Below are 55723 nucleotides of genomic sequence, written 5' to 3'. Positions count from 1 at the left end.
TCACCGATTCGTCGTCGCAGCGCAATATCGGGGTGGCGTTTGGCCACTCACTGTTGGCCCTGTCGAACGTGGCGAAGGGCCTGGAACGGCTCGACGTCGCCGGAGCGGTGCTCGCAGCTGACCTCGACTCGAACTGGGAGGTGCTGGGCGAGGCAGTCCAAATGGTGATGCGGGCGGAGGGGCTGGCCGGTGTGCCGGGGATGGACGATCCCTATGAGCGGCTGAAGGAACTGACCCGCGGGCAACGGGTGGATGCGGCTCGGATGCGCGAGTTCGTTGCTGGCCTGGGGCTCTCCCCGGCTGCTGAGGCACGGCTGATGGCGCTCACACCGTCCACCTATACCGGAATTGCGGAGCGGCTCGTCGACCATCTTGGCTAGCGCGAACGCCACGATCGCCTCACGGACGCGGACGACGACGGCGCGAAGCTCCCGGTTGCGGGGCGTGCGTCACCCGGAATGCATGTGTGGCTGGAGGAAGTGTTGAGCGGCGTACTGGCAGGTTTCGCGATCGTCGGTGCCGTGATCATGGCCGGCTATATCGCTGCCCGCCTGCGGATCGGCGGTCCGGAGACGGTCAAGGCACTCACCCAGACGGCCTTCTTCATCACCAACCCGGCGCTTCTCTTCACCATCCTGGCTCGGGCTGACCTCACCGCCGTCGTGTCCGCGTACCTGCCGATCGCCCTGATTACCGCTGTCTTCGCCGCGCTCCTGTACGTAGTTGTCAGTCGGATCTGGTTCCGCCGTCCTGCCGCGGAGACCGTGATCGGTGCCATGGGCGGGTCGATCGTCAACGCCAACAACATTGGCATTCCCATCGCCGTCTACGCACTCGGCAACGCCACGGCGGTGGCCCCTGTCCTGCTGGTGCAGTTGCTTATCCTCACCCCGCTGTACCTGACCATCCTCGATCTCTCCTCGGGGCGGAAACCATCGGTGGCCAACATCCTCACCCAGCCGTTCCGCAACCCGATGATCATCGCATCGTTCCTCGGCCTGGCCGTGGGCTGGGCCCAGCTCGACGTACCGCAGCTGATCTGGGAACCGTTGGAACTGCTCGGTGGTGCGGCAGTACCCCTGGTGCTGCTGGCGTTTGGCATGTCGTTGCGCGGTAGCCGGCCGTTGCGGGCCAGCGAGGGCCGCACCGAGGTCATCGTGGCCACGGTGATCAAGGTTTTCATCATGCCCGCGTCGGCCTACCTGCTCAGCAAGTTCGCCTTCCGGCTGGATGACGAACTGGTGTTCGGTGCGGTAGTAATGGCGGCACTGCCGGCAGCCCAGAACGTGTTCCTGTTCGCCGGCCGCTACAACCGGGGGCTTACGGTCGCCCGGGACGTGATCCTGATTTCCTCGATGTTGTCGGTACCGGCCCTGATCGTCATCGCCTGGCTCCTCACCTAGGGGGCCGATCAGCCCAGCGCCGTGACAGTTTTTGCGCGACTGTCCCACCGCCGCATCGCCACCAGCTGCCCCTCCAACATCGTCGTGGACAGGACCGCGAGCGCGTCGGCGAGGCGCTCCGGCGGCACAGCGTTGGCGAGGGTGATGTGCGGGACCCATGCGTCCGGCAGTGTGGTGCCTGCGGGAGCATCGATCTGGCCGACGTCGTGCACGCGGCGGTGCAGCGCCAACAGGTCAGCGCCACACACCACCTGGCGGGCCAGGACGTATCCTCTCCGGCCAGCGTTGAAAAGCAGGATCCCGGAGCACCCGAAGATCAGCGGTAACCCCGACCCCTGACCCACCCGGTCATCCCGGTCGGCGGTGATGGCCGGGGCTGCCACCAGGGTGATATGCGGCCGGTTATGCGGGGAGGTGTGGGACGCCCGGCTGGGCAGGCCAGCCGCGAGAAGGGCGTCCCAGTCATGACGGACGAGCTGCTCCGAGACGTCGTCAAGGAGCAGCTCGATGCTATCCACCGGGCCTGCTCAGCGCGGGCGGCGGCGGAAGTCCCCGACGCCTTCCGAACCGTCCCCCTCGGAGCGTCCGGTCCGTGGATCAAACTGCGGCCGCTGATACGCCAGCTCGCCACCGCTTCGGCCGCCGAACGGCCGACCATGATCGGCGTACTCCTCGCGGAAGTATGCGAGGCACCAGGGCCCGAGTTGAATCCGCGCGCCGGTCCGGAGCACCGACGGCCCGGCAGGGTTGATCCCGCCGCTGACGGGTCCGTGCGGAATCAGCACGTACTCGTCGTCGTCGTTGTGGACCACCTCGGCGTGCAGTTCCTCCAGCCCGGGCAGAAGCAGGTCGACGTCGTCGGCGCTGCCGATCCTGGTGGTAGCGGGCAGGAGATTGAACTCGCGGGGCACTTGGCCGTTCCAGCTCGCGGAGTCCTGAACAAAGATCAGCCGGGCCCGCCCACTCCCGGGGGTGTGGTGGGTGGTGGTGACCTTCCGACGGATCATCCGGTTGACGGTGGGCACCAGCGGAAACGGTGTCGACGGCGGCACCAGGCCCGATGACGCCGACGACGAGGAGCTGCGGATGCTTTTCGCCAGCGGCGCGAGGGCACCGACGGATCCCAGCCGAATGTGCGGGGAGCGGGTCAGGAGCCGCTGCACCCGTGACACGTCGACCGCACCCAGGCTCACCAGGTTTCCCTTCGGACCCGTGACCGACACCGCGACACCCCTGCTAGCGAGGGACTTCGCGAGTTCCCGGACAGCTTCGAGGGTGGGCGCGGTGGTCCCACCAAACGCCTCGGGCTTGTCGAGGTAGACCTCCACCGTTGAACCGTTGGCTGTCACGGTTCCCGAGACGGTGGTTGAGTCCTGGTCAGCAGTTGTTGGATCGGTCACCGAGAACTGGAGATCAATCTCCAGCCGGATTTTCGCTCCCATGACTCAGCTGCGGTGGGTATCGGAACCCGCTGCGTCATTGTCACTGGTGGTGACCCGCAGGGTTCCGTTCAACTTCCAGGTGGCGCGGGGCGCGTCCGGACCGATGTCCCGGGGCACTTCGACGGTCATATCGATGAAGCTGTAGTTCACCGCTGCGCCCTTGCCGGTGAGGTAGCTCCACATTTCCTCGGCGAGATCCGCCCAGTCCCGGATGTTGTGGTTTCCCTGAACTTCTGGGGAGGTGTTTTCAGTCATGAGTGATTCCTTTAATGAATTCTGCACATTGACAGACGCCCTCTACCCGTCTGACGCTAACCATTCCACCTTAGTACGCAGTTGATCCGGCGACCAGCGGATCGGACTACTTTCGTGAGGTCTCATTTGCGCAAGGACTACTTCGCTGGGCCGGACGCTACTGTGCCTGTGCCTTGCGTTGCTCGCTTCTTTTCTTGAGGAAGATGGCGCCGAGGATCCACCCGCCGAGGGCGGTGACAATCCATACGATCAGGGTTCCAAGCACCCAGGCTGAGACTCCCCGAATCTGGAGGCCGCCGTCGAAGAACGAGGCAATGAACAGGGCGATCAGCGTGGTGACGAGCCCGATCCCTCCCAGGATGGGCGATGCGTATTGCCGCGCCATGTTGAACACGAATGGCCCCAGGATGCCCTGCGCGACTGCGAACACCAGGACGGCGACGATGAAGCCCGCTGGCTGCAGGATCACCCCGGGGACAAGCCAGCTGGCGATGAGCAGACCGATCGCCGCAGTCACCAGATTGATGAGGGTATGGAAGAGAAACCGGATCATGAGGACCTCACTCGCTGGGACTTGCTTGCCGCTTGATGCGCCAATCGTTCCACCTCCGTCGCGGTCAAGGCTCACCCGTAGCGGGTGGTCTCAGGCGCTTGGGCACCCAGTGACTACTCCCAGATCGGATCGTGGGTGTCGATCCGTTCGATGACGGACTGGATTGCTGCCAGCTGCTCGGAACTGCGGCCATGACCCGGTAATACTTGCGCCCACCCATCGACTGCAACATCGCCAAAATTGTGGCCGTGGCTGGGAGGAACCGCTTCGCTGACCAGCATGTCGGTCACCAGGTGCAGGAAGGTCACCCCCGGAATCCACCGCATCGAATCGCTCACGTCAACACCGCGACCTCCCGTCGCGGCAGGTCCGGCCAGCCACTCGGGCCGCTGAATCATCACCGCCGGATCAAGCCAGGTAATGGGGTCGGTGGCGTGCTGCAGGTATCCGAGCCGAGGTTGCCGCCATTCTCCACCGAGCTGCCCGAAGTCCCCCGGCTTGGACTGCCAGCGCACATCCCTGCCCTGTTGGTAGGTGGGCTGCCAGACGGGGCTGCCCGCATCGCGGTTTTCCTGCAGGGTGCGCCACGGTTGTGAGTTTGCTGGTGGGCCGGTGAACAGGGCGGCGTCGGTGCGGAAGAGCAGATCAGCCAGACCCGCGAAGCTGCCCTGCATTCCCTGCGCCCCCAGGCTGAGTCCATACACCGCGAGGCGGGGCCTGGTGTCCTCAGGGAGTCCCTCCCAGCGCTCATACACAGCGTCGAAGAGGGCACGGCTGGAATCGGCGGCCAGTTCCGGATCGAACAGGAAGGACACCCAGCTGGGTTGAAAGGAGTACTGCATCGACGCTGTTGCCGTATCACCGCCGAACAGATACTCCAGTGAGGCGATGGCCTGCGGTTCGAGCCACCCGGACCCGGTGGGCGTCGCCACCAGCAAAACCTCGCGGTCGAACCCCCCTGCACGCTCCAGTTCCTCGACAACCAGGTCGGCTCGTTCCACCACATTCGCACCCTGCGAAAGTCCAGCGTAGACGCGAACAGGCTCGACGGCGGCGGTCCCCGTCACCGCCCCGATATTCGCTGCGCTGGGTCCGCCACCGGCAAATGCACGCCCCTGGCGGCCCAAACCATCCCACTCGAGCGCCGACTGGGGCGACCCCGATCTGGTAGCCACTGTCGGCTGTCCACTACCGGCGAGGGTCTGCGCATCGCGCCCCTCGTAGATCTGGCCGACGGCGACCAGTCCTGCACCCACCAGGATAGCCACCAGGACCACCGTCACTGCGAGTCCCGCACCCCGCCCTACCCAGCGGGCGGCCCGCGGCGACGCCCCGCGACGGGCCACCACCCGTGACACCAGAGCGCGGACCCCGGAAATCCCACGGAAAATCCCGAAGCACAGGGCGCCCGTAGCCAGCATGCTCAGGAAGGCGGTCAGGTACCCGGGCCCATCAATCGGCTCCATCTCCACCAGCGCACGGACCTCGTTCTGCCATGACATCACCAGCGCCCCGTACCCGACCGCATAGGCGACCACACCGGCGCCCACCATGAGCCCCAGCCGCACCGCGGATCGCGGCGGTACGGTCGCCCTGGGCTGGCGACGGGGCGCGACGGGCCCGAATCTCCGGGCCGCAACGCGGCCCAGGCTACGGAGGGCGAACCCCAGCTGGAAGCCGACCATGAGCCACAGTCCCGCAAGGAATCCCTGGAACACGGTGGGCCGGGGCACCAGCGACGGGGTCAACGCCAGGGATGCCAGGGCCAGGGCACACAGCAGGTTGATCCAGTTGTCCCGGAGGTAGACGGCACCGCCCTGTAGAAGCCTCACGCCCCTGATTATGCCGCTAGGTGAGGGTCAGTGGGTGAAAGGTCGCGAGCCTGGCTGCTGTAACAACCGATGGGGATGCATTCCGTTGCCTCACAACCACCGCCCTGCTTCCGTCCGCAGGCGGGACTTCTTCTCGTCGTCGAACTTGTCGTAGAGGCTCACCATCATCGACGAACGGGGGTTGCGGCTGAACACTTCGCGGTGGTCGCTGACGAACTGCCAGTACAGCGCGTCCCAGCTGTCCTGCCAGGGGCCGGCCGGGAAGTTGCTCATTTTCTTCAGGTAGTTGCTGCCGCTCACGTAGGGCTTGGTGGTGATCATGCTCCCGGCCGCGTACTGGCTCATCGCATAGACGTTGGGGACCATCACCCAGTCGTAGGCGTCAATGAACATGGCCATGAACCATTCGTAGACGGCGTCAGGGTCGATCCGGAGCAGTGCCATCGCGTTGCCCAGCACCATCAACCGTTCAATGTGGTGCGCGTAGCAGGTGTCCGCGACGCGCCGGATGACGACGTCGACCGGCTCCAGCCCGGTCTCCCCGGTCCACCAGCCGTCGTCGAGGGTGCGATCGAACCCGAGAGTGTTGCTGGTGCGCATTTCTCGGCCCCGCAGCAGATAGGCGGCCCTCATGTACTCGCGCCAGCCGATGACCTGCCGGACGAACCCCTCGACGCTGGCGATCGGCGTGTCATGCCGACCAGCATGATCCAGGGCCACATCCATCACCTCCAGCGGGCTGAGCAGCCCGAGGTTCAGGCTGGAGCTCAGCGCTGAATGGAACAGGAAGGAATCGGGGGCGGAAATGGCGTCCTCGTAGGGGCCGAAGTTGGAGAACCGGTCGTTCAGGAACGCCTCGAGCGCACCAGCGGCCTGCTGGTGGGTGACCGGCCAGTTGAACTTCCCGGCAATGCCCGGATTGTCGGGGAACTCCCTGGCCACCCAGTCGATAGCGTCCCGTACCGCGTCGTCGGGGTCGAACCGGGGCAGGTCCGGCACCGTGATCCCCCGGGGGAGCTTCTTCCGGTTCTCGGTATCGAAGCTCCAGCGCCCACCGACCGGGCCGCCGTCGGGCTCAACCAGGATGCCGAGGCGGAGCCGCTGCCACTCGTAGAAGTTCTGCATCCGCCAGCCGTTGTTCCTGAAATATCCCGTGAGATCGTCCGGACTCAGGAGGAATCCCGGGCTGATCTGGATCTCCGGGGACAGTCCACGCTCGCCAAGAGTCGCGGCGAGCCGCTGGCTCAGCCAGTCGTCGACGACGTCGAAGTAGCTACACCCGGTGGCGTCGACTTCGCCGAGCAGGGTACCCAGGCGGTCCTGACTGGAAGCCTCAGCCGAGGACTCCAGGTAGTCCACGGTGTAGCCGGCGCCCCGCAGCCGCTGCGCAAAAAGGCGCATGCTGGCCCGGTGAAGCACCAGCTTCTGTTGGTGAAAGCGGTAGTGCCGGAAAAAGAGGTCGTCCTCCACCATGATGAAACGGTCCGACGTGGGCGCCTCGAGGTGCTCCTCGAAGAGCTGGTGTGGGAAGACCAATTGGACGTGCACTGCGGCTCCTTCTCCTGCACCCTTGGTGCATCTGCTCCGCTGCAATGCTTGCACACCGGCAACGCCATGCGGGCTGTTGCTAGGGTGTTGAGTATGACTCGATTCGCTGTTCATGTTGCCTGCGCTGATGCCCAGAGCATTGACACCTTCCAGCTGGACACCGGGGCAGGGGCCCTGACGTCCGGCCCGTCCCTGGCGTTGGAGTCAAAGGTTCAGTGCCTCGCGATGCACCCCGAGGGCAGCGTCCTGTATGCCGCGCTGGCCACCAGCCCACCGACGGTGCGATCCCTGACCATCGGCGGACAGGACGGCGCCCTCACCCCTGGCCCGGACGCGGACCTGCCGGCGGGCATGGCGTACCTCAGTGTCAGCCCGGCGGGCAACGCACTGCTCGGCGCCTCCTACAACGACCACCTGGTCAGTGTGATGAACCTCGACGCCGACGGCGGCATCCTTCCCGACACCACATCCACCGAGGCGCCGGGTGAACATGCCCACGCTGTTGTCATCAGCCCCGACGGCCGGTTTGCCTACGCCACCGCCCTGGGTGACGACCTGATCGTGTGGTGGACCCTGGATCCGGTTACCTCTGCACTGACCAACCGTGGCCAGATTGCCACCCCGACCGGCAGTGGACCGCGGCACCTCCGCTTCTCGCCTGCTGGGGACACCCTGTATGCGCTCCACGAGATGTCGGGGGAAATCGCAGCCTATGCCCGGGACGCCGGGAACGGGGCCCTGATCGAACAGCAGCGGATTTCCTCGGTGTCCCCCGAGCTGAACCTTGTGCCGGGTCGGGTCCGGGACGGGTCCGGGCCCGAACCCGCCGCCAACGCCATCTGGTGCGCTGAACTGCAGGTCTCGCCCGACGGTCGCTTCCTGTACAGCACCGAACGTTCCAGCAGCACGATCGCCGTCGTCGCAGTTGGTGCCGATGGGACACTGGCCCTTGTCGACACCGTTCCGACCCAGGCGCAACCCCGCGGGATGAACATCGATCCGACGGGTGGGTTCCTTCTGGCGTGCGGAGAGGCTTCGGGTGGACTGACTCTCTACGCGATCGACCCGGAGAACGGCGGGCTGCGCGAACGCGAGAGCCTGGACTGCTCGGCGGGGCCGCGGTGGATCGAGTTTTCGCCGCTGACCTAGGTTCTACCGGTCCGGAGAAGTGGCGGAGCAGCAGCCTAGTGGTGGCGCCACCACTGGTATGCGGCCCCGCCACTTTCCTGTGGCGTTCTAGCGACGATAAAGACGTACCCCTGCCAGGCCCTATTCTCCGTGGGGTGCTCCTTTCCAGTGGTAAACCGCCGCATTTTCCGCAGTCCAGCCCCGGATCAGGGTGCCAGACGTCAGGGTCGGCCGGTGAGCACTCCGGCGAGGCTGTCCAGAGCGCCGGGAACCAGCGAATAGTAGGCCCAGACGCCGCGCTTCTCCCGGGTCAGGACACCCGCGTCAACCAGGATCTTCAGGTGGTGCGAGACGGTCGATTGCCCGAGATTCAGTGGTTCGGTGATGTCGCAGACGCAGGCCTCGGAGTTCTCGCTGGAGGAGATAATCGACACCATCCGCAGCCGCTTGGGGTCAGCGATGGCCTTGAACTGTACAGCCAACGACGACGCCGTCTCCTCCGACATCGCCGGCTCGCCCGTAGGAGTGCAGCAGGCGGTCAGGGTGTCGGGGTGTCCAGTCACTGCGGTAGTCATCCATCCATTATGCACCGACATTGACATTCGTCGATGTGTTGAGAAATACTTCAGGCATCGACGACCATCGATTTATTGCTGGTCATCCCACGAAGTTCATCGGAGCCCCTTGAGTACCCAAACCCTTCCTGCTGCCGAACCGGCCGGCAGATTGTCCACACTCGATCGGCTACTCCCGGTCTGGATCATCGCCGCCATGGTGCTGGGCATCGCCCTCGGTCAGTTCGTTCCCGGCATGGCCGGTGCCCTTGATTCACTGGCCATCGGCTCGGTGTCCCTGCCCATCGCCGTCGGCCTGCTGGTGATGATGTACCCGGTACTGGCCAAAGTCCGCTACGACCAGACCGGCGCGGTGATCAAGGACCGGAAGCTCATGATCACCTCGCTGGTGATCAACTGGGTCGCCGCGCCGGCGTTCATGTTCATCCTGGCGTGGGTCTTTGTCCCTGACCTGCCCGAGTACCGCACCGGCCTGATCATCGTGGGCCTGGCCCGCTGCATCGCCATGGTGATGATCTGGAACGATCTTGCCTGCGGCGATCGTGAGGCGGCAGCGGTGCTCGTCGCCATCAACTCGGTTTTCCAGGTCTTCGCCTTCGGCGCGCTGGGCTGGTTCTACCTGCAGGGGCTCCCCAGCCTGCTGGGACTGCCAACCAGCAGTGCTGACTTCTCCTTCTGGGCCATCACCCTCAGCGTCCTCATCTTCCTGGGGATACCACTGCTGGCCGGCTTCCTGACCCGGACCATCGGCGAGCGCACCAGGGGGCGTGACTGGTACGAAGAACGGTTCCTTCCCAGGCTTGGGCCCTGGGCCCTCTACGGACTGCTTTTCACCATCGTGATCCTCTTTGCCCTCCAGGGCGATGAGATCCTCGCCCGCCCGCTCGACGTCGCCCGCATCGCCCTGCCTCTCCTGATCTACTTCCTGGTGGTCTTCGCCGCGGGCATGGTGATCGGCAAGCTGCTGAACCTCGGGTACGCCAAAACCACCACCCTGGCGTTCACGGCAGCCGGAAACAACTTCGAATTGGCCATCGCGGTCGCCATCGGCACCTACGGGGTGACGAGCGGCCAGGCGCTGGCCGGCGTCGTCGGGCCCTTGATTGAGGTTCCGGTCCTTGTTGCACTGGTCTATGTAGCCCTGTGGGCTCGGAAGCGCTTCTTCGCCACCGAACCCCTGACACCCGCAAAGGAAAGCTCACATGTCTGATTCTCTGACCAAACCCTCGGTCCTCTTTGTCTGCGTCCACAACGCTGGCCGTTCACAGATGGCCGCCGCCTTCCTGACCACCCTGTCCGAGGGACGGATCGAGGTGCGCTCCGCTGGATCACAGCCGGCCGACTCCATCAACCCGTCGGCGGTGGAGGCCATGCACGAAGTCGGCATCGACATGTCCGCCGAGATCCCCAAGGTTCTGACCGACGACGCCGTGAAGGACTCCGACGTCGTGATCACCATGGGCTGCGGCGATGAGTGCCCCTATTTTCCGGGCAAACGTTACGAGGACTGGGTGCTCGAGGACCCGGCGGGCAAGGGCGTCGACTCCGTGCGCCCGATCCGCGACACCATCAAAGGCCGTGTGGAGGCCCTGATCGCAGAGCTGCTCCCCGCATGAGCGCTCTCCCAGTCATCATCATCGGTGCGGGTCCAATCGGCCTCGCCGCCGCGGCCCACACCCTTGAGCGCGGGTTGCAGCCGCTGATCTTCGAGGCCGGCCCGACGGCGGGAGCCGCCATCAGCGACTGGGGCCATATCCGCCTGTTCTCCCCCTGGCAGTTCAACGTTGACGCCGCCGCACGCCGCCTGCTGGAGCCCACGGGCTGGACTTCACCGCGGGGCACAGCGCTCCCCTACGGCTCCGAACTGGTCGCCGACTATGTGGGGCCGCTCGCCGCCGTGCCGGCGATCGCCGAGACACTGCACCTCAACACCCGGGTCATCGCCGTGACCCGCCAGGGCATGGACAAGACCCGCACCAAGGGCCGCGACACCCAACCGTTCCTGGTCCGGGTCGAAAGCCCCCACGGCGTCGAGGACCAGCTGGCCCAGGCGGTCATCGATGCCTCCGGGACCTGGCACCAGCCAAACCCCCTCGGCCAGGGTGGACTCCCCGCCCATGGGGAAACCACTGCGCAGCAGTTCATCACCCGACCGCTGCCGGACGTGACCGGTGCGGACCGGGAGAAGTTCGAAGGCAAGCGGGTGATGGTGGTGGGCGCCGGGCACTCGGCCGCGAACACCCTGATTGCGCTGGGCCAGGTAGCCAGGGCTTCCGGCGCCACATCCATTATCTGGGCCGTCCGCGGCACCGGATCCGCGGAACGGCTCTATGGAGGCGGCGACCTCGACGGGCTGCCCGCACGGGGCCAGCTTGGCGCCCGGCTGCGCAAACTGGTCGACGACGGCGTGGTGGAACTCAGGACATCCTTCACCATTACCGGCTTCACGGCGGGCGGGGCGCTCACCGTCCACACCGCCGATGACGCCGTCGAGGTGGACGTCCTGATTCCAGCGACAGGCTTCCGCCCGGACCTGGACATCCTGCGCGAACTCCGCCTGGAACTGGACCCGGCAGTGGAAGCTCCGCGTGCGCTTGGGCCGCTCATCGACCCGGAGTTCCACAGTTGCGGCACCGTACCCGCCCACGGCGCGAAGGAACTCGCCCACCCCGACAAGGATTTCTACCTGGTCGGGATGAAGAGCTACGGCCGGGCTCCCACGTTCCTGCTCGCCACCGGCTATGAGCAGGTGCGGTCGGTGGTGGCGGCGATCGCCGGCGACACGGCCGCCGCCGACGACGTCCAGTTGGACCTCCCGGAAACGGGAGTCTGCAGCACCGATCTGGGCGGCTCCTGCGACGCTCCCGCACCGTCTACCGAAGCCGGGACCGACAGCTGCTGTGGTGCCGACCAACTGGTGACCATTGGCGTCCCGACTGGAACGCTGCACGGTCGATCAAACGACCCCGACTACTGATAGCCCGCCGCACACCACACCGACGATTCGCCCCCAAGAAGCAGCAGCTGTCCACCCGACCCAACCCGATGCCCGGCTTGATCAACGACGATCATGTGCTGCACCGGATCAGCGCCGAACTGGCAGGGAGGTTCGACGGCGTGTTCAGCCCGGAGATGGTGGACCGCTACGTTTTCGAGTCCTACACCGCTCTCGCGCGGACCGCGAAAATCAAAACCTACCTTGCGTCGATCACCAAGCATTTCGCCGAGGATCGCCTGTTCGCCCTGGCGCACGCCCAGGGCATCCGCCCCAGCGGTAAGCCTGAGGTCCTGTTTGTCTGCGTCCAGAATGCCGGACGCTCCCAGATGGCGGCGGGCCTCCTCAGGCATTACGGGGGCGACCGCATCAACGTCCGCTCCGCCGGGTCGATGCCTGGAGAGCACCTCAATGCACACGTCATTGACTCAATGAAGGAACTCGGGATTGAGCTGGGCGCGGAGTTCCCCAAACCCCTGACCGACGACGTGGTCCGCGCCGCCGACGTCGTCATCACCATGGGCTGCGGCGACACCTGCCCCATTTATCCGGGAAAGCGCTACGAGGACTGGCAGGTTGAGGACCCAGCCGACTTGGACCCTGCCGGAGTCCAACGGGTGCGGAACAACCTGGACGATCGGATCCGTCGGCTGGCGGCCGAGCTGTTGGATCAGTAGCGGGGGTCAGGCGCCGCCGCGGTCCGAAGACTGCAACAGATCCACCAGCTCGAGGAGTTGCTCCATTTCATCGGCACCCTGCTGGTTCGCGCCGCTGACGGCAAAGAAGGCAGCCTCATAGTAGAGCCCGTCGCCCATCAGCTTCACCGCGCGGGCGACCGTATGGCTACCCAGCGCCGCTTCGAGGGCCGCCAGCCAGAGGGCCTGGATCTGGGCGAAGTTCTGCTGTGCCTTGGGATGGCCCTGCTGCGCCAGCCGGGCCATCGCCACCAGCGCCCGGTCCAGGGCGCTGTCCTCATACACCGAGGTTCGAACGTAGTAGCGGGCCGCACCGTCGGGGTCAGCAGTCATCAGCCCCCGGTCCCGCGCTGATAGCGAGAGCAGCCGTTCCCCCAGCGCATCCACCAGCGCCTCCTTCGACGGGAAGTGATACAGCAGGCCGCCCTTGGAGACATCGGCTGCGGCCGCCACTGCTTCCATCGTGGCGGCCCGCTCCCCGTCGCGGATAAGGATGTTCTCAAAACTGTCGAGGATGCGCTCTTTGGAACTAGCCATGTGTCCATCGTAACGTTCCATCCGGCTTTACTGTACCGGCTGGACGGTATAGTCTCGATGGATGAGCAACTCGACCCATCTCTCCCAGCCGACTACCGGAGCGGCCGCACTCACACCTCCTGTCGGCCGGGCTGGCCGGCGCGAATGGACAGCCCTGGCTGTCCTCATGCTCCCCGTCCTCCTGGTGGCCGTCGACAACACGGTGCTCGCATTTGCCACCCCGGCCATCTCGCTGGCGTTCAACACCAGCGGGACCACGCTGCTGTGGATCATCGACAGCTATCCGCTGGTCCTGGCCGGCCTGCTGGTGGCCATGGGCAGCTTCGGTGACCGGTTCGGCCGTCGTCGGCTCCTCATTATTGGGGCCATCGGCTTTGCTGTCTTCTCGGTCGCCGCGGCCTACTCGCCCACGGCCGAACTGCTCGTCGCCTCCCGGGTGGGCCTCGGTGTCTTCGGCGCGATGCTGATGCCGTCGACCCTTTCCCTGCTCCGGAACATTTTCACCGACCGCAACCAGCGACGCCTGGCCATTGCCATCTGGGCCTCGGGTTTCTCGGCTGGCGCCGCCATGGGACCACTGGTCGGCGGAGCCCTGCTTGAACACTTCTGGTGGGGGTCGGTGTTCCTGCTGGCCGTTCCGGTGCTGGTGCTGATGTTGGCCCTCACCCCGGCGCTGGTCCCGGAATCCAAGGACCCCAACCCCGGCCGCGTCGATTATGCGAGCATCGTCCTGTCCGTTTCGACAATGCTGCCCATCGTGTTCGCGATCAAGAACTTCGCGAAGGGCGACTCCGTGACGGTGACCGTTGCCGCCGTCATCATCGGGCTCACCGCGGGCACACTGTTTGTCAGGCGGCAACTCGGACGATCCAACCCCATGCTGGATGTGCGGTTGTTCACGGTGCGTGCATTTACCGGTGCGGTGTTGGTGAACCTGCTGGCGATCTTCTCGCTGGTCGGCTTCATCTACTTCGTCTCCCAGCACCTGCAATTGGTCCTCGGACTCAGCCCACTCAGCGCCGGCCTGATTCTGGTACCCGGGCTGGTGATGACGATCATCGCTGGCCTGGCCGTGGTGCCGGTGGTGCGCCTGGTACCACCACGGATCGTGGTGCCCGTTGCCCTCCTGCTCTCGGCGGCCGCCTACGTCTTCGTCGCGGTCACCGGCCAGGGCGGCTCCGCCGCAATCCTGCTGGTCGCCTTCATGCTGCTCGGCGTGGGGGTCGGGGCCTCCGAAACGGTGTCCAACGACCTGATCCTCGCCACCGTGCCCGCCGAAAAGGCCGGTGCGGCGTCAGCGGTCTCCGAAACGGCTTACGAAGTGGGCTCAGTCTTCGGCACGGCGCTGCTGGGCAGCGTGCTGCTCGCCTCGTACCAGCGCAACCTTGTCCTGCCCACGGGACTCAGCCCTGAGCAGGCCACCACGGCGACCGAAACCCTTGGTGGGGCGGTCAACATTGCCGCCGAACTCCCAGCCGACGGCGGTAGCCAACTGCTGGACTCAGCGTTCCACGCCTTCGACAGCGGGGTGGTGCTGACCTCAGGGATTGGTGCCGCGCTGATGGTGTTTGCGTCGGCGCTGGCTCTCTGGAGCCTGCGGCGCGCCTAGGGATCCGGGATGGCTCCTGCGGCGCGCCGCTGCGGTTGGTCGTCTAGCAGTAACCTAGGCCGTCGGGGTAAGGGCACCGGAGCAGGCAGCGCCTGGCTCGCGGGTCTGCTCACCCTGGATGTACCGCTCAAGGAAGACCGCAAGGCGGTCGTCATCGGCGGAATCGACACCGAGCTGCAGACCCCAGGCGCTCATCATGACGGGGGATTCCTGATCGGCATAGGGGCTGAGCAGCACGTATCCGCTGGAGCCCACCAGGTCGGTGAGGGCGTCGATCTCGGCCTGGGGGAGGTCCGGCTGGTAGGTGATCCAGACAGCGCCATGCTCCAACGAGTGGACGGTGTTCTCGTTCGGGATCTCAAACGGGTAGACACCACAGTTGGTCCAGGTCGCGTTGTGGTCGCCACCGACGGGAGGGGATTGCTCATATTCGACCGGCGCATCGATGTGGTTGAAGCTGAGGTCCTCAAACTCCTGCAGGCCCTCAATGGGCTGGCTCGCGAGTTCTTCGATCCGCTGGTTCTCCCGGACCTGTCCAACGATCACAATAGTCACCGCAACGATGATGGCCACGACCACCGCACCGATACCACCGAGGATCAACGTGGTGCGCTTCCGGTCGCTGGCCCGTTGCTTGGACTGGATGGCCGCCAGCCGTGCCTGGCGGTCGGCATTGTCCTGAGCTCGCTTCTTATTCAACGCGTGAATCCTTTTTTCCGTGGGTGGGTCTACAACAAATGTACCGTCGGTGTTACGGCAGCTCGTCCAGCATGTCTTCCATCGCCGTGATCTCGGCGACCTGGGCTTCAGCCATTTTCCCGGCAGCAACCTTGACCCGGGACTCCTCGGCGAGCTCTGCCCCAGCCTGAGCCATCACGGCCCCCGCTTCATGGTGGGTGATCATCAGGGTCAGGAAGATCCGCTCCGCCTCTGCCCCCGACGCGTCGGCCAGTTCCTGCATCTGCGCATCGGTGGCCATGCCGGGCATCAGCCCGTCGTCGCGGAGCATGCTGTCTCCACCATGGTGATCCATCGCTCCCTCCATCCAGGCCATGTTGGGAGCGGAAGAACTCTGGGGGAGCCCCCACTCCTGGAGCCAGGCATACATCTGGCCGATCTGGTGCTGCTGGGTCATCGCGATGTCATAGGCGATAACCCGCACCACCTCGTCATCGGTGCGGTCACGCACCAGCCGCGACATTTCGACCGCCTGCGTGTGATGAATCTGCATATCGCGGGCAAAACCCGCGTCGGCACTGTTCGCGGCGGGATGTTCCACCCCGGTTCCGACCCGGCCTGCCACGAACGCGAGCACAAACAGGGAGAGCACCAGCGCTCCGGCCAGGGCAATGAGCGCGCGTTTCTGCCACGTCTCGAGGTGCAGGGTCATCTACCTTTTTCCTTGCTCATCAATTCCATCTCGTCTCTCTAACGTATTACATGAGGCTCGACGTTCCCTGAGAAGACTGACATACCCCCCATGGGTACTTGATTTATACGGGCGGGGGGTATACTTTGAGATGGCACCGAGGAGGACCAGATGACCGAAACCACCGTAGAACACGGATACACCGCCGACAAGGACGCCTATCTGCGGCGCTTGCGCCGCATCGAAGGCCAGGTCCGCGGCATCGCGCGGATGATCGAGGAGGACAAGTACTGCATTGACGTCCTCACCCAGGTGTCCGCAATCAACAAGGCCCTCCACGCGGTGAGTATCGGCCTGCTGGAGGAGCACATCGCTCATTGCGTGGTGGGCGCCGCCAATGAATCCCAACTCACCGGTAACCCTGAAATTGTCCAGGAAAAAGTACAGGAAGCCTCAGCGGCGATCAGTCGACTGTTGAGGTAACACCCTCCCACACCCGAAGGAGCACCACCATGAGCATCACCACCGTCAACATCTCCGGAATGACCTGCGGCCACTGCGTCGACGCCGTCAGTGAAGAGATCAGCGCGCTCGACGGCGTCGAGAAGGTCACGGTCGACCTGAACAAGGGCGGCATTTCCACTGCCACCGTCACCTCCACCACGGACCTCGACCCAGAGCAGGTTGGCGAGGCGGTAGCCGAGGCCGGCTACCTGGTCGTAGCCAACGACGCCTAGCACCGCACCCCTACCGGAGCCACCCGAAGGACCCCCATGAGCACCGACCAGCTTCCCACCACCCCCACCAGGATTGTCGAGCTCGACATCCAGGGAATGACCTGTGCCTCCTGCGTGGGACGGGTGGAGCGCAAACTCGGGAAACTTGAGGGGGTCCAGGCGAGCGTCAACCTGCCGCTGGAGTCCGCCACCGTCACAGTCCCCGACACCATAACCGATCAGGACATCGTCGACACGGTGCAGGCGACCGGGTACACCGCCCAACTTAAAAAGCGGGTCCACAGCGCTCCGGGGCGGGGGCCGGCTGCCGATCCTGCCCTGGAAGGCACCCACCCCGGAGAGTCCGACCACCTCGCCCACGGTGGAACGGCAGCTCAGTTGCGCCCCCGGCTGATCGTCGCTGCCGTGCTGACCCTGCCCATCGCGATCATCTCGATGGTCTCAGCGGCCCAGTTCCCGCACTGGGGCTGGGTGGTCTTCGCCCTGACCCTGCCGGTGGTCACCTGGTCCGCCTGGTCCTTCCACCGGGCCGCCGCCATCAATGCCCGGCATCTGGCGTCGACGATGGACACCCTGGTGTCGATCGGCGTCACCGCAGCCTTCCTCTTCTCTGCCTGGCAATTGCTGGCCGACCCGTCGATCACCGAGCACGCCGGCATGTCGATGAGCGACCACTCCCTCTACTTCGAGGTTGCAGCCGTGGTGGTCACCTTCCTCCTGTTGGGCCGCTATCTGGAAGCCAACGCCAAACAGCGTGCCGGCGAAGCGCTCAAGGCCCTCTTGAGCCTCGGAGCCAAGGATGCGACAGTCCTTCGGAATCAGGACGGAGGCCGCGTCGAGGTGAGGGTGCCAGCTGATTCCCTGGTCCACGGGGACGAGTTTGTGGTGCGCCCCGGCGAGAAGATCGCTACCGATGGAGTGGTCATCGACGGCTCCAGCTCCGTCGACACCTCCCTGATCACCGGCGAGTCCCTGCCGGTCGAGGTGGACGTTGACGACGTCGTCACGGGTGCCACCATCAACACCTCGGGACGGCTGGTAATCCGCGCTACCCGGGTGGGCAGCGAAACCACTCTGGCGCAGATGGGTCGCCTGGTCAGCCAGGCCCAGAGCGGGAAGGCTCCCATCGCGCGGCTCGCGGACCGGATCAGTGCGGTGTTCGTTCCGATCGTGCTGGCCATTGCCGTCCTGACCTTCATCGCGTGGATGGTGCTGACCGGCGATGTGGAGTCTGCGTTCACGGCGTCCGTCGCCGTCCTCGTGATTGCCTGCCCCTGCGCGCTGGGTCTGGCCACGCCAACGGCGTTGCTCACCGGCTCCGGCCGCGGCGCCCAGATGGGTATTCTCATCCGCGGACCGCAGGTCCTGGAGGACACCCGGACGGTCGACACCATTGTGCTGGACAAGACCGGCACTGTTACCACCGGCAAGCTCGCGGTGACCGACGTCGTCGTCCTGGGCGCCCTCGAACGGGACCGCGTCCTGTCGCTGGCGGCCGCGGTGGAGGCGGCCAGCGAGCACCCCATTGCGCACGCAATTGCTGCCGCAGCTCCCGGGCACCCGGCCGTGACCGATTTCAGGAGCTCAGCCGGCGGCGGAGTGCTCGGCACCGTCGACGACGTCGGCCGTCCGGTCACCGTGGTCGCCGGGCGGTCCGGTTGGCTTCAGGAGAACGCGGTCCCTGTCACCGATGAGCACCTGGCCGCGCTTGAGGACCTGCAGGATGCCGGTTCCACGGCGATCTGGGTGGCTGTGGATGGCCGGGTTGCAGGGTTGATCTCGTTGAAGGACACGGTGAAGGAATCATCGACAGCCGCCATCGCGCGGCTCAAGGAGTTGGGGCTGCGGCCGATCCTCCTGACCGGTGACAACGCGTCGGTGGCCCGCCGGGTGGCGGACCAGGTGGGCATTGCTCCCGACGACGTCCTCGCCGGTGTCCTGCCCGAGGGCAAGGTCGAGGCGATCCGGAAGCTGCAGGCTGAGGGAGCCACCGTGGCCATGGCAGGTGACGGGGTGAACGATGCCGCTGCCCTGGCACAGGCGGATCTGGGCATCGCGATGGGATCCGGCACCGATGTGGCGATCGAGGCAGCTGACCTGACCGTGATGGGCAACAGTCTTGAGCAGGTGGCGCAGGCCATCGAACTCTCCCGGAAGACGCTGGCCACGATCAAGAGCAACCTTTTCTGGGCGTTCTTCTACAATACGATCGGTATTCCGGTGGCAGCCCTCGGCCTCCTGAATCCGATGATCGCGGGTGCGGCGATGGCCGCCAGTTCGGTACTGGTGGTAGCCAACTCGCTGCGGCTGCGCCGCTTCGGCAGGTAGCTGCTCAGTCGAGCCGTGCCAGCAGGTGTTCGGCGATCATGGCCGGACCCTCTCCCACGCCGCGGAACCCGGGGAACGGGTTGACGTCGACGATCACGGGACCAGCCTCCCCCATCAGGAAGTCGACACCAAAGATTTGCAGGGCCAGAGTCCCGGCCAGGACATTCTCACCGCGCCCGTCCGCTCCCTCCACCGTTTTGATCACGCTCAGGGTGGTTGCCGCGGATCGTGCGTCCTGCCAGTGGCGCACCATCACGGTCAGCGGGACGGGGAGCCCGGCCTGACCCAGGAGTGCCATCAGGGCTGGCCGTTTGCGGGTCAGCGCGACGGCGTCGGGCGGGTTGCAGCAGGGGACTCCGGCCTCAGCGAGCTGCGCAACGCTTCGGAGGGCTGACCATTTGAGGCCGCGGTGGACCACCAGGTCAACTCCGGCAACCCAATCGGGTAGCTCCGGCTGGTCATGGGGCAGGTGAACAGCTGTGTCCACCTCCACGGCGTTCAACAGCGCAATGACCTCGGGGAGCAGGGTGCCTGCCCTGGGCGGTTTGCCCAGCAGGAAGGCGACCGATCGCTGACCTGGTCTGTGATCCAGCAACCGCCCCACCTCCCTGTGGGCTCCAGCATAGTGGTCGGTGCGCCCGGTTCGGTGGAGTCAGGGCAGTGGAACCGGCTCGACGTCGTTCGCCCGGTCAAGCGGCGGGGTACCGTCCGCTGGTGCCCGCAATTCATCGACCCGCACCATCACCACTCCCCCGACAATCAGCAGTCCGCCGAGGAGCTGGATCGGGCCGGGCAGTTCGCCGAGCATGAGCCAGGACGCGAGCACCGCGAACATCACCTCGGTGAGCCCTACAAAGGAGGCCACCTTTGATCCGAGTTGGCGGGCGGCGAGGATGCCGGTGAAGTAGGACACCACCGTGGAGATCAGCACCAGGCCAAGCACCGGCACCAGCCAGCTGGTTTCCCACCCCGCGAGGGTCACGTCGCGAAACTCGAAGGCGAAGTCCATGATGCCGGCCAGCCCCATCAAACCGATGGCGACCGCGCCCACCACCATGCCACCGCCGGCCATGACCAGCGGGGGCAGTCCGTCGTCGGCGCGGGCGGACATCAGGAAGAACACCGCGAGGCAGACCGCGGCTGCAAGTCCAAAAAGTACACCGATGGGGTCCAGCCGCTCATCGGCGGTGAGATCGAGCACCAGAAGCAGGCCGAGCATCGCCGTCACCGAGCCGGCGGCGGTGAGGCGTCGCGGCGCCTTGCGGCTGCGGGCCCACAACCAGCCCACGATCAATACCGGTGCCAGATACTCCAGCAGGAGGGACACCCCCACCGACATCCGTTGGACGGCGCTGAAGTAGAAGAACTGGCAGAGGGCAATAGCCGTGACCCCGTAGATGATCAGGGTCAGCGAACTGCCGCGCAGTGCCGTCCATCGTCCACGCAGGGCAAGGAGCACCGGGATCAGCAGGACGAGGGCCGCGCCGCCGATGCGTGCACCCACCGCGGCGCCCGGGCTCCAGCCGATCTCCAGCAGGGACTTGGCAAACGGCCCGGACACGCCGAAGGCCGCCGCTGAGATGACCGCGAACCACAGGCCCGCCGCTGCACCATTCTTCATCCCAAACCTCCGCCGAAACCGTTAGTGTCATGACCAAAATATAGCTATGGTAGTGACAGTAGACCCGAACAATGTCAGGAGTCAACATGGCCTTTGCCAATGACACGGAGATTGCCTTGATCTCTGCGGCCGCCCTCATCAACACCGGGAAAGAGGACCCCGATCAGCTGACCACCCTGGCTGATCTGGACCGGTTCCTCACCGAACAGGACTTCTCCGGTTCGCGGGCGCGGACCGGAGACGAACTCGGTGCGGTGCTGCGTCTGCGCGCGGAGCTGGAAGAGGTCTGGACGTCCTCGGAGGACGACGCCGTGGTCCGCGTCAACCGGATTCTCAGCGACGCCAGGGCCCTTCCCCGCCTGGTCCGTCATGATCACTGGGACTGGCACCTGCACGCCACCGGCCCCGAGGCCCCGCTGGAGGACCGGATGGCAACGGAGGCGGCGATGGCACTGATCGACGTCATCCGGACCCACGAAATGGACCGCCTGCGGATCTGCGCGGCCGAGGACTGCAGCGCCGTCGTCCTGGACCTGAGCCGCAACCGTTCCAAACGGTTCTGCGACACCGGGAACTGCGCCAACCGCACCCACGTCAAGGCCTATCGGGCCCGGAAAGCGGTCGCCGGATAGGCCGTGGCGGGATAAGCTGCGGCACTAGCCGCCGCTGATGCCGGACAGCCCACCAACAAGGCCACCACCAGGCTGGCCACGAGCTTATGCCGCACCTTCCCTGCTGGGGCATCTCTCCAGCTGAAAGGGTTTCCCTGGCCCAGCGGTCCGGGCGCTATTGCCCGATGGTCAGGCGGGAAACCGGCGCAGTTCAGTCCTGGGTGGTGCTGTCCGGACCGCCGCGCGGCGTCCCTTTTGGCTGTCCGTCCTTGTCCACATTGCCAGCACCGCCGGGAATCTTCGCCGACGAGCGGTTGATGCCGGTGCCCTTACCGAGGTGATCGGCATTCGGCTTTTCAGTCATCATCAGCATTGCGCAGACCACGAGGGCGGCGATGAAGGCGATTCCCGCCGCCGTGAGCCCGAGATCGACCCGCAACTCCTTGGTACCCCCACCAGTGGAGACGATCATCGCCACGACTCCGGCGACCGCGGCCAGGGCGGCAGAGAAAATGAGGGGGCCTTTGACGCCCCTGCTGGATTTGGACACTGTTACTCCTTGGGAAAATTGCGGCTGACTTTTCTACGAGGAGTAGAAATACTGCCGGTCCTAGTTTACGGGGTGGACGGCACCCGTCGGGGCCGGGTGACGCACATCATGCCGGTACCCCAGCGACGCGATTGCCAGGACGACGGCGATGATCACCGCCCCGCCTCCGGCCACTCCGAGCAGTGCGTGCGCGCCGGCGCCCTGGAAGATGGGCAGCAGGGCCCCCGTGGCGAGGGTCACTGTACCGACCACGATGAGATCCTTCGCGACCACGTTTGTGCGGCGCTGCCTCAGGCCAACGTAGAGGTCGACGACGCCGGCTATCACCAGGACAAGGGCGCCCGCCTGGGCGAACATGGCATCCGTGTGGATCCACAGGTTGAGGAAGGCACCGACAACCAGGAACCCGGGCGCGATGGAGACGAGCCACCGATCCCCGCTGGAGCGCAGGCCGATTGCCCGCTCCAACCAGGCAGCCGAGACGGCGAGCGCCAGCAGATATATCCCGCCGGCCACCGACAGCACCTGGACTGACGGCTGCACCCAGAAGATCGTGAGCGCTCCGAACGCGGCTGACACCACGGCGCGGAACAGCAGGGGCTGCCACACGGCTGCGGCCTGCTCGCGAGGTTCCCGTGGTGGCTGAGCCATGACATCGTGCTGTGCGGCACCCATGCGCAGACCTCCGGTTCGATGTCGGACCGATCGGTTCAGTCCCGGACACCCCAGTTTATCCCCGTCACGGCTCCCCGGATGCTTCAGGACGACCAGCACCGGGGCCGACGCCCCTAGCTCGCGCCCGTGACCATCCAGCGATCATTCCGGACCCGCCATGCCAGCGTCCCGGCACGCGCCGCCATGTAACCGACACCAAACGCCAGCCACAGCCAGACGATGCCGGCCGGCCCGGAAAGTCCGGCATTGAACACCCAGACCAGCAGCGGCAGGTACAGCAGCAGATTCACCACCCCGGCAATCGCCAGGTACCGTGCATCTCCAGCACCGATGAGAACCCCGTCGAGCACAAACACCAGCCCACAGATTGGTTGCGAGGCCGCGAGGACGAACAGGCCCGCGGCGAGCGCAGCCTGCACCGACTGGTCGGTGGTGAAGATCCAGCCGACAAACGGCGCTGCCAACGCCAGGACCGCACCGGTGATGACGCCGAACCCCAGCCCCCACAGGATCATTCGCCGGGTCAGCGCCTGTGCCAGGGGCGTGTCACCGGCACCCAGCTCCTTGCCGATCAGTGCCTGCGCCGCGATGGCGAGCGCGTCGAGGGCAAACGCCAGGAAAATGAAGATGGTCATCACCAACTGGTGGGCTGCGAGGGAGACCGAGCCCTGCGCCGTCGCGACGAACACCGTCGCCAGGATGGCGATCCGCAGGCTCATGGTGCGGAGCATCAGCCAGGATCCAACCCGCGCCGTCGCCCGCAGTCCGTGCCAGGACAGCCGAAGCGGAACATGGTTCGTCCTAGAGAGGCGATAGACGATGGTCAGGTAGACCGCCGCCATCCCCCACTGGGTGATGCTGGTTCCCAGTGCCGATCCCGCGACTGAAAGGCCCATCCCGTAGACCAGCAGAAAGTTCAATCCGATATTCACGGTGAACCCGACGCCCGCCACCAGCAGCGGGGTCTTGGTGTCCTGCAGCCCGCGGAGCACACCGGTTGCTGCGAGCACCACCAGCATCGCGGTCAGGCCGGGCATTGAGTAGCGCAGGTAATCGACGGCAAAGTCGTGCACCTGCCCTTGGGCACCCATCAGCGAGGACAACCCGGGGGCAAGGATCCAGCCCGCGGTGGAGAGGAGAACGCCGAGCACCAGGGCCAGGCCGATACCGTCCCGGCCAGCAGCTACCGCATCCTGGAGCCGGCCCGCCCCCAGGAAGCGGGCCACGGCCGGCGTGGTGGAGTATGCAAGGAAGACCATCAGGCCGACGGCGGTGTGCAGCACCGTGGACGCCAGACCCACGCCAGCCAGTTCATTGACCCCCAGATGCCCCACGATGGCAGAGTCGGCCAGCAGGAAGAGTGGCTCAGCGATCAACGCACCGAGGGCAGGCACAGCAAGGTGCAGGATGCGTCGGCTGAGTTCACGCGTATCGGGGAGGGTGGTGCTCACAAGGCCACCCTATGCCTTGCCCCGGACAGTCTGCGCGCCGGTGGTCGGACCCCCTCGTCGGGGCTCAAACGTCAGGGTCGGCTAGGCTGAAGGTAGAGGCACCACCGTCGGACAGGGAGTCCACATGAAAAAAGAAGTCTGGTTCTACATCGGCGGTCTCGTCGCGTTCTTCCTCAGCACCCTCTTCATCCCGCAGGGCATCTCGGACTTCGCACGGGCGGCAGCCCTCAATGAGCCGGTCCCCTCCGGTGCCGGATTGAACCTGGCGGTCGGCGCCGTCCTGGTCGCCACTGCGATTACCCTCCTGGCAAGCGGCTACGTGATCCGTCGGAGACAAGTCACCGCCACCCGGACCTATGGCAGCGACGACCCGGATGAAATCACCCGCCAGCGCCCCACCCAGGGCTATACGAACCGCCCGGAGTGGATGAACCGGCCCACCAACCACATGGGTGATAACACGGGTCATAAGCGGGACTAGATTCCCTTCTCGACCATCTCAAGGAGCCGCTGCGCGGCTACCAGCCGCTGATCTGTGTCCAGTCCACGCAGCGGGCCATCGATCACCAGCATTGCCAATCCGTGGACGGATGACCACGCCACGAATTCGGCCCCCGCGCGCCGGTCGGCGGCCAGCGCCCCCGCGTCCACCAGCGCATCCAGGGCGTCGGACAGCAGCTGAAAGGGGGTCCGGCCATGCGGCCCCGCGGAATCCCCGGCTGAGGCGTCCCGCAGATCAACGTGGCTGGCGAAGGCCGTCCTGAACAACCCCGGTTCGGTTTGGGCGAAACGAAGGTATCCGGCACCTACGGCACGGAGCCGGGCCCGGGCGAGCGTCGCATCGTTCTGGCGAGCGCCGTCGTCGCCGGCTATCGCGGACAGCTCATCCTCCATGGCCGCCGCCAGCCTTGACTGGGCGGCAAGCGATACAGCCCACAGCAGCGCACCCTTGTCAGTGAAGTGACGGTAGGCGGCGTTTGGAGTGACTCCTGCGCGGCGGGTCACTTCCCGGAGGACGACGGCGTCCGGCCCGCCCGCACGTGCCAGATCGGTGCCCGCGTCGATCAGGGCCCGGCGAAGGTCGCCATGCCGGTAGGTGGTGCGCGGGCTGGACTGCTCGGTCACGGGGTCTTTGGCCTTACCTCGGATGACTGTAAGTGAACACTGTCTACAAGTTTGTCATGGAGCCCACTGGACTGGTCAAGGACCGCAGTTCATCCGCCAGGTTCGCCAGCGCGGCTTCCTGCCACAGCCGTTGGGCCGGGGCGGTGCGGTACAGCTGGTCCATGACGAGGAGCCGGCGCACGACGTCGACCCTCCCTACCGCGAAGTCCGTGTCGGACACGTGGGCATATTCCTGTCGCACTGCGGCAACGTACCGCCCGTAGCCGTTTACGGACCTCCCGAGTACGGCCAGGTCCGCATCGCACAGTAGCTCACCCGCCCGGTCACCCCGAGCCGGGTTGTGCGACGCCGTGAGTCGGATCAGGCGGACCACCTCCGCCACCTCGGCTGCAGGTATCCGGCCCGTCAGCCACTCTTCGGCCAGCGCAGCTGAGGCACGCTCATCCTCCCCAGCCACGCCGTCGTACACGGCGTCATGGAACCAGGCAGCGAGGCGCACCTGGCGGCGAACCGATCCGTCGTCGTCGGGCAGGAAGATCGCATCGAGCGCCTCCAGCACGTCCAGGAGGTGGGAGGGGGTGTGATACCGGCGATGCGCCTCGGACCATCGGTTGACGAGGGACTCGCCGAGCCCCGGGCTGTGCGGGGCGAGCACAGCCCACCGCGCAAGCAGTGCCCGTCGCAGACGCGGCGCGCGCTGCCGGGCAGGGATCCGCAGCCCGCTGGCGATCAGGATGCGCGTCAGGGTGCCGCAGTCCACCTCCTTCGCCCCCAGGGCCACCAGTTTCCGGTAGCGGCGGACGGGGACGTCATAGTGGTCGCCGTCGAACGCCCGATCGGCGATGCCGGCAGCGGCGGCAAAGGAGTGGAGTTCGGCAAGTGAGGTGTCGGAGACCAGGTGGGAGAACTCGGTCCCATGGGCCGGCCACAGCGGGGGATCAATGTAGATGGCCATCGATCAAGCCTACCGGCGGATATCCCGAACCCCCTGGAATAGCTCGGGCCTGGCAGGAAGTTCGACCGGTGAGCACCGGTCCGGAAAGCTATATACAGGGTCCTGCGGCTGTGCCATTGTTTACGGTGTTCACATCAGTTATCCACTGAACCGAGGACCCCATGACGACAACACTGCTGGCCATCGGCACCAAGAAGGGCCTGTGGCTTGCCACCAGCACCGATCGCGAATCCTGGACGCTGTCGGAGCCGCACTTCCTCATGCAGGAGGTCGCCAGCGTCGGCATCGACACCCGCGAGGACCGGACCCGCATCCTCGTGGGGGTGCTCTCCTATCACTGGGGTCCAACGGTGGTCTACTCCGACGACCTGGGAGCCACCTGGTCCGAACCCGAGCAGGGTGCCATCAAATTTGAGAGCTCCGATGACACCGCCGTCGAGCGGATCTGGCAGCTCCAGCCGGACTCCGCTGGCCGCCCGGGCGTAGTCTGGGCTGGCTGCGAACCCATCTCGGTCTGGAAGTCGACCGACTACGGTGAACACTTTGAGTTGAACCGCGGCCTCTGGGACCATCCGCATCGTTCCGAGTGGGGCGCCGGTTTCGGCGGTGCCGCGGCGCACTCGGTGATCCCGAGCCCCGTCAGCGACACGGTCCACGTGGCCATGAGCACCGGAGGCGTGTACCGCTCCGACGACGGCGGTGTGTCCTGGGCGCCACGGAACAAGGGGATCTCGGCCTACTTCATGCCCGAACCCACCCCGGAATTTGGTCAATGCGTGCACAAGATTGCCCGGGACGCCGTTGCACCGAACCGCCTGTACGCGCAGAACCACCACGGGGTGTACCGCTCCGACGACGGTGGAGAAACCTGGGAGTCGATCGCTGACGGGCTGCCCGCGGACTTCGGGTTCGTGATGCTCACCCACCCCCGCCGCAGCGGCACGGCGTGGGTGATCCCGTTGAAGGCCGACGGGGAGCGCATCCCGCCGGAGGCGAAGCTCGCGGTCCACCGCACCGACGATGCCGGATCCTCCTGGACCCGCCAGGACCGGGGCCTGCCCGACAACGAGTACAACGCCGTGCTGCGAGACGCTGCCGGCGTGGACACACTGGAGCCGGTGGGCGTGTACTTTGGCACGCGCGGTGGCAGCGTCTACGCCAGCAACGACGAAGGCGACTCGTTCAGTGAGGTGGTCTCCCACTTGCCGGACGTGCTGTGCGTCCGTGCCGCAGCCGTCGTCGGCGCCTAGGATGGCCAGCCCGACCAGCGAGGTGACAGTGCTGATCCCCACCCTCCTGCGACCGCTGATTGGCAACCGTTCGACGGTTCCGGTGTCCGCAGCGTCCGCGGTCCCGTTGGCCCGGCTGCTCGACGATCTACACGAGGGGTATCCGGTGTTCGCCCGGCGGATCCGGGATGAGACAGGGGCCCTGCGCCGGTACGTCAACGTGTACGTGGACGGCGAAGACGTGCGCCACCTGGAAGGCCTCTCGACTCCGGTTCCGCCCGGTGCCGAGGTAATGATCGTGCAATCGGTCGCCGGCGGGTAGCAGGACGGGTCACCTGTCGGTCCACCCGTTCTCGCCGGCCGTGATCGACGGGCTGCGTCCCTCTCTGGACGGTTTCGCCCTCTCCAGGGGCGCCGTCCGGTTCACCCCGGAAAGCCCACTTCCGGACCAGGCGGTCGGGGAGTTGGTGCTGGCACGACGGGCGAAGATCCGAGGTATCCCTTGATCCGTCTGGTGTGGCGGCTCGAGCTGAGGGAACCCCCTGGTCTACGCTTTGCAGGTATACCGTCCACGCCAGCAAGGAGCCGCGCACACCATGACCCGAACTTCAGGGCCACTTGGTCAGCTGGGCGGCAGGTTTCAAACCGCGGTTGACGCGCTCCGCACGCAACTGTGGCCCTTGCCGGTCTTCGCCGTCCTGGTGGCTATTGGCCTGGGGGTCTGGATTCCCACCGTCGACGATGCGATCGGCTCCGACATGCCATCGAGCGTCTCCTACTTCCTCATCAACGGCGGACCGGACGCCGGACGGGCCATCCTGGAGGCGACCGCCGGTTCACTCATCACTGCGACCTCGTTGACCTTCTCCCTGACCGTTGTCACCCTGCAGTTGGCCAGCAGCCAGTTTTCCCCTCGCCTGCTGCGCACCTTCACGGGTGACCGAGTGGTGCACGCAACGCTTGCCTTGTTTCTCGGCACGTTCGCCTACGCACTGACGGTGCTGCGGACGGTGCGGTCCGGTGACGACGGTGACGAGCCTTTCGTGCCCCACCTGGCCGTCACCCTGGCCTTCCTCCTCGCGATCGCCAGCATCATCGGCCTGGTCTTTTTCCTGGCCCATCTGGCGCGCGAGATCAGGGTCGAAACGATCATGCGCAAAGTGCACCAGGAAACCTCCGGAACCATTCGGCGGGTGTACCGGGAGGAGCGGGGCGCGCAGCCCCCGGTGCTCCCGGTAGCTCCCCACGCAGCGGTATGGATTGGTGCACCGCGCTCGGGCTTCCTCACCGGCATCGAGGAAGAAACCCTCCTCGCGGCGGCGGTCAAGCATCGGGCGATCATCAGGGTCGACGCGCAGGTTGGCTCGTCCCTGGTCGAGGGTATTCCCGCCGCGGCGGGCTGGGTGCGCAGCGGCGAGCCCAGCATGGGGGCGGAGACGGTTCACGAGTTCCGCGACGACGTCGCCGGCGCGTTCACCTGCGGGTTCGAGCGGACGGCCGTGCAGGATGTTGCCTTTGGATTCCGGCAGCTCATCGATGTGGCAGCGAAGGCCCTGTCGCCGGGCATCAATGACCCCACTACCGCGATCCACGTCCTCGGCCACACCTCAGCCCTGCTGTGCGAACTCACCCAGCGGGATCTCGGCCCGCGCGTGCTGCACGACGACGACGGCCTGGTCCGGGTGATTCTCGACCGGCCGGATTTCGCCGCCTTCCTGAATATCACCCTCGACCAGCCGGTCCTGTATGGAAGAGCCGACCCCGCGGTGCTGGACCGGGTACTCAGCCTGCTGCAGGAGGTCGCCTGGCATGCCTCGGCGGAGGACCAGCCTGCCATCCGGGAGCAGCTACAACGGGTCGTGTCAGCGGTCCAGGAGGAAACCTACCCGGATGCAGTGGCGGCCCACCTCCAGCAGCGGGCGGCCGAGGTCGAACGGGCGCTGGACGGGGAGTGGGCCCCCCGCGGCCCGGTCTCGGGTGGCCGGGCCTAGCGAGCCGGAATTGGCCTGCCGCTAAAAACCGCCGCCACCATCCGCGGCCATGTTGTTGAACCGCGAATAGTGGCCCTGGAACCCGACGACGATGGTCTTGGTGGGCCCGTTACGGTGCTTTGCAACGATCACGTCTGCTTCACCTGCGCGAGGGGACTCCTTGTCGTACACGTCGTCGCGGTGCAACAGGATGACCATGTCCGCGTCCTGCTCGATCGATCCACTCTCTCGAAGGTCAGAAACCATGGGCCTCTTGTCGGTGCGCTGCTCGGAGCCACGGTTCAGCTGCGACAGCGCCACCACGGGCACGTTCAGTTCCTTGGCCAGGAGCTTCAGGGCACGGGAGAACTCCGAGACTTCCTGCTGTCGGGACTCAACGCGCTTACCTGAGGACATCAGCTGCAGATAGTCGAGGACCACCAGCTTCAGATCGTGGCGCTGCTTCAGTCGCCGGCATTTCGCGCGGATCTCCATCAGCGACATGTTGGGGCTGTCATCGATGAACAGGGGCGCATCATTCATCCGCCCCATGGTCGTGGCGATCTTGCCCCACTGCTCATCTTTGATCGTGCCCTTGCGCAGATCCTGCAGCCCGATGGTCGCCTCGGCCGACAGGAGGCGCATGGCGATCTCGTTGCGTCCCATTTCGAGGGAAAAGAAAACCGTGGTCATGTTGTGCTTGATGGCCGCAGAGCGGGCCCAGTCCAGGGCGAAGGTCGACTTACCCATGGCAGGCCGGGCCGCAACGACGATCATCTGTCCGCCGTGAAGCCCCTGCGTGAGTTCGTCCAGTTCAAAGAAACCCGTCGGGACACCGGTCATGCCCTCGCCGCGGTGCCCCGCCGACTCGATCTCGTCGACGGTGCTCTCGATGATGTCTTTCAGCGCCACGTAGTCCTCAGCACTGCGTCGTTCGGCCACCGCATAAACCTCGGCCTGCGCGGCGTTGACGATGTCGTCAACCTCGCCGTCGTTGGAGTAGCCTAGTTGCACAATCTTGGTGCCTGCGTTGACGAGACGTCGCAGGACCGCCCGTTCGCGGACAATCTCCGCGTAGAACCCGGCATTGGCGGCCGTAGGCACCGATTGGATCAGTGTGTGGAGGTAGGCTGGCCCACCGATTCGCGAAATTTCGCCCCGTTTGGTGAGCTCATCCGAGACGGTGACGGCGTCGGCCGGCTCGCCCCGGCCATAGAGGTCGATCACGGCTTCGTAGATGCTCTCGTGGGCGGGGCGGTAGAAGTCCACGCCCCTCAACACCTCGACGCAGTCGGCGATCGCATCCTTGGACAGCATCATGCCGCCCAGTACTGATTGTTCGGCAACCAGGTCCTGCGGTGGGGTTCGCGTGAACTCCGGGGACCGGGTGTCCTCCTTGGAATCACTGTGCGTGAGGGACACCGTTGCACTCTCTTTCTCGGTAATCTATCCCGGAACCAGCTGCAGACAGATTGTCCGTCAGCGGTCGTATCCGGCCTGATGACTGATTTCTATCATCTGGTGCGGACAGTTTGGCCTCTGGGATACTCCGCAACGGTAGTGCCGAAGCATCCTCCTGCCAAGCGAGCAATCCACAGGTCCTGTGGATTGCTTGTGGATAACGCGGCGTGTCTTGTGCACAGGATGGGGACAATGGTGTGGATAACAAAATAGTTATCCACTCAATAGCGTCCTGACCTGCGCAAACACTGGTTATGGGCTGTGGAATAAATGTTGCTGGACGCAACGTTCATGCTCTACTTGCGTGTTGACAGATGCCCTCAGAGGCCGTACAGGGGTGGGTTATTCACCAGCTATCCACAGCTCTTGCTACCACCATGTGATCCACGGCACATGTCTTGTATGGGCTGGGACTGGTCTATATAGCCCGCAGCGCACCCTGAACGGGCGAAGATCAGCGACTTCAGACCCGTATATTCCAATTAGAGAATATTTTGAACGGAGGGACAGAGTCGGTCGAACGCTGGGTGGACCGGGGACAGACGGGAAGTACCGGCGTCGTGATGGGATACTGTCCCAACAAACCCGGCCATCGGAGATGGAGGCTACATGGAGCTCCTGGTGTTTACTGTCGTCGTCCTGGCTACCGCGCTGGCCGCGGGTGGTGCCATCAGCTACATCACCCGCCGGGACCGGAGAGCACAAGCACCCGCCCCTGAAAGCCGGACGGGTCCACCCCGATTTCGCCGTCCCGCCCCTGATCCTTCCCCTCCCCGGCCGCCTCCTTCTGAAGGGGCAAGATCCACCGGCAGCCCCACACCGGTTCCGGAGGTGGCCCCGCAACCCCCGGCCGCCGACGCACAGGACCCCGCACAAAGCCATCCCGGGCCGGCTTGTGAGCAGGAGGACGCGGACGCCGCGCGGGAGGCGCTGCGGGCCAACCAGAGGTCTATGGGTGATCCCGGGCTCAGCACCCTTGACCGGGTGCAGGCTTTGATGGCAAGCCAGGCGTTCGCGCTGCATGTCACCGACCAGCCCCCCGACCAGCCCGGGGACGACAAAAGGGACCCCCGCAGTTAGCGGGGGTCCCTCCAGTCGAACTGTGCGACCAGCTAGTGGTGCTGAGTGAACAGCGGTGAACTAGTTGGCGACGACGTTCAGGTCAATGACTGCTGCAACATCATCGTGCAGGCGAACGTTCGCCTGGTAGGCGCCGACCGACTTGATGTGGGCGGGCAGTTCGACCTTGCGCTTGTCGATGGTGCCGAGGCCTGCGGCCGCGACAGCCTTTGCGACGTCCTCGGCCTTGACGGTGCCGAACAGGCGCCCGGACTCACCAGCCTTGACGGTCAGCGTGACCGGCTTGGCGGAGAGTGCAGCTGCCTGCTTCTGGGCATCTTCGAGCGTTGAGTGCTCGCGTGCGACGCGGGCGGCCTTGATCGACTCGACCTGCTTCTCGCCGCCCTTGGTCCAGGTGAGAGCGAAACCGCGGGGCAGAAGAAAGTTACGTGCGTAACCGTTCTTTACCTCGACAATGTCGCCTGCAGCACCAAGACCGGTTACTTCATGGGTCAAAATGAGCTTTGCCATTGGGTTGGGTTCCTTTCCTTAACCGCGGCCTGCGCCGGAGTACGGCAGGAGGGCAACTTCACGGGCATTCTTGATTGCCTGCGCAATTTTGCGCTGCTCCTGCACGGTGACACCGGTCACGCGGCGGGCACGGATCTTTCCGCGGTCGGAAATGAACTTACGCAGCAACGCTACGTCCTTGTAGTCGATGACGGTGACGTCAGCGGCCTTCAGGGGATTGGACTTTGGTTTGGGCTTACGAAGTTCAGCCTTAGCCATCGTGGTGCTCCTTATGTCTGGTGGAGCCCGCAGAACGATTCTGCGGGATGGGAATTACTTGGCGGGTCGCCGCTACCGAAACGGGCGGTCCTGCCGGGTAAGGAAGGGTTAGAAGGGAGGTTCGGACGAGTCCGGACCGTTGCCCCAGCCGGAAGAGTTACCTCCGGAAGAGTTGCCCCCCGCGGGTGCGCCCCATGGGTCGTCAGCTGGCTGCTGAGCCTGCTGGCCGCCCTGCTGGCCGCCGCCCCAACCTGAGTTGGAGTTGTTACCGCCGCCGCTGTTGCCGCCGAAGTTACCTCCGCCGCCACCGCCGGAGCGCTGGGTGCGGGTGACCTTCGCTGACGCATAGCGCAGGGATGGACCGACCTCGTCCACCTCAAGTTCCATGACAGTGCGCTTTTCGCCTTCTTTGGTGTCGTACGAACGTGACTTGAGTCGGCCCTGAGCGACGACACGGGTGCCCTTTGTCAGGGTCTCCGCAACGTTCTCAGCCGCTTCACGCCACACCGACGCGCGAAGGAACAGCGTTTCGCCGTCCTTCCACTCATTGGTCTGACGGTCGAAGGTCCGCGGCGTCGACGCGATGGTGAAATTAGCCACCGCCGAGCCTGACGGGGTGAAACGAAGTTCGGGATCGCTGGTGAGATTACCGACGACCGTAATGATGGTCTCGCCTGCCATGGTGCCTCCTACTGTCACAGCCCACTACGGTGGGCCTGTCCTCATCTGTGAAGCTGAGCCGAAACTACTCGGCTGAGACCTTCTGCTCCTCGGGACGGATGATCTTGGTACGCATGATCGTCTCGTTGAGGCTCAGCTGGCGGTCAAGTTCGGCAGCGATCGCCGGGGTGGCAGTGAAGTTGACTACGGCGTAGAAACCTTCAGCCTTCTTCTTGATTTCGTAGGCCAGGCGACGACGTCCCCACAGGTCTACCTTGTCTACGGTGCCGCCGCCGTTGCGGACGACATTCAGGAACTTCTCGAGCGAAGGCTCGACGGTACGTTCCTCGACATCGGGGTCGATGATTACCATCAATTCATATGCACGCATTTGTGAACCCACCTCCTCTGGGCTAAACGGTCACGGTCTTTCCGTAACAGGAGGTTCTATTTGCGTTGACCTGCCTGACGCGTCGTCCCAAAACGGGCACCGGCATCAGCACAGACTTATCAATGTTACCGGAGAATCGCCGTCGGGCCGAACCGTGTGGATAACTGCTAGGCGGGGAGACTGAAGAACAGTTCGGTTGCGGTGGCCAGACGGTGGGGGTCCAGCGGTGAGCACAGTTCCCGGGCCGAATGCATTGAGAGCAGGGGCGTGCCGACGTCGATGGTCCGGATCCCCAACCGGGTGGCGGTCAGTGGGCCAATGGTCGACCCGCACGGCATCACGTTGTTCGAAACGAACTCCTGGTAGGGCACCTCCGCGTCCCGGCACAGTCGCGCCCAGTAGGCGGCACCGGGGGCGTCGGTGGTGTAGCGCTGATTGGCGTTGATCTTCAGCAACGGCCCGCCGCCGAGGATAGGACGGTTGGCTGGATCATGGCGTTCGGCGTAGTTGGGGTGCACCGCGTGACCGGCGTCGGCCGAGACGCAGAACGATGTGGCCAGCGCCCTCCGTCGCTCCTCGGCGTCTGCCCCGAGCCCGCCGGAAATCCGGTGCAGCACGTCCTCGAGGAACGGGCCGCTCGCGCCGGACCGGGAGGCGCTGCCCACTTCCTCGTGATCGAAGGCGGCCAGCACAGCGATCGGCCCGCCAGCAGACGCCGTCGCGCCGGCGGCAATCAGCGCCACCAGGCCAGCGTGTACCGAGGAAAGGTTGTCCAACCGGCCAGCGGCGAAGAACGCGTCGTCCGCACCGAAGATACTGCCGGGCTGGGTATCGGCGACGACGACGTCGTACCCGCCAACGTCGTCGGCAGCAATGCCCGCGGTGTCGGCCAGGAGTTCCAGAAGGTCAGCGTCACGCGGGTCGCCCACCCCCCAGACGGGGTTCATGTGCTGCTGCTTGTCCAGGGTGAGCCCGTCATTGACCGTGCGGTCCAGGTGGATTGCCAGCTGGGGGAAGCGCAGCAGGGGTGGGGTAGAGACGAGGTGCTCGGCCCCGTCGTGGGTGACCAGTCGGCCGGCGAGTGCCAACTCCCGGTCGAGCCAGGAGTTGAGTAGGGGGCCACCGTAAACTTCGACGCCGGCCTGCAGCCAGCCGTGCCGCCCCGTGGTGGGCTTGGGTTTGAGCTTGAACCCCGGTGAGTCGGTGTGGGCGCCAAGGATGTGGAAACCGGTCACCGCGGTCGCGTCCGCCGGGGTGACCCAGGCGATCAGTGCACCGTCGCGCACCACCAGATATTTACCGGCCTGCGCGGTCCAGGCCTCGGCTTCCTCCAGGCGCACGAACCCCGCGGCCTCCAGCCGGGCGGCGCCCTCGGCCGCGGCATGAAAACTCGACGGAGAGGCACCGATGTAGGCACCGAGATCAGTAATGTGCTGAAGGGCAGTCATGGACCCGAGCCTACCAAGGCTCAGTAATCCAACCCCTGGCTCGGAACCACCAGGCCCGACTCATAGGCGTACACGACGGCCTGTACCCGGTCCCGGAGGTGCAGCTTGGTGAAGATCCGCCGGACGTGAGTCTTCACGGTGGCCTCGGAGAGGAAGAACTTCTGGGCGAGCTCCGCGTTGGAGAGCCCCTCCGCGATCGCCCCGAGCACTTCGCGTTCCCGCGGGGTCAGGTCGTCCAACAGCGGGTCGGCTGCCGGACGTGCCGCGTGCGGAGGCAGGGACCGGACATAAGTTTCCAGCAGGCGGCGCGTCACCCGCGGGGCCACCACGGCGTCCCCACTGGCAACCACCCGCACGGCGTGCACCAGTTCATCGGGGCCAACATCCTTGAGCAGGAACGCCGAGGCGCCGGCCTGGAGGCCGGCAAACGCGTACTCGTCGAGGTCGAAGGTGGTGAGGATGATGATGCGGGAACAAGAGCCCGATCCAGTGATCAGGCGGGTCGCTTCGATCCCATCCATGATCGGCATCCTGACATCCATCAGGACGACGTCGGGTTTAAGCGCGGCGGCCATCCGCACCCCCTCCGTCCCGTTGGAGGCTTCCCCGACGATGACGAGGCCGTCCTCTCCTTCCAGGATGAGACGGAATCCCATTCGCAGCAGCGGCTGATCATCCACCAGCAGCACCCGAAGGGTGTCGCCTGTGTCCCGGTGACCGTCTGTGATGATGTGTTCAGGTGCTTCTGACACTGTCTGCTTCCCTGCTCGTGGGTTCCCGGTCCTCCGGGATGATCAGTCGCGCATCAACGATCCAGCCGCCGTCGGCGCCGGGTCCGCAGTCAACGGTGCCCGAGTAGATCGACGCGCGCTCCTGCATCCCGGTGATGCCCTGGCCGGTGCCCACCGACATCACGGCCCCCATGCCACCCCGGCCGTCGTCAGTGATCCTCACCCTCACCAGCGTGCCGGTCCGGGAAATGGCAACGTTGACGATGGTGACGCCTTTCCCGTAGCGCAGCACATTGGTCAGGGACTCCTGAATGATCCGGTAGACGGTCAACTGGAAGGTCGGATTTTCGGGCAGCCCGGGCCCTGATAGCCCCACCCGGATGGGCAGCCCCGCCGCCCGGAACCCGTCGAGCAGGGTGGCGAGGGAACCTGCGGCTGGCAAGGGTTCCCGGGGTGCCGAATCGGGGCCGACCCGCAGGACACCCAGCACCCTGCGCATATCGGCGAGGGCGGTCCGGCCGCTGGCCGACAGTTCGTCAAGAACCTCGCGGGCGCGGTCCTGGTCGCGCTTCATCACGACGGCGGCCCCGTCGGAGAGGGCGATCATCACTGACAGGGAGTGCGCCACGACGTCGTGCATCTCCCGGGCAATGCGGTTGCGCTCGGTGGCGGATGCCAGTTCGGCGTTGCGGATAGCCCAGTCTCGGAGCGCTATTTCATGTTCCCGATCCTTGCGGGTGGTAACCCCAAATCCGATTGCAAGAAAATACCACATGAGGACAAAGCCGGTCACGATCCAGATGAGGTATGGAGCCTCGTCGACAAACAGGGCGTCGACAAACCAGAGGGGGGTGATCGTCAGCAGTGCTGCTCCGGCCAGCGCCCAGAGGGCGCTCCGGAAAGGATGCCGGACGGCCACAGCGTACAGGGCAAACCAGACACCGAACCCAACACTTGCCTCACCGTCGGAGGCCATGAGGCTCATCCATTCGAGCCCCATCAAAATTCCCAGGACAATCAGCGGGCGGTCCCTGCGCCACAAGAGGACGACCCCTGCTGTAACGACGGGGATCAAGGCCAGCCATCGATCGGCCACCACTGTTCCGACGATCGCCTGTGGCAGGCTGGCGGCGAGGTAAAGGACCACCACCAGAGCGTCGGTGACCCGCGGATGGCTCCGGAAATAGCGTCTGAATGGACCTAGCCGTCGTGCATTGAGCTCAGTGAAGGCGGCGGCGGCCGTTCGCTCCGTCGCCCCCTCCACCAAGACTTTTTCACTCATTGAGTGAGCTTATCGGTCGGTCGTGGGCCCGCTGGTTACACGTCCCGCCGCTTGGTGACCACCAGGGAAACCACCAGGAGCACCAGGGCCCAGCCGCCGAGAACGAGGGCACCCTGCCACTGGTTCAGGGCTCCGTCGGCAATGGTGATCGCTACCATCTGCTCGCCGGCGCTGCTGGGGAGGAAGCGGGCGGCGTCGGGAATCCAGTCGGCGATCCCGGCCAGCAAAGTGGCAACCAGGATTGGCAGGATCAACAGTAGGCCGATCGCGGTGACCACGCCTCCAGCCGTGTTGCGGAGCAGGGTGCCGATCGACATCGCGATGATGGCCATCAGGGCGAGCACCGAACCGGTGTTGATGATGTGCATCAACACACCCTCGTCACCGAGTCCGAACTCGAGTTCTGACGGGGACAGGATCGGCTGGGCGATGAGATAGCTGACCAGGGCTGAACCGGCACCAACAACGAAGGCGACCACCGCAAACACGGCCTGCTTGGCCAGAAGGGCTGGGATACGTTTTGGCACCGCCACCATGGTGGACCGGATCATCCCGGTGCCCCATTCTGACGCGATCAGGACAACTCCGAGCGACGCAATCAGCAGTTGGCCAAAGATCAGACCGGAGCCGGGGATGGTGTTGGTGATTGACGTCGCGTCCGGGGCGCCCTGCATCTGGGCTGCCATCTCCGGGTCTCCCTGCAGATCAAGCAAAACTGTCGTCTGCCAGGCAAAGAGGGCTGCCAGACCAATCATCACGATCACCGTGATGGACAGCATGATGACGGTGGATGGGACCGTGACCAGTTTGATCCATTCCGACTTCAGGATCCGCGTGAAATTCACGCCCGTCCCGCTGGTGGTACTGCGGGTGGGGGTTGCGACTGCTGTATGAGACATGGCTATTTTCCTTCCCCGACGCTGGCGGCCTGGGTTGCCTGCGGGAGATCAGCCGAGTGGTACTCAACCGAATCGTTGGTGAGCTGCATGTAGGCCTCTTCGAGGGATGCCTGCAACGGTGTGAGCTCGTAGACCAGCACCCGGTTATCCAGGGCGGTCCGAGCGATGCGGTGGGAGTCCGCGCCGGTGATTTCGAGCATTTCAGGTTCCAGTTGCTTCGAAGTGACGCCGTCGCCGGCCAGCGCACGGATCAGATCGCCCGGGTTGTCGGTGCGGACCCGGGTACGGGACTGTCCCTGGCCCGAGAGGATCTGTTCAATGGGGGCGTCGGCGATGATTCGGCCGCGCCCGATCACGATCAGATGGTCGGCGGTCAATGCCATTTCCGACATCAGGTGTGAGGACAGGAATACCGTCCTTCCTTCGGAGGCGAGGCCCTTCGCGAGGTGGCGAACCCACTGCACACCCTCGGGGTCCAGCCCGTTGACCGGCTCATCGAGGATCACGGTGTGAGGGTCGCCCAGGAGGGCGCAGGCGATGCCGAGGCGCTGCCCCATGCCGAGGGAGAAACCGCCGACCCGCTTCTTCGCGACCGGACCGAGTCCGGTCATTTCAATGACCTCTTTGACCCTGGAGTTAGGGATGCCGTGCGTCGCGGCCATGGCCCGGAGGTGGTTGTAGGCGCTGCGTTTGGTGTGGACGGCTTTCGCGTCGAGGAGGGCTCCCACTTCACGCAACGGCGCGCGGTGTTCGGCGTAGCGCCTGCCGTTGACGGTGACGTTGCCGGCCGTGGGGTTGTCCAGCCCGACGATCATGCGCATGGTGGTGGACTTCCCGGCACCGTTGGGGCCGAGGAACCCGGTCACCTTGCCGGGGTGGACAGTGAACGAAACGTTGTCCACTGCTGTCTTGGAGCCATAGCGCTTTGCCAGGCCGTGTGCCTCAATCATGGCTGCGTCCTTAATATTGCTTCGGTTGCCCGGTCAATACTGGGCCTGCCTCAAGCCTACGGAGGTTGGCGTCCGGGCTCGCCGCCCCTTGGGATGATGTTTGATTCCGCCGGGTACACCTTTTGGATGAGTCCCGCGCCTGGTCCCCGACGCAGAAACGGCCCTCAGGGCCAGGCTCGCCGGTTGCAACCGGCCACCCTGACCCTTTGGGCCGCTTCTGTGTGCTCGCGGGGCTAGCGCGAGCTGATGGACTCGAACTTCCTGATGCACAGTGGAACGAAGATCAGCAGCATCAGGACAATACCGATGAAGATCGTGATGAACGGATTCTGCAGGGTCCACGCGGTGGGCTCCGGGAAGTCCGGGTTGGTGTTCCCGAACAGCTGCCGGGCCGACTCGACCAGTGCGGAGACCGGGTTCCACTCCGCGATGTTCTTCAGCACCTCGGGCATGGTGTGGATGGGGACGAACGCGTTCGAGATGAAGGTGAGGGGGAACAAGATCATGAAGGACGCGTTGTTGATGACCTCGGGGCTCCTGACGCTCATTCCCAGCAGGGCCATCACCCAGCTGAACGAGTAGCTGAACAGCAGCAGAATGGCGACACCTCCCAGGAAACCCCACACCGACGTGGTGACCCGCCAGCCCACAATCCAGCCGGTGCCCATCATGATCAGCATCGAAATGCTATTGATGACGAGGTCGCCGTTGGTGCGGCCGATCAGCACCGCCGCCGGGCTCATCGGCAAGGTACGGAACCGGTCAATGATGCCGTCCTTGAGGTCCTGTGCCATCGCGGCGCCGGAAAAGGTGGAACCGAAAATGACCGTCTGCGCGAAAATGCCAGCCATCAGGAAGTTGGTGTAGTCGGAGACGTTCATCGCTCCGCCGTAGACCTGGCTGAACAGCAACACGAACATGATCGGCTGCAGGATGGTGAAGACCAGGATCTCCGGTACCCGCTTGATCTTGATCAGGTTGCGGCGGGTAGCGATCCACCCGTCCGAGAGCAGCTGTCCCGCCGGCGTACCGACACTCTCATAGGTGGTCTGCTTGGTGAGGACACTCATTTGGCTTTCTCCATCTCGGAATTCTCGGCGTCCTGCTCGTTCTCGGCGGTGTGACCCGTCAGTTTGAGGAACACGTCGTCAAGGGTGGGCCGGCGCATGCCGGCGTCGTGCAACCCCACTCCCGCCTGTCCAAGATCCGCCAGGATGTATTGCAGGGCACGCGGCCCCTCGGTGACGGCCACCTCAACACTGCGCCGATCAGCCGAAACCCTGGCTTCGCCTTCACCGTGGCGGGCGAGGATCTCGCGGGCAGAGCCGGCGTCGGCCTCGTCAACCAGCGCCACCACCACGCGGTGCCCACCAATCCGGGCCTTCAGCTGGTCGGACGTGCCCTCGGCGATCACCTTTCCGCCGTCGATCACGGCGATGTCGTCGGCCAGATGGTCGGCCTCCTCCAGGTACTGGGTGGTGAGCAAAAGGGTGGTGCCGTCGCTGACCAGGTTCTTGATGATCTCCCAGAGGGCCAACCGGCTCCGTGGGTCGAGTCCGGTGGTGGGCTCATCCAGGAAGAGAATCTTCGGGTTGATCACCAGTGCCCCCGCAAGGTCAATCCGCCGGCGCATACCGCCGGAGAAACCCTTCACCGGACGGTTCCCGGCCTCGGTGAGCTCAAACTGGTCGATCAGCTCCTGGGCGCGACGCCTCGCGGTCTTGGCGCCCAGGTGGTACAGCCGTCCTACCATTTCCAGATTCTCGAACCCGGTCAGGTTTTCGTCGACCGCGGCGTACTGTCCGGATGCCCCGATAATCCGTCGGGCCGCCCGGGGGTTGGCGAGCACGTCGATACCATCGACAAATGCGGTGCCCTCGGTGGGCTGGATCAGTGTAGTCAAGACCTTCACAACGGTGGTCTTGCCTGCACCGTTGGGACCGAGCAGCGCCTTGACGGTGCCCTGGGGCACCAGCAGGTCCAACCCGTCCAGCGCGTGGACGGGGCCGCTCTTCGATTTGTAGGTCTTCTTCAGACCCCTGGCCTCAATAATTGTCATCGTCCAAGCTTAGGGTTTAAGCGTCCGGACAAGTACTTATTCAGGACAGCTTTTGACCTCGTGCAAATCGGAGGAGCGCACACTTAACATAACGACTGTCAGGGAACGGGTGTGGCCGGCCGATCGGCGTTATTCTGGCGTTCGGCGGCGGCCGGTGCCACCAGGAAGGAGGCGAGCACCGCAACACCCACCACCAGCAGGGCATTGCGGATTCCGACCTGGTCGCCCAGAAACCCGAGCAGGGGTGGGCCGGCCAGAAACGCCGTGTACCCGATGGTCGAAACCACCGACACCCGGGCCGCGGCGTGGCGGGGTTCGTCAGCCGCGGCGGACATTCCCATGGGGAAGCCAAGGGCCGCGCCGGCACCCCAGAGCACCGCACCGACGCCGGCGAGCGGCACCGTGGGAGCGAACACGAAGATCAGCAGGCCCACCAGGGAAGACCCGAGGCTGACCTGCAGCACCCGCACCCGGCCGTACCGGTCGATCAGCCCGCCGCCGACAAACCGGAACAGGGTCATCGCCGCGACGAACACCCCGAACATGACCGCGCCCGTGGCCTCGCTGGACCCCAGCCCGTCCACGGTGGCCTTGGCCACCCAGTCGTTCGCTGCGCCCTCGGTCAATCCGGCGCCAAGAACCACCAGCCCGATCAGCAGTGTCCGCGGCTCCAGCCAGGCGGCGAAGCGGCCAGGCTGAGGAGCGTCCGGGTGGGAATCGGCGTGGGAAATCTCCGGCAGGAAGTAGCGGGGCACCCACAGGGACACCAGGATCACGACGGAGGCGACGCCCAGCAGGTGGTAGGACAGGTCGACGCCGAGCGCTGACAGCCCAGCACCCACCATTGCACCCGCGAAAGCTCCACCGCTGAACGCTGCATGGAACTTGGGCATGATGGTACGGCGGAGGCGGTGCTCGACGTCGGCTCCCTCAATGTTCTGGGCGACATCCCACAGGGCCACGCCGACGCCGAACAGGAACAGTCCGAGCGCGGTAAGCGGGATCGACGTCGTCGCCAATCCGCCGGCGATGGTCACGGCGGCGATTGCTGACGCTACCCCGCCGATCCGGACCGTGTTCGCAACCCCTACGCGACCGGCGATACTTCCTGCCAGCGGCAGCGCGAGCACCGAACCGGCGGCCGCCGCCAACAGGAGGGAACCGGTTTGGCCGTCGCTGAGACCGAGCGTTGAGGACGCGGCAGGGATGCGGGCGGCCCAGCTGGCAAAGACCAGACCGTTCAGGCCGAAAACGGCGAAGGTAGCCCACATTGCTGGTGTCACATTGGTTTGCACCTGTAAACCGTATGCGCAATTGTTCCGGACGGTCTACACGCACCGACGTAGGCTGGGACACATGTCGACCGACCCCAGCACCCACACACCGCCGGACGGCCCCGGAACCGAACTCTTCAAGGATGGAACCCTTTCCGGCGAGGGCTCCTATGGCAACGGAATGCGGCAGGGTCCGTGGCGGTTTTACTTCAGGACAGGCCAGCTGAAAGCGGAGGGCTCATACCGGGACGGCGAACCGGACGGGTACTGGGAATGGCAGCGCGACGGCGGCGGGTTCCTGCAGCACGGCGCGTTCGTCGACGGGAAGCAGGACGGCGAGTGGCAGCGCTATCACAGCACCGGCGCCATACTCGATCACGGGTGGTACAGCAAAGGCAAGAAGACCGGCGAATGGGTGACGTACGGCCCTGATGGGGTCGAGACCAGAAGGAAGATGTACCGCTAGGTCTGCGGGCCGCCGTCAGCGGCTCCGCTGCACCCGCCCCTCATCCCAGACCGGTTCCTCCGACTCGTACACCTTGCCGTCCGAGCCGAAAACCATGAACCGGTCAAAGCTGCGGGCAAACCACCGGTCGTGGGTGACCGCGAGGACAGTGCCCTCGAAAGCATCGATTGCCTTCTCCAGCGCCTCTGCTGAATGCAGGTCGAGGTTGTCAGTGGGCTCGTCAAGCAGCAACAGCGTGGCGCCGGATAGTTCCAGCAGCAGGATCTGCAGCCGAGCCTGCTGACCGCCCGACAGGGAGTCATACAATTGCTCCGCCTGACCGGCAAGGCCGTACCTGTCCAGGACGCCGGAGGCCGCTTCCCGCGGCAGGCCCGAACGATGATCGTCGCCGCGGTGCAGGATATCCAGGAGGGTCCGGCCCAGAAGGTCGGGGCGGACATGGGTCTGGGCGAAGAAGCCGGGCCTGATCCTGGCACCGAGCTTCACGGTTCCCTCGTGCGGCACCGGTGCAATGCTGACCTCGGACACCGGCTCGTGTTCCTTCTCCGGATCGGTGCCACCGCTGGCCAGGAGTCGCAGGAAATGGGACTTGCCCGAGCCATTGGCGCCGAGCACCCCCACCCGGTCACCGAACCAGATTTCGGTGCTGAACGGCTTCATCAGCCCGGTCAGTTCCAGCTTCTGGGCGACCACCGCCCGTTTCGCGGTCCGGCCGCCCTTGAGCCGCATGGAGACGTTCTGCTCAAGGGGGATCGCTTCCGGCGGGCCGGCCTCAAGGAACTTCGCCAACCGGGTCTGGGCTGCGTGGTAGCGGTTGGCCATGTCGGACCGGAACGCCGCCTTGTTCTTGTACATGTTGACGAGTTCCTTGAGCTTGAGATGCTCCTCGTCCCACCGGCGGCGGAGTTCCTCGAACCTGAGGTTCCGGTCGGTGCGGGCCTGCAGGTAGGTTTCGAAGCCACCGCCGTGGATCCAGCTGGACGCCCCGAGTGCTCCCGGTTCAAGGGTGATGATGCGGGTGGCGGCGTTGGCCAGCAGTTCCCGGTCGTGGCTGACGAACAGCACTGACTTCTTCGACTCGTTCAGCTTCGCCTCAAGCCAGCGTTTCCCGGGCACGTCGAGGTAGTTGTCGGGTTCGTCGAGGAGGAGCAGTTCATCCGGCCCGGAGAAGAGGGCCTCCAGCACCAACCGTTTCTGCTCACCACCCGACAACGACGACGACGCCCGGTACTGCGCCCGCGCGTAGGGCACCCCGAGCGCGGCCATCGTCACTTCGTCCCACGTGGTTTCCAGCTCATAACCGCCGGCATCGCCCCACTCGGTGATGGCGTGCGCGTACCGCATCTGGGTGGGTTCGTCGTCGTTCTCCATCATGGCCAGCTCGGCGTCGTCGACGGCCTGGGCCGCTTTGGCGAGCGCGGGCGGCGCAGCGGAGACCAGGAGGTCCCGGACCGTCGTCTCGTCCCTCACCTGGCCAACGAACTGGCGCATGATGCCCATGTTGCCTGAACGGGTGACGGCGCCCTCGTCGGCGGTGACATCCCCGGCGATGATGCGCAGCAGGGTGGTCTTGCCGGTGCCGTTCGGGCCGATCAGCGCTGTCTTGTGCCCGTCACCGACCTTGAAACTGACGGCGTTCAGCAGCTGCCGGCCGTCGGACAGGAAGTAGTCAATGTTGGAAACGTCTAGATGAGCCACGGCTTAAGTCTGTCATCAGGGGGCAAACCCGGCCTCCAACACCCCTATGGCAGGATGAACCGGTGACCACAGCAGCTTCGCCGGATACCCCGCAACGGGTGCTCTTCTACGGCGTCACCGGATCGGGGAAGTCCACCGCCGCACACCGCTACGCGGGCGCAACCGGGCTCCCCGAGGTCTCAGCTGACGACCAGATTGGCTGGCTCCCGGACTGGACCGAGCGGCACCCGACGGACCAGAAGGATCTCGCGGCGGCCCTCGCGTCCAGCGAGCGCTGGGTCTTTGACACCGTTTACGCCACATGGGCGGATCAGGTGCTACCCCGGACGCAGTTGGTCGTTGCCCTGGATTACCCACGGTGGGTGTCCCTGTCCCGGCTGGTGCGGCGGACAGCACTGCGGGTGATCCGCCGGGAAGTGGTCTGCAACGGGAACCGCGAAACCGTGCGCAGAGCGATCGCCCGGGACTCCATCCTCGTCTGGCACTTCAAGAGCTTCCCGCGAAAACGGGCGCGCATCAAGCGTCTGATTGACGACGGCGGCGTGCCGGTGCTCCGGTTCACTCGGCCACGGGATCTGGATCGCTGGCTCCGAAGCGTTGAGGCCGTCTGAGCTGCTTTCTCGCCCCGTTGTAACACTAGTGATTGGGAGTTGCCAATCACTAGTGTTACTCTCCAGTAATGGAAATGGTGAGCAAGACCTACATCAACTTTGCGAGCGTCCTCGACTCGAAGACCCGCGCCCAGAACCTCATGACTTCCGGCATGCCCTTCATCTACCCACACCTGGCCAGCATGCCCGATGCACACCTTGGCCTCGGCGCGGCGGTCGGTTCGGTGATCCCAACCATCGGAGCCATCATCCCGGCCGCCGTCGGCGTGGACATCGGCTGCGGCATGATCGCCGTCCGGACCCAGTTCAGCCACGGTGACCTTGGGGAGCTGGACCGCAAGACGCTGCGCAGGGCCATCGAACGCAGCATCCCCCTGTCCGCTGGCAATAACAACACCTCAATCGTGGCGACCGCCGCACCGCGGATCGAACAGCTCGGCGCCGAGGCAGACAACGCGGCGTTCGACCCGGCCACCTACGTGACAAAGTGGGCCCTACAGCTGGGTACCCTCGGGTCAGGCAACCATTTCATCGAGGTGAGCGTCGACGAGAACGACGACGTCTGGCTGTTCCTGCACAGCGGCTCGCGCGGCGTGGGGAACAAGATCGCCCAGCACCACATCCGGGTTGCCCTTGAGCAGTGCCGGAAAAGGTTCATCAAGCTCCCCCACGATGACCTCGCCTACCTGGTGGAGGGCGATCCGGAGTTCCAGGAGTACATTGACCAGCTGCGGTGGGCCCAGAACTTCGCCCTCCTCAACCGTGAGGAAATGATGGACCGCGTGGTGGCCTGCTTTGCCGCCTGGACGGGCGACGCGGTGCGGGAGCAGGAGCGGATCAACTGCCACCATAACTACACCGCACGGGAGCGCCACTACGGCAAAGACGTGTGGCTGAGCCGGAAGGGTGCCATCGAGGCGTCCGCCGGGAAGGCTGGCCTGATTCCGGGGTCGATGGGGACCGCCTCCTATGTTGTGGAGGGCCTGGGCTTTGCGCCGTCGTTGAACTCGGCGCCGCACGGCGCGGGCCGGGAATACAGTCGGTCCGCGGCGCGCAGGACGTTCACGCACGAGCAGCTCCGGACCGCCATGTCAGGGATTGAGTACCGCGACACCGCTGCGTTCATCGACGAAATCCCCGCCGCGTACAAGGACATCGATGTGGTGATGGCGGACGCCGCCAACATGGTCAGTATCCGCCATACGCTTCGCCAGATCGTCAATGTGAAGGGCGACTAGGACATTACCGGCCCCAAGGATCAGGATTGCCGCTAGCAACCGGCAATCCTGATCCTTGGGGCAGTTTTTACGCCGGGCCAGTGCCGAAGGTGCGGGCGACCGACTGAACATCGTTGAAGCTGTACACGTGGAGGCCAGCGAACCCGCCCGAGTCCCCGACGGAGCGCACCAGGGGTGCCGGGTCGTACGACGACGGCGTCAGGACGCTGCGGACCAACGATCCGCCCTGCTCCCCCGACAGGGACCGCTGGGCGAACCGCAGCGACGGGCCCACCCCGATCCGGGCTGCGAGGGAGATCAGCCGGGCGCGTCGGACGGCGCCGGGCACTCCGGCCCAGACGGGTAGCGAGACGCCCGCGGCCCGTAACTCCTTCAGGTAGGTGGAAAGCAGGGGTCCGGAGAAGCAGAGTTGGGTGACCGCCCAGGAGCACAGGTCCTGTTTCGCCAGGAGCAGGTCTGTGAGCTCCGGCGGTGACGCGCCGGGCCGACCCTCTGGATAGGCGGCCACCCCCAGGGCAAACCATCCCCCGCCCAGTGATGCAATGTCGGCCATCAGTGCGCCACTGAAGGCGTAGGGTCCGGCCGCCTCATCGCCGTCACCGGCAATGACGAAGATGTCGCTGACACCCGCCGCCCGCAGCCTGGTGAGGAAGCCGGTGAGCTGCCCGCGCGAGCTGAGGGACCGTGCCGCGAGGTGCGGGACCGCCCGATAGCCGAGGTCTGCAAGCCGCACCGCCAGATCGATGGTCTCTTCCGCCCCGTGGTGCGGGAGGCAGGTGATTGTCACGACCGCGGGGGGCGGCAGGTACTCCCGGAGCGCTTGGACGATCCCGGGAGCCGGAATGATCTCGACCCGGAGTGGCAGGGGCCCCGGGTGGTCAGCCATGGTTCAGCACTCCACCACGTTCAGGGCGAGGCCGCCCCGGGCGGTTTCCTTGTACTTGTCCATCATGTCCGCCCCGGTGTCCCGCATCGTCTTGATGGCGACGTCGAGGGAGACGTGGTGCTTGCCGTCGCCGCGGACCGCCATCCGGGCGGCGGTGATCGCCTTCATGGCGCCGACGGCGTTCCGCTCGATGCACGGTATCTGCACCAGACCACCAACGGGGTCGCAGGTGAGGCCCAGGTTGTGTTCGATGCCGATCTCGGCGGCGTTCTCCACCTGTTCGGGCGTCCCACCGAGGACCTCGGCGAGCGCACCGGCCGCCATTGCGCACGCGGATCCCACCTCCCCCTGGCAGCCCACCTCCGCTCCCGAGATGGAAGCGTTCTGTTTGAACAACCCGCCCACAGCGGTCGCCGCGAGGAGGAACCGGACGACGCCGTCGTCGTCGGCTCCTGGAACGAAGTCGACGTAATACTTCAGTACCGCGGGAATGATGCCTGCGGCACCGTTGGTCGGCGCCGTCACGACCCGGCCACCGGCTGCGTTCTCCTCGTTCACGGCGAGCGCAAACAGGGTCACCCATTCCATGGTGCTCAGCTTGTCGTTGGGGTCCTCGGCCTTCTGCTGCAGCCGCAGCTGGGTGGCGGCACGGCGCCGCACTTCCAGGCCGCCCGGCAGGATCCCGTCGGTGGTGGACCCCCGGCGGATGGTGTCCTGCATGACATCCCAGATTTCCAGCAATCCGGCGCGCACGTCGGCGTCAGAGCGCCACGACAGTTCGTTGGCCATCACAATTTCGGAAAAGGACTTCCCGGTGGCAGCGCAAATTTCGAGCAGCTGCGCCCCCGTGTTGAAGGGATGCTGCACCGGTACTGTCGCTTCGGCTGCTGGGTCGGCCCCGATCTGATCCTCGTCGAGGATGAAGCCACCTCCCACCGAGAAGTAGTCCCTCGCCAGGAGTTCGGCGCCATCGGCGTCGTAGGCGTGAAACCGCATCCCGTTGGTATGGAAGTCGAGCCGCTTCCGCCGGTGCATGATCAGGTCGACTTCAGGATCGAAATCGATCTCGCGGTGGCTGGCGAACCGCAGGCGGCGGGTCTGCGCCACCTCATCGACGCGGGGTCCGGCCGCCACGGGGTCTACCAGGTGCGGTTGCTCGCCCTCCAGCCCCAGGATGACCGCCTTGATCGTGCCGTGGCCGTGGCCGGTCACCCCGAGGGAGCCGAACAGTTCCACCTCCACCCGGTGCACTGAGTCGACCAGTCCCCGGTGCGCCACCAGTTCGGTATACAGGAATGCCGCCTTCATCGGCCCCCCGGTGTGGGAGCTGGAAGGGCCGATCCCTATTTTGAACAGGTCAAACGCGCTGATGGGCATGGGGTTCCTTAGCTGTGGTTCTGGGTGCCCGCACCGAGTGGCACGACATCGGCGTAGAGCGGGTGCTCTGCGGCGAGCGCTTCCACCCGCTGGGCCAGCGGCGTGAGGTCGGCGTCGGCCGGTGCGATCAGTGCTTCGGCGATGATGTCCGCCACCCGGGTGAACGCCGCTGCTTCGAACCCCCGGCTGGCGAGCGCTGGCGTGCCGATGCGCAGTCCCGAGGTGACCATCGGGGGACGAGGATCGAACGGCACGGCGTTGCGGTTGACGGTGATGTCGATCTGCGCCAGCCGATCCTCCGCCTGCTGTCCATCCAGGTCGCAGTCCCGCAGGTCGACCAGCACCAGGTGCACATCGGTGCCTCCGCTGACTACCGAGATCCCGCACTGGGCGACGTCCGGCTGGGCGAGCCGATCGGCGAGGATCCGTGCGCCCTCAAGCACACGTTCCTGGCGTTCCCGGAATTCAGCCGAGGCCGCGATCCTGAAGGCCACTGCCTTGCCGGCGATCACGTGCTCCAGCGGTCCACCCTGCTGGCCCGGGAATACCGCCGAGTTAATCTTCTTAGCGATGTCGGCGTCGTTGCTGAGAATGATGCCACCCCGGGGACCGGCCAGGGTCTTGTGGGTGGTGGAGGTGGTGACGTGGGCATGCTGCACGGGGCTGGGATGCAGCCCGGCGGCTACCAGACCGGCGAAATGGGCCATGTCGACCATCAGGTAGGCGCCCACCTCGTCGGCGATACTGCGGAACCGGGCAAAGTCGAGCTGCCGTGCGTAGGCGGACCATCCAGCCACGATCAGCTGTGGCTTGTGCTCGCGCGCCAGCCGTTCGACGTCGTCCATGTCCACCCGATGGTCATCGGGACGGACCTGGTAGGGCACCACGTTGTACAGACGGCCGGAGAAATTGATCCGCATGCCGTGGGTCAGGTGGCCACCGTGGGCGAGGTTAAGGCCCATGATGGTGTCGCCCGGTTTGATCAACGCGTGCATGACGGCGGCATTGGCCTGCGCGCCGGAGTGTGGCTGAACGTTCGCGTACCCGGCTCCGAAAAGGTCCTTGACGCGGTCGATTGCCAGCTGTTCCAGCACATCGACGTGCTCGCACCCACCGTAGTAGCGGCGTCCGGGATAGCCTTCGGCGTATTTGTTGGTCAGCACCGAACCCTGCGCCTGCATGACTGCCACCGGAGTGTGGTTCTCCGAGGCGATCATTTCCAGGCCGTTGCGCTGCCGGTCCAGTTCGGCGTCGATTCCGCGCGCGACCTCGGGGTCAAGGTCGGCCAGTGCCGCGTTCAGGTGTCCCACGGTGGTCGGCCCGGTGTCGGCGCTCATGCGTCGATGCCGTTCTTCTGGGCATATTCCTCGGCCGTGAGGAGAGGTCCCTCGCTGGCGACATCCACCTTGAACAGCCAACCGGCACCGTAGGGATCCTCGTTCAGGATCCCGGGGTTGTCGATGGCTTCCTGGTTGATCTCGGTCACCACCCCTGTCACCGGGGCGTAGAGATCGGACACCGATTTGGTCGACTCGACCTCACCGCAACTCTCACCGGCGGTGACGGCGTCGCCCACGTCCGGAAGGCTGACATAGACGACGTCGCCCAGCGCGTCGGTGGCGATAGCGGAGACGCCGATGGTGGCTGGACCGGTCTCTGCGGTGTCGATCCATTCATGCTCGGCTGAGTAGCGGAGAGCTGACTTAATGATGCTCACGTGGGTATATGCCTTTCGGGTTATGTAGGATCGGCTACTTTTGACGGCGGTAGAAGGGCGTCGCAACCACGGTGAATGGCTCGGGCTTCCCCCGGAGGTCCACCTGGACCTCGGTGCCCGGCTCAGCCAGCGCGGCGTTCACATAGGCCATCGCCACGGGGTAGCCGAGGGTGGGGCTGGGAAGCCCGGACGTGACCGTTCCGACGACTGCTCCGTCGACAACGACGTTGTATCCGGCGCGAGCCGACCGTCGACCACCGCTCTGCAGACCGACCAGCTTCCGCTCCAGCGTGGCCTCCTTGAGGGGCTCCAGCACCGACCGGCCAACGAAATTGTCGGCCTTCTTGAGACTGACTACCCCGCCGAGGCCCGCCTCGAAGGGGTTGGTATCCAACCCCAACTCGTTCCCGTAGAGGGGCATTCCGGCCTCGAGGCGCAGCGAGTCGCGTGAAGCGAGTCCGCAGGGGGCGAGCTGGTGCTGCGCGCCTGCCGCGGAGACGGCTTTCCAGAGCTGGACCGCCTCGGCGTTGCCGATGAACAGCTCAAAGCCGTCCTCGCCCGTGTAACCGGTGCGGGCCAGGAGAACCTGCAGCCCCGCCAGTTCCACCTCGACGGCTGCGTAGTACTTCAGCTCGGTAATGAGCTGGCGTGAGGAGTCCGCGGCGATGTCGAGCAGGATCGCCTCGGCTGCGGGGCCCTGGACGGCGATCAGGGCCGTGTTCTCCGACTCGTCGTCCACCGCTACGTCGAAGTTGACCGCCCGCTCCTGCAGGGCTGCGGCAACGGTGTCGGCGTTGCTGGCGTTGGGGACCACGAGGTACCGGTCGTCGGCGCGGCGGTAAACGATCAGGTCATCAATCACACCGCCGTCCGCGGTGCAGATCAGCGAGTACTTGGCCTTCCCGACGGCGATGGCGGCGAGGTTGCCCACCAGGGCATAGTTCAGAAACTCAGCAGCCTGCGGTCCGGCAACCCAGACCTCACCCATGTGGGAAAGGTCAAAGAGTCCTGCGGCGCGGCGGACGGTGTGGTGCTCTTCGAGCTCGCTGCGGTACTTCAGGGGCATCTGCCACCCGCCGAAGTCGGTGAAACTGGCGCCGAGCACCTCGTGTTCGGCGTACAGGGCTGTCTGCTTGGTCATGGGGGATCCTTCCGGTGGTGCGCTTCCGGTAGTGCGCTGGACTCAACCCGTCCGGCCGGCGGCCGGACGGGGACGGACCTTAATCTTCGAAGGCCTCGATGGGCGGGCAGGAGCACACCAGGTTACGGTCGCCGTGCGCGCCATCGATCCGTCGGACCGGGGGGAAATACTTGTTGTGCTTGAGCGTGCGCACCGGGTAGGCGGCCAGCTCGCGGGGGTACGCCTGCTCCCAGCTGTCACTGATCAGTGCGAAGGCGGTGTGCGGCGCCTGGCGCAGGGGGCTCTGCTCCAGCGTGTACTTTCCGGCCTGCACCTCGTCGATTTCACCCTTGATGGCGATCATCGCCTCAATGAAACGATCCAGCTCGCCGATGTCCTCGGACTCGGTGGGCTCCACCATCAAAGTGCCCGCGACCGGGAAGCTGAGCGTCGGTGCGTGGAATCCGTAGTCGATGAGCCGCTTCGCAACGTCTTCGGCGGTAACCCCGGTGGCAGCGGTCAGGTGCCGCAGGTCGAGGATGCACTCGTGCGCTACCAGGCCCTTCTCCCCCGAGTAGAGCAGGGGGAAGTGCTCGGTGAGGCGGGCCGCGACATAGTTGGCTGCCAGGAGGGCGTGGCCGGTGGCCGAGGTGAGCCCTTCGGCTCCCATCAGCGCGACGTACGCCCAGGAGATGGGCAGTACGCCGGCGGATCCGTACCGGGAAGCAGAGATCGGGACGCCCTCGGCTCCCGCACCCTGTTCCGCTGCGTCTCCGGGCAGGAACGGTGCCAGGTGGGCAGCGACAGCGACCGGGCCGACGCCGGGTCCACCGCCGCCGTGGGGGATGCAGAAGGTCTTGTGAAGATTCAGGTGCGACACGTCGCCACCGAACTCACCCGGCTTCGCGAGGCCCACCAGTGCGTTGAGGTTGGCTCCGTCGATGTAGACCTGGCCGCCGGCGTCATGCACCTGGCCGCACACCCAGCGGACATCTTCCTCGAACACACCGTGGGTGGATGGGTAGGTAATCATGATCGCCGAGAGCTGCTCGCCGTGCTGCGCGATTTTCGCTGTGAGGTCGTCATGGTCGATGTTGCCGTTGTCGGCGGTCTTGACCACCACCACCTTCATTCCGGCGAGCACCGCCGATGCGGCGTTGGTGCCGTGGGCCGAGGAGGGGATCAGGCAGATGTTGCGGTCCTGGTCACCACGGGACCGGTGGTAGCCACGGATGGCGAGCAGGCCAGCCAGTTCACCCTGCGACCCTGCGTTGGGCTGAATGGAGACCTTGGCGTACCCGGTGATCTCCGCTAGCTTGTCCTCAAGATCCTCGATCAGCCAGCGCCATCCCTCGGTCTGGTGCTCGGGGGCGAAGGGGTGGATGGTCGCGAACTCCGGCCAGGAGATCGGCTCCATTTCCACTGTTGCGTTCAGCTTCATGGTGCACGATCCCAGCGGGATCATGGTGCGGTCCAGCGCCAGGTCCTTATCGGAGAGCCGCCGAAGGTACCGCAGCAGCTGCGTTTCGGAGCGGTGGCTGGAGAAGACCGGGTGGGTCAGGTAGGACGAGGTCCGGACCAGATCGGAGGGAAGCTCGGCAGCGTCGGATTCCTGGTCCAGTACCTGCCCGACGCCGAAGACGCCGGCCAGCGTCGCCAGGTGCTCCTCGGTGGTGGTCTCGTCGCACGAGACGCCCAGGTGGTCCTCGTCGACGAACCGCAGGTTGATGCCCGCCGACTCCGCCTTGGACTGGAAGTCCCGTGCCTTGCCGGGCACGCTCAGCAGCAGCGTGTCGAAGAAGTCGGAGTGGACCACTGTCACGGCACCCGTAAGGGTTGCTGCCAGTGTCGCGGCGTGTCCATGGACCCGCTGGGCGATTGCCCTCAACCCGTCGGGGCCGTGATAGACCGCATACATGCTGGCGACGATGGCCAGCAGTGCCTGGGCGGTGCAGATGTTGGAGGTGGCCTTCTCGCGCCGGATGTGCTGTTCACGGGTCTGGAGTGCGAGGCGGTAGGCGGGGGCGCCGTCGGCGTCCTTGGACACTCCCACCAACCGCCCGGGAAGCATCCGTTCAAGGCCCTTGCGCACCGCCATGTAGGCCGCGTGTGGGCCGCCGAAGAAGAGTGGGACACCGAACCGCTGGGCGGATCCAACGGCAATGTCGGCGTCCTGCTCCCCTGGGGGCGTGATGAGGGTGAGCGCGAGCAGGTCGGCTGCCACCGTGACCAGCGCACCCTTGTCGTGAGCCGCGGTGATGAGCGAGCGGTGGTCGCGGAGGGCGCCTGACGCACCGGGCTGCTGGAGGACGACGCCGTTGATGTCCCCGTCGGGGAGCCCCTGTGCGAGGTCGGCGATCTCCACCTCGAATCCGAGGGCTTCGGCGCGGCCGCGGACGACGGCGATTGTCTGCGGGAGGCAGTCGGCGTCGAGCACGGTCTTGCCCTTGTTCTTTCCGGACCGGCGCATCAGCAGGACGGCTTCGGCGACGGCTGAGGCTTCGTCAAGGAGGGAGGCGTTCGCGATGGGCAGGGCGGTGAGATCCTGGACCATGGTCTGGAAGTTCAGGAGTGCCTCCAGCCGGCCCTGGGAAATTTCCGGCTGGTAAGGGGTGTAGGCGGTGTACCAGGCGGGGGCCTCAAGGACGTTCCGGCGGATCACCGGTGGCGTCACGGTGTCGAAGTAGCCCTGCCCGATCATCTGGACGGCAGTGGTGTTTCTGCCAGCGATTTCGCGCAACTGGGCCAGGACCTGGGTTTCGCTGAGGGCGGGTGGCAGGTTCAGGGCCTCGGCGGAGCGGATGTTGGCTGGTACCGCAACCTCCACCAGCTTATCGAGGCTCGGGTAGCCGAGCATGGTGAGCATCTGCGCTGCGTCGGTTGAGCGCGGGCCGATATGGCGGTCGGCGAAGGTCGATTCGGTGAGGGGCTGAGCGGTCATGGGAACTCCCTTGATGGGGTCCGGGCGTAGGCGTCTGTCCGGACGATGGTGAGTTCCTCCCCGCTCTGTATGGGACCTGAGAGATTCCGCAGGACTCCATGCCTGCTTGCACCGTCGGTGAGGCGGACCCGAGGGCCCGCCTGCTTTCCAGAGTTGCCTAGCCGCAGCGGTACTGGGCCTGAGAGATTCCTGGGGAGGATTTGCTCCTACGGCGCCTGCCGGAGTGTGGTCTACGGAAGTACTCTCCCGCTGCAGATCGAAGGCTATGAAATTATCGAGAATCGTGACCTAGCTTACTAGGCGGTATGCGTCAGTGCCAAAAGCCGCCGCACGTGTGATTCGGTGAGCAACCCGGACATCCGGGGTGAACATCTCTCTCACCGATGTCCAGGTTGCTCACGAAAGTGCGAAGAAAATAGAAGCAGAGCCTACTTGTCGCCCTTGAAGACGTCCTTGACGTTCTCGCCGGCCTGCTTGGTGTGGGCTGACCCCTGGTCGGCCTGGCCCTCGAGCTTGAGGTCCTGGTTGTCGGTGGCGTCGCCGACGGCTTCCTTGGCCTTGCCGGTCAGCTCTTCGGCCTTGTTCTTTGCCTTGTCAATGAAACTCATGGACATCCTTCTCTCTGGGATAGATGGTGATAGGCCCGCTCCTGAGAGGAGCCTACAGTTCTAAGACGTTCCAGACCCGAAAACCTCACGGTGATAGTTGGGCTATTTTTAGCGGCTTCGCCGGAGGGGTCATCCGGTGGGGAAACTGGTGGTCGTTCCGGTGTCCACACCCAGTGCCGGGGCTGCTAGCCCAAAGACCTCACGGAGGGCCAGGCGGGCCGCGTGGTATCCCGCCATGCCGTGCACTCCCGGTCCTGGCGGCGTCGATGCGGAACAAAGGTAGACCCCGTCCAGCGGTGTCCGCCACGGTGCGGGCGAAAGCACCGGGCGGGCAAGCATCTGGCCCAGGGTCACCGCCCCACCGCCAAAGTCGCCCCCGACATAGTTCGCGTTTGATGCGGCGAGGTCTGCCGCCGTCGTCGTGAAGGTGCTGACGACGACGTCCCTGAAGCCTGGGGCGAAGCGCTCGATCTGCGCCGTGACGGCCTCGGCCATGTCCCGGGTCGACCCGCTGGGTACGTGGCAGTAGGTCCAGAGAATATGACGTCCGGCGGGGGCCCTCGACGGATCGAACAGGGACGGCTGGGACAGCAGAACGTAGGGGTTCTCCGGGTGGAATCCGGCGGCGACATTGGCCTCGGACGCGGCGATCTCGGCTCGGGTACCCCCCAGGTGCACCGTTCCGGCGCGGGCCACTTCCGGGTTACTCCAGGGCACCGGACCGGAAAGGATGAACGACACCTTGCACGCGCCGTCGCCGAACCGGAACCGCTCGAGTGCGCGTTCATACGTCCGCGGCAGCCGGCCGGCAGCGAGCCGGATCAGTGACGGCGGGGCGACATCCAGGAGCACCGTCGGCACGCCG

At 65.4% G+C, this 55723-nt stretch carries 59 protein-coding genes and 1 riboswitch (2 of these 60 only partly in view); of the genes, 20 read left to right on the top strand and 39 right to left on the bottom strand.

Going from position 1 to position 55723, the window contains the following annotated elements:
• Both purB and H4V95_RS00540 read left to right on the top strand, forming a co-directional pair.
• Nucleotides 1-380, top strand: partial view of an adenylosuccinate lyase gene (purB, locus tag H4V95_RS00545; protein WP_196867002.1) — the 3' end only. It extends 1051 nt beyond the left edge of the window; only the last 380 of its 1431 coding nucleotides appear in the window; the start codon falls outside the window, past its left edge; it ends in the stop codon at nucleotides 378-380.
• 102 nt (nucleotides 381-482) lie between these two features.
• Complete coding sequence (locus tag H4V95_RS00540) at nucleotides 483-1403, top strand: AEC family transporter (RefSeq protein WP_196867003.1); 921 nt, start codon at nucleotides 483-485, stop codon at nucleotides 1401-1403.
• Nucleotides 1404-1411: 8 nt separating this feature from the next.
• Here H4V95_RS00540 and H4V95_RS00535 read toward each other — a convergent pair whose 3' ends face one another.
• The 6 genes from H4V95_RS00535 to H4V95_RS00510 all read right to left on the bottom strand — a co-directional run bounded on the left by H4V95_RS00535 (nucleotide 1412) and on the right by H4V95_RS00510 (nucleotide 7033).
• Nucleotides 1412-1921: a 2'-5' RNA ligase family protein gene (locus H4V95_RS00535; protein ID WP_209728146.1), complete on the bottom strand. Its 510-nt coding sequence runs from the start codon at nucleotides 1919-1921 to the stop codon at nucleotides 1412-1414.
• A gap of 9 nt (nucleotides 1922-1930) precedes the next feature.
• Nucleotides 1931-2845: an FHA domain-containing protein gene (locus H4V95_RS00530; RefSeq protein WP_196867005.1), complete on the bottom strand. Its 915-nt coding sequence runs from the start codon at nucleotides 2843-2845 to the stop codon at nucleotides 1931-1933.
• A gap of 3 nt (nucleotides 2846-2848) precedes the next feature.
• Nucleotides 2849-3100 carry a hypothetical protein gene (locus H4V95_RS00525; RefSeq protein WP_196867006.1) on the bottom strand — a complete coding sequence of 84 codons (252 nt, stop codon included), beginning with the start codon at nucleotides 3098-3100 and terminating at the stop codon, nucleotides 2849-2851.
• Between the two features lie 157 nt (nucleotides 3101-3257).
• Complete coding sequence (locus H4V95_RS00520) at nucleotides 3258-3653, bottom strand: phage holin family protein (RefSeq protein WP_209728143.1); 396 nt, start codon at nucleotides 3651-3653, stop codon at nucleotides 3258-3260.
• Nucleotides 3654-3766: 113 nt separating this feature from the next.
• On the bottom strand, nucleotides 3767-5485 hold the full coding sequence (locus H4V95_RS00515; RefSeq protein WP_209728141.1) for an alpha/beta-hydrolase family protein: 1719 nt from the start codon (nucleotides 5483-5485) through the stop codon (nucleotides 3767-3769).
• Between the two features lie 90 nt (nucleotides 5486-5575).
• On the bottom strand, nucleotides 5576-7033 hold the full coding sequence (locus H4V95_RS00510; RefSeq protein WP_209728138.1) for a cryptochrome/photolyase family protein: 1458 nt from the start codon (nucleotides 7031-7033) through the stop codon (nucleotides 5576-5578).
• A 93-nt stretch (nucleotides 7034-7126) separates the two neighbouring features.
• On the opposite strand from H4V95_RS00510, the gene H4V95_RS00505 reads away from it, so the two are divergent.
• Nucleotides 7127-8182, top strand: coding sequence for a beta-propeller fold lactonase family protein (locus H4V95_RS00505; protein ID WP_209728136.1), 1056 nt, complete (start codon nucleotides 7127-7129; stop codon nucleotides 8180-8182).
• Nucleotides 8183-8382: 200 nt separating this feature from the next.
• Here the strand turns inward: H4V95_RS00505 and H4V95_RS00500 are convergent, their stop codons facing one another.
• A complete protein-coding gene (locus H4V95_RS00500; RefSeq protein ID WP_209728135.1) occupies nucleotides 8383-8736 on the bottom strand; it encodes a metalloregulator ArsR/SmtB family transcription factor in 354 nt (117 codons plus the stop codon).
• A 109-nt stretch (nucleotides 8737-8845) separates the two neighbouring features.
• Here H4V95_RS00500 and arsB point away from each other — a divergent pair, with 109 nt between their 5' ends.
• From arsB to H4V95_RS00480, 4 genes are all read left to right on the top strand, one after another.
• Nucleotides 8846-9946 carry an ACR3 family arsenite efflux transporter gene (arsB, locus tag H4V95_RS00495; RefSeq protein ID WP_209728133.1) on the top strand — a complete coding sequence of 367 codons (1101 nt, stop codon included), beginning with the start codon at nucleotides 8846-8848 and terminating at the stop codon, nucleotides 9944-9946.
• A complete protein-coding gene (locus H4V95_RS00490; RefSeq protein WP_209728131.1) occupies nucleotides 9939-10352 on the top strand; it encodes an arsenate reductase ArsC in 414 nt (137 codons plus the stop codon). The genes arsB and H4V95_RS00490 overlap by 8 nt, the downstream gene beginning before the upstream one ends.
• The gene (locus tag H4V95_RS00485) at nucleotides 10349-11713 is read left to right on the top strand and encodes an NAD(P)-binding domain-containing protein (RefSeq protein WP_209728129.1); all 1365 of its coding nucleotides are present in this window, start codon (nucleotides 10349-10351) and stop codon (nucleotides 11711-11713) included. Before H4V95_RS00490 ends, H4V95_RS00485 begins: the two co-directional genes overlap by 4 nt.
• Nucleotides 11714-11781: 68 nt before the next feature.
• Nucleotides 11782-12408, top strand: a complete 627-nt coding sequence (locus H4V95_RS00480) for an arsenate reductase ArsC (protein WP_209728127.1) — start codon at nucleotides 11782-11784, stop codon at nucleotides 12406-12408.
• Between the two features lie 6 nt (nucleotides 12409-12414).
• Here H4V95_RS00480 and H4V95_RS00475 read toward each other — a convergent pair whose 3' ends face one another.
• Complete coding sequence (locus tag H4V95_RS00475; RefSeq protein ID WP_209728125.1) at nucleotides 12415-12963, bottom strand: TetR/AcrR family transcriptional regulator; 549 nt, start codon at nucleotides 12961-12963, stop codon at nucleotides 12415-12417.
• Between the two features lie 61 nt (nucleotides 12964-13024).
• Here H4V95_RS00475 and H4V95_RS00470 point away from each other — a divergent pair, with 61 nt between their 5' ends.
• Nucleotides 13025-14572 (top strand): MFS transporter, encoded by a 1548-nt coding sequence (locus H4V95_RS00470; protein ID WP_209728123.1) that lies wholly within the window; start codon nucleotides 13025-13027, stop codon nucleotides 14570-14572.
• A 54-nt stretch (nucleotides 14573-14626) separates the two neighbouring features.
• Here H4V95_RS00470 and H4V95_RS00465 read toward each other — a convergent pair whose 3' ends face one another.
• Both H4V95_RS00465 and H4V95_RS00460 read right to left on the bottom strand, forming a co-directional pair.
• Entirely contained in the window at nucleotides 14627-15271 is a 645-nt protein-coding gene (locus H4V95_RS00465; protein WP_196867019.1) for a DUF3105 domain-containing protein, read from the bottom strand.
• A 52-nt stretch (nucleotides 15272-15323) separates the two neighbouring features.
• Nucleotides 15324-15962 (bottom strand): DUF305 domain-containing protein, encoded by a 639-nt coding sequence (locus H4V95_RS00460; protein ID WP_209728121.1) that lies wholly within the window; start codon nucleotides 15960-15962, stop codon nucleotides 15324-15326.
• Nucleotides 15963-16112: 150 nt separating this feature from the next.
• Between H4V95_RS00460 and H4V95_RS00455 the strand changes: the two genes are divergently transcribed.
• From H4V95_RS00455 to H4V95_RS00445, 3 genes are read left to right on the top strand one after another with little or no spacing between them, the layout of a single operon-like run.
• Entirely contained in the window at nucleotides 16113-16424 is a 312-nt protein-coding gene (locus tag H4V95_RS00455; RefSeq protein ID WP_196867021.1) for a metal-sensitive transcriptional regulator, read from the top strand.
• A 29-nt stretch (nucleotides 16425-16453) separates the two neighbouring features.
• Nucleotides 16454-16678, top strand: coding sequence for a heavy-metal-associated domain-containing protein (locus H4V95_RS00450; protein ID WP_196867022.1), 225 nt, complete (start codon nucleotides 16454-16456; stop codon nucleotides 16676-16678).
• 36 nt (nucleotides 16679-16714) lie between these two features.
• The gene (locus tag H4V95_RS00445; protein WP_209728118.1) at nucleotides 16715-19006 is read left to right on the top strand and encodes a cation-translocating P-type ATPase; all 2292 of its coding nucleotides are present in this window, start codon (nucleotides 16715-16717) and stop codon (nucleotides 19004-19006) included.
• A gap of 4 nt (nucleotides 19007-19010) precedes the next feature.
• On the opposite strand, the gene H4V95_RS00440 is transcribed toward H4V95_RS00445, so the two are convergent.
• A complete protein-coding gene (locus H4V95_RS00440) occupies nucleotides 19011-19601 on the bottom strand; it encodes a hypothetical protein (protein WP_196867024.1) in 591 nt (196 codons plus the stop codon).
• A gap of 57 nt (nucleotides 19602-19658) precedes the next feature.
• Nucleotides 19659-20627, bottom strand: coding sequence for a DMT family transporter (locus H4V95_RS00435; protein ID WP_196867025.1), 969 nt, complete (start codon nucleotides 20625-20627; stop codon nucleotides 19659-19661).
• 86 nt (nucleotides 20628-20713) lie between these two features.
• On the opposite strand from H4V95_RS00435, the gene H4V95_RS00430 reads away from it, so the two are divergent.
• Entirely contained in the window at nucleotides 20714-21259 is a 546-nt protein-coding gene (locus tag H4V95_RS00430; RefSeq protein ID WP_196867026.1) for a CGNR zinc finger domain-containing protein, read from the top strand.
• A 190-nt stretch (nucleotides 21260-21449) separates the two neighbouring features.
• On the opposite strand, the gene H4V95_RS00425 is transcribed toward H4V95_RS00430, so the two are convergent.
• From H4V95_RS00425 to H4V95_RS00415, 3 genes are all read right to left on the bottom strand, one after another.
• Nucleotides 21450-21788: a hypothetical protein gene (locus H4V95_RS00425; RefSeq protein ID WP_196867027.1), complete on the bottom strand. Its 339-nt coding sequence runs from the start codon at nucleotides 21786-21788 to the stop codon at nucleotides 21450-21452.
• Nucleotides 21789-21848: 60 nt separating this feature from the next.
• The gene (locus H4V95_RS00420; protein ID WP_196867028.1) at nucleotides 21849-22463 is read right to left on the bottom strand and encodes a hypothetical protein; all 615 of its coding nucleotides are present in this window, start codon (nucleotides 22461-22463) and stop codon (nucleotides 21849-21851) included.
• Between the two features lie 113 nt (nucleotides 22464-22576).
• Nucleotides 22577-23914: an MATE family efflux transporter gene (locus tag H4V95_RS00415; protein WP_196867029.1), complete on the bottom strand. Its 1338-nt coding sequence runs from the start codon at nucleotides 23912-23914 to the stop codon at nucleotides 22577-22579.
• Between the two features lie 124 nt (nucleotides 23915-24038).
• Here H4V95_RS00415 and H4V95_RS00410 point away from each other — a divergent pair, with 124 nt between their 5' ends.
• Nucleotides 24039-24395: a hypothetical protein gene (locus H4V95_RS00410; protein ID WP_196867030.1), complete on the top strand. Its 357-nt coding sequence runs from the start codon at nucleotides 24039-24041 to the stop codon at nucleotides 24393-24395.
• Here the strand turns inward: H4V95_RS00410 and H4V95_RS00405 are convergent.
• Both H4V95_RS00405 and H4V95_RS00400 read right to left on the bottom strand, forming a co-directional pair.
• Nucleotides 24392-25039: a TetR/AcrR family transcriptional regulator gene (locus H4V95_RS00405; RefSeq protein WP_209728116.1), complete on the bottom strand. Its 648-nt coding sequence runs from the start codon at nucleotides 25037-25039 to the stop codon at nucleotides 24392-24394. The genes H4V95_RS00410 and H4V95_RS00405 overlap by 4 nt on opposite strands.
• A gap of 43 nt (nucleotides 25040-25082) precedes the next feature.
• Nucleotides 25083-25994, bottom strand: a complete 912-nt coding sequence (locus H4V95_RS00400) for a DUF4031 domain-containing protein (RefSeq protein WP_196867032.1) — start codon at nucleotides 25992-25994, stop codon at nucleotides 25083-25085.
• Between the two features lie 161 nt (nucleotides 25995-26155).
• Between H4V95_RS00400 and H4V95_RS00395 the strand changes: the two genes are divergently transcribed.
• The 3 genes from H4V95_RS00395 to H4V95_RS00385 all read left to right on the top strand — a co-directional run bounded on the left by H4V95_RS00395 (nucleotide 26156) and on the right by H4V95_RS00385 (nucleotide 29214).
• Nucleotides 26156-27244 (top strand): sialidase family protein, encoded by a 1089-nt coding sequence (locus H4V95_RS00395; RefSeq protein WP_209728114.1) that lies wholly within the window; start codon nucleotides 26156-26158, stop codon nucleotides 27242-27244.
• Between the two features lies 1 nt (nucleotide 27245).
• Nucleotides 27246-27545, top strand: a complete 300-nt coding sequence (locus H4V95_RS00390; protein WP_209728112.1) for a MoaD/ThiS family protein — start codon at nucleotides 27246-27248, stop codon at nucleotides 27543-27545.
• Between the two features lie 274 nt (nucleotides 27546-27819).
• A complete protein-coding gene (locus H4V95_RS00385) occupies nucleotides 27820-29214 on the top strand; it encodes a DUF2254 domain-containing protein (protein WP_209728110.1) in 1395 nt (464 codons plus the stop codon).
• A 21-nt stretch (nucleotides 29215-29235) separates the two neighbouring features.
• Here the strand turns inward: H4V95_RS00385 and dnaB are convergent, their stop codons facing one another.
• Nucleotides 29236-30615 carry a replicative DNA helicase gene (gene dnaB / locus H4V95_RS00380; protein WP_196867036.1) on the bottom strand — a complete coding sequence of 460 codons (1380 nt, stop codon included), beginning with the start codon at nucleotides 30613-30615 and terminating at the stop codon, nucleotides 29236-29238.
• An 870-nt stretch (nucleotides 30616-31485) separates the two neighbouring features.
• Between dnaB and H4V95_RS00375 the strand changes: the two genes are divergently transcribed.
• On the top strand, nucleotides 31486-31734 hold the full coding sequence (locus tag H4V95_RS00375) for a hypothetical protein (RefSeq protein WP_209728108.1): 249 nt from the start codon (nucleotides 31486-31488) through the stop codon (nucleotides 31732-31734).
• Between the two features lie 60 nt (nucleotides 31735-31794).
• Here the strand turns inward: H4V95_RS00375 and rplI are convergent, their stop codons facing one another.
• From rplI to H4V95_RS00315, 12 genes are all read right to left on the bottom strand, one after another.
• The gene (gene rplI / locus H4V95_RS00370) at nucleotides 31795-32244 is read right to left on the bottom strand and encodes a 50S ribosomal protein L9 (RefSeq protein ID WP_196867038.1); all 450 of its coding nucleotides are present in this window, start codon (nucleotides 32242-32244) and stop codon (nucleotides 31795-31797) included.
• Between the two features lie 18 nt (nucleotides 32245-32262).
• The gene (gene rpsR / locus H4V95_RS00365) at nucleotides 32263-32502 is read right to left on the bottom strand and encodes a 30S ribosomal protein S18 (protein ID WP_005273147.1); all 240 of its coding nucleotides are present in this window, start codon (nucleotides 32500-32502) and stop codon (nucleotides 32263-32265) included.
• A 108-nt stretch (nucleotides 32503-32610) separates the two neighbouring features.
• A complete protein-coding gene (locus H4V95_RS00360) occupies nucleotides 32611-33183 on the bottom strand; it encodes a single-stranded DNA-binding protein (protein ID WP_171584819.1) in 573 nt (190 codons plus the stop codon).
• A 64-nt stretch (nucleotides 33184-33247) separates the two neighbouring features.
• On the bottom strand, nucleotides 33248-33553 hold the full coding sequence (gene rpsF, locus H4V95_RS00355; protein WP_019482095.1) for a 30S ribosomal protein S6: 306 nt from the start codon (nucleotides 33551-33553) through the stop codon (nucleotides 33248-33250).
• A 167-nt stretch (nucleotides 33554-33720) separates the two neighbouring features.
• Entirely contained in the window at nucleotides 33721-35001 is a 1281-nt protein-coding gene (locus H4V95_RS00350; RefSeq protein ID WP_209728106.1) for a M18 family aminopeptidase, read from the bottom strand.
• A 20-nt stretch (nucleotides 35002-35021) separates the two neighbouring features.
• The gene (locus H4V95_RS00345; RefSeq protein ID WP_312883891.1) at nucleotides 35022-35753 is read right to left on the bottom strand and encodes a response regulator transcription factor; all 732 of its coding nucleotides are present in this window, start codon (nucleotides 35751-35753) and stop codon (nucleotides 35022-35024) included.
• The gene (locus H4V95_RS00340; RefSeq protein WP_209728104.1) at nucleotides 35737-37014 is read right to left on the bottom strand and encodes a sensor histidine kinase; all 1278 of its coding nucleotides are present in this window, start codon (nucleotides 37012-37014) and stop codon (nucleotides 35737-35739) included. Before H4V95_RS00340 ends, H4V95_RS00345 begins: the two co-directional genes overlap by 17 nt.
• A 35-nt stretch (nucleotides 37015-37049) precedes the next feature.
• Nucleotides 37050-37913, bottom strand: coding sequence for an ABC transporter permease subunit (locus tag H4V95_RS00335; RefSeq protein ID WP_209728101.1), 864 nt, complete (start codon nucleotides 37911-37913; stop codon nucleotides 37050-37052).
• 2 nt (nucleotides 37914-37915) lie between these two features.
• Nucleotides 37916-38863: an ABC transporter ATP-binding protein gene (locus tag H4V95_RS00330; RefSeq protein WP_209728098.1), complete on the bottom strand. Its 948-nt coding sequence runs from the start codon at nucleotides 38861-38863 to the stop codon at nucleotides 37916-37918.
• A 233-nt stretch (nucleotides 38864-39096) separates the two neighbouring features.
• Nucleotides 39097-39933: an ABC transporter permease gene (locus tag H4V95_RS00325; RefSeq protein ID WP_196867392.1), complete on the bottom strand. Its 837-nt coding sequence runs from the start codon at nucleotides 39931-39933 to the stop codon at nucleotides 39097-39099.
• Nucleotides 39930-40922 (bottom strand): ATP-binding cassette domain-containing protein, encoded by a 993-nt coding sequence (locus H4V95_RS00320; protein WP_196867391.1) that lies wholly within the window; start codon nucleotides 40920-40922, stop codon nucleotides 39930-39932. The genes H4V95_RS00325 and H4V95_RS00320 overlap by 4 nt, the downstream gene beginning before the upstream one ends.
• 98 nt (nucleotides 40923-41020) lie before the next feature.
• Nucleotides 41021-42193 carry a sugar MFS transporter gene (locus H4V95_RS00315; RefSeq protein ID WP_209731223.1) on the bottom strand — a complete coding sequence of 391 codons (1173 nt, stop codon included), beginning with the start codon at nucleotides 42191-42193 and terminating at the stop codon, nucleotides 41021-41023.
• Nucleotides 42194-42278: 85 nt separating this feature from the next.
• Here H4V95_RS00315 and H4V95_RS00310 point away from each other — a divergent pair, with 85 nt between their 5' ends.
• On the top strand, nucleotides 42279-42662 hold the full coding sequence (locus tag H4V95_RS00310; protein ID WP_209728096.1) for a toxin-antitoxin system YwqK family antitoxin: 384 nt from the start codon (nucleotides 42279-42281) through the stop codon (nucleotides 42660-42662).
• Nucleotides 42663-42677: 15 nt separating this feature from the next.
• On the opposite strand, the gene H4V95_RS00305 is transcribed toward H4V95_RS00310, so the two are convergent.
• On the bottom strand, nucleotides 42678-44360 hold the full coding sequence (locus H4V95_RS00305) for an ABC-F family ATP-binding cassette domain-containing protein (protein ID WP_196867389.1): 1683 nt from the start codon (nucleotides 44358-44360) through the stop codon (nucleotides 42678-42680).
• 62 nt (nucleotides 44361-44422) lie between these two features.
• On the opposite strand from H4V95_RS00305, the gene H4V95_RS00300 reads away from it, so the two are divergent.
• Together H4V95_RS00300 and H4V95_RS00295 are read left to right on the top strand one after the other, a co-directional pair.
• Complete coding sequence (locus H4V95_RS00300; RefSeq protein WP_209728093.1) at nucleotides 44423-44971, top strand: adenylate kinase; 549 nt, start codon at nucleotides 44423-44425, stop codon at nucleotides 44969-44971.
• A 68-nt stretch (nucleotides 44972-45039) separates the two neighbouring features.
• Nucleotides 45040-46209, top strand: a complete 1170-nt coding sequence (locus tag H4V95_RS00295) for an RtcB family protein (protein ID WP_209728092.1) — start codon at nucleotides 45040-45042, stop codon at nucleotides 46207-46209.
• Nucleotides 46210-46276: 67 nt separating this feature from the next.
• Here the strand turns inward: H4V95_RS00295 and H4V95_RS00290 are convergent, their stop codons facing one another.
• The 8 genes from H4V95_RS00290 to H4V95_RS00255 all read right to left on the bottom strand — a co-directional run.
• Complete coding sequence (locus tag H4V95_RS00290) at nucleotides 46277-47095, bottom strand: methylenetetrahydrofolate reductase (RefSeq protein WP_209728089.1); 819 nt, start codon at nucleotides 47093-47095, stop codon at nucleotides 46277-46279.
• A 3-nt stretch (nucleotides 47096-47098) separates the two neighbouring features.
• Entirely contained in the window at nucleotides 47099-48472 is a 1374-nt protein-coding gene (locus H4V95_RS00285) for an L-serine ammonia-lyase (protein ID WP_209728087.1), read from the bottom strand.
• 8 nt (nucleotides 48473-48480) lie between these two features.
• Complete coding sequence (gene glyA / locus H4V95_RS00280; protein ID WP_209728085.1) at nucleotides 48481-49809, bottom strand: serine hydroxymethyltransferase; 1329 nt, start codon at nucleotides 49807-49809, stop codon at nucleotides 48481-48483.
• Nucleotides 49806-50189 carry a glycine cleavage system protein GcvH gene (gene gcvH, locus H4V95_RS00275; RefSeq protein ID WP_196867384.1) on the bottom strand — a complete coding sequence of 128 codons (384 nt, stop codon included), beginning with the start codon at nucleotides 50187-50189 and terminating at the stop codon, nucleotides 49806-49808. The genes glyA and gcvH overlap by 4 nt, the downstream gene beginning before the upstream one ends.
• Nucleotides 50190-50223: 34 nt before the next feature.
• Nucleotides 50224-51330 (bottom strand): glycine cleavage system aminomethyltransferase GcvT, encoded by a 1107-nt coding sequence (gene gcvT / locus H4V95_RS00270; protein ID WP_209728083.1) that lies wholly within the window; start codon nucleotides 51328-51330, stop codon nucleotides 50224-50226.
• 79 nt (nucleotides 51331-51409) lie between these two features.
• Nucleotides 51410-54250 carry an aminomethyl-transferring glycine dehydrogenase gene (gene gcvP, locus H4V95_RS00265; protein ID WP_209728081.1) on the bottom strand — a complete coding sequence of 947 codons (2841 nt, stop codon included), beginning with the start codon at nucleotides 54248-54250 and terminating at the stop codon, nucleotides 51410-51412.
• 157 nt (nucleotides 54251-54407) lie between these two features.
• Nucleotides 54408-54509: riboswitch (glycine riboswitch) on the bottom strand.
• 169 nt (nucleotides 54510-54678) lie between these two features.
• Entirely contained in the window at nucleotides 54679-54858 is a 180-nt protein-coding gene (locus tag H4V95_RS00260; protein ID WP_209728079.1) for a CsbD family protein, read from the bottom strand.
• A gap of 129 nt (nucleotides 54859-54987) precedes the next feature.
• Nucleotides 54988-55723: the 3' portion of an NAD(P)/FAD-dependent oxidoreductase gene (locus H4V95_RS00255; RefSeq protein WP_209728076.1), read on the bottom strand. 734 nt of this gene lie beyond the right edge of the window; 736 of the gene's 1470 nt are visible here — the last part of the coding sequence; the start codon falls outside the window, past its right edge; it ends in the stop codon at nucleotides 54988-54990.

The sequence above is a fragment of the Arthrobacter sp. CAN_C5 genome, assembly GCF_017875735.1.
Taxonomy (GTDB): domain Bacteria; phylum Actinomycetota; class Actinomycetes; order Actinomycetales; family Micrococcaceae; genus Arthrobacter_D.
This window is presented reverse-complemented; position numbering and strand designations above follow the sequence as displayed.

Coding starts and splice junctions, on each gene's coding strand:
- H4V95_RS00525 (WP_196867006.1), bottom strand. CDS start 3,100: ATGACTGAAAACACCTCCCCAGAAGTTCAGGGAAACCACAACATCCGG.
- gcvT (WP_209728083.1), bottom strand. CDS start 51,330: ATGACCAAGCAGACAGCCCTGTACGCCGAACACGAGGTGCTCGGCGCC.
- H4V95_RS00520 (WP_209728143.1), bottom strand. CDS start 3,653: ATGATCCGGTTTCTCTTCCATACCCTCATCAATCTGGTGACTGCGGCG.
- rpsF (WP_019482095.1), bottom strand. CDS start 33,553: ATGCGTGCATATGAATTGATGGTAATCATCGACCCCGATGTCGAGGAA.
- H4V95_RS00490 (WP_209728131.1), top strand. CDS start 9,939: ATGTCTGATTCTCTGACCAAACCCTCGGTCCTCTTTGTCTGCGTCCAC.
- H4V95_RS00285 (WP_209728087.1), bottom strand. CDS start 48,472: ATGCCCATCAGCGCGTTTGACCTGTTCAAAATAGGGATCGGCCCTTCC.
- H4V95_RS00295 (WP_209728092.1), top strand. CDS start 45,040: ATGGAAATGGTGAGCAAGACCTACATCAACTTTGCGAGCGTCCTCGAC.
- gcvP (WP_209728081.1), bottom strand. CDS start 54,250: ATGACCGCTCAGCCCCTCACCGAATCGACCTTCGCCGACCGCCATATC.
- H4V95_RS00475 (WP_209728125.1), bottom strand. CDS start 12,963: ATGGCTAGTTCCAAAGAGCGCATCCTCGACAGTTTTGAGAACATCCTT.
- H4V95_RS00330 (WP_209728098.1), bottom strand. CDS start 38,863: ATGATTGAGGCACACGGCCTGGCAAAGCGCTATGGCTCCAAGACAGCA.
- H4V95_RS00420 (WP_196867028.1), bottom strand. CDS start 22,463: ATGGGTGCCGCACAGCACGATGTCATGGCTCAGCCACCACGGGAACCT.
- H4V95_RS00505 (WP_209728136.1), top strand. CDS start 7,127: ATGACTCGATTCGCTGTTCATGTTGCCTGCGCTGATGCCCAGAGCATT.
- H4V95_RS00260 (WP_209728079.1), bottom strand. CDS start 54,858: ATGAGTTTCATTGACAAGGCAAAGAACAAGGCCGAAGAGCTGACCGGC.
- H4V95_RS00395 (WP_209728114.1), top strand. CDS start 26,156: ATGACGACAACACTGCTGGCCATCGGCACCAAGAAGGGCCTGTGGCTT.
- H4V95_RS00390 (WP_209728112.1), top strand. CDS start 27,246: ATGGCCAGCCCGACCAGCGAGGTGACAGTGCTGATCCCCACCCTCCTG.
- H4V95_RS00290 (WP_209728089.1), bottom strand. CDS start 47,095: ATGGCTGACCACCCGGGGCCCCTGCCACTCCGGGTCGAGATCATTCCG.
- H4V95_RS00470 (WP_209728123.1), top strand. CDS start 13,025: ATGAGCAACTCGACCCATCTCTCCCAGCCGACTACCGGAGCGGCCGCA.
- H4V95_RS00350 (WP_209728106.1), bottom strand. CDS start 35,001: ATGACTGCCCTTCAGCACATTACTGATCTCGGTGCCTACATCGGTGCC.
- rplI (WP_196867038.1), bottom strand. CDS start 32,244: ATGGCAAAGCTCATTTTGACCCATGAAGTAACCGGTCTTGGTGCTGCA.
- H4V95_RS00360 (WP_171584819.1), bottom strand. CDS start 33,183: ATGGCAGGCGAGACCATCATTACGGTCGTCGGTAATCTCACCAGCGAT.
- rpsR (WP_005273147.1), bottom strand. CDS start 32,502: ATGGCTAAGGCTGAACTTCGTAAGCCCAAACCAAAGTCCAATCCCCTG.
- H4V95_RS00410 (WP_196867030.1), top strand. CDS start 24,039: ATGAAAAAAGAAGTCTGGTTCTACATCGGCGGTCTCGTCGCGTTCTTC.
- H4V95_RS00310 (WP_209728096.1), top strand. CDS start 42,279: ATGTCGACCGACCCCAGCACCCACACACCGCCGGACGGCCCCGGAACC.
- H4V95_RS00315 (WP_209731223.1), bottom strand. CDS start 42,193: ATGTGGGCTACCTTCGCCGTTTTCGGCCTGAACGGTCTGGTCTTTGCC.
- H4V95_RS00445 (WP_209728118.1), top strand. CDS start 16,715: ATGAGCACCGACCAGCTTCCCACCACCCCCACCAGGATTGTCGAGCTC.
- glyA (WP_209728085.1), bottom strand. CDS start 49,809: ATGAGCGCCGACACCGGGCCGACCACCGTGGGACACCTGAACGCGGCA.
- H4V95_RS00325 (WP_196867392.1), bottom strand. CDS start 39,933: ATGAGTGTCCTCACCAAGCAGACCACCTATGAGAGTGTCGGTACGCCG.
- H4V95_RS00435 (WP_196867025.1), bottom strand. CDS start 20,627: ATGAAGAATGGTGCAGCGGCGGGCCTGTGGTTCGCGGTCATCTCAGCG.
- H4V95_RS00335 (WP_209728101.1), bottom strand. CDS start 37,913: ATGTCTCATACAGCAGTCGCAACCCCCACCCGCAGTACCACCAGCGGG.
- H4V95_RS00430 (WP_196867026.1), top strand. CDS start 20,714: ATGGCCTTTGCCAATGACACGGAGATTGCCTTGATCTCTGCGGCCGCC.
- H4V95_RS00530 (WP_196867005.1), bottom strand. CDS start 2,845: ATGGGAGCGAAAATCCGGCTGGAGATTGATCTCCAGTTCTCGGTGACC.
- H4V95_RS00400 (WP_196867032.1), bottom strand. CDS start 25,994: ATGGCCATCTACATTGATCCCCCGCTGTGGCCGGCCCATGGGACCGAG.
- H4V95_RS00340 (WP_209728104.1), bottom strand. CDS start 37,014: ATGAGTGAAAAAGTCTTGGTGGAGGGGGCGACGGAGCGAACGGCCGCC.
- H4V95_RS00455 (WP_196867021.1), top strand. CDS start 16,113: ATGACCGAAACCACCGTAGAACACGGATACACCGCCGACAAGGACGCC.
- H4V95_RS00500 (WP_209728135.1), bottom strand. CDS start 8,736: ATGACTACCGCAGTGACTGGACACCCCGACACCCTGACCGCCTGCTGC.
- H4V95_RS00450 (WP_196867022.1), top strand. CDS start 16,454: ATGAGCATCACCACCGTCAACATCTCCGGAATGACCTGCGGCCACTGC.
- H4V95_RS00385 (WP_209728110.1), top strand. CDS start 27,820: ATGACCCGAACTTCAGGGCCACTTGGTCAGCTGGGCGGCAGGTTTCAA.
- H4V95_RS00320 (WP_196867391.1), bottom strand. CDS start 40,922: ATGACAATTATTGAGGCCAGGGGTCTGAAGAAGACCTACAAATCGAAG.
- H4V95_RS00485 (WP_209728129.1), top strand. CDS start 10,349: ATGAGCGCTCTCCCAGTCATCATCATCGGTGCGGGTCCAATCGGCCTC.
- H4V95_RS00460 (WP_209728121.1), bottom strand. CDS start 15,962: ATGACCCTGCACCTCGAGACGTGGCAGAAACGCGCGCTCATTGCCCTG.
- H4V95_RS00480 (WP_209728127.1), top strand. CDS start 11,782: ATGCCCGGCTTGATCAACGACGATCATGTGCTGCACCGGATCAGCGCC.